The sequence below is a fragment of the Bordetella flabilis genome, assembly GCF_001676725.1.
In the GTDB taxonomy this organism is placed as follows: domain Bacteria; phylum Pseudomonadota; class Gammaproteobacteria; order Burkholderiales; family Burkholderiaceae_B; genus Bordetella_C; species Bordetella_C flabilis.
In genome coordinates this window covers 3818922-3876304 of record NZ_CP016172.1, presented here as the reverse complement: position 1 = coordinate 3876304, position 57383 = coordinate 3818922, and the positions used below count along the sequence as shown (strand labels likewise).

Genomic DNA, 57383 nt, shown 5'->3' with positions numbered 1-57383 from the left:
GAGCGTGGCGGCAGCTTGCCGCTGCCAGGCATATCGTTTGCTCCGTTATCCGCCCTGACGCGCGTGTGCAAGGAGCGGCCATGCCTCGTATCGTATGGAAAGGGGCCATCTCGTTCGGCCTGGTGCATGTTCCGGTGGTCGTCTACCCCGGCTCCCGCAGCGGGCGGCTGGACTTCAGCTGGCTGGACAAGCGCGACATGGCGCCCGTGGGATACCAGCGCATCAATAAAAACACCGGCAAAGTCCTCGACAAGGATTTCATCGTCAAGGGCTATGAGTACGAGAAGGGCGAGTATGTGCTGATGACGGACGACGATTTTCGCCTGGCCAACGATGCCGCCACCCAGACAGTGGAAATCCTGTCCTTCGTCGATGCTGCCGATGTGCCGATCTACTACTTCGACACTCCGTATTACCTTGAGCCGGATCGGCGTGGCGACAAGGGATACCGCCTGCTGCGCGAAGTGTTGCGCGATAGCGGCCGCATCGGCATCGCCAACGTGGTGCTGCATACCAAGCAACACCTGGCCGCCTTGCTGCCGGTGGGCGATGCGCTGGTATTGAATACCATGCGCTATGCCGACGAAATCGTGGACATCGAGGCACTCAAGCTGCCCGAAGGGCGAACAGGCAAGGACGGACCGTCCACTCGCGAATATGAAATGGCCCAGCGGCTGGTGGACGACATGACGCAGGAATGGCGCCCGGAGGAATACCGCGACACCTATCGCGAGGACTTGTTCGAGCGTATCGAGCAGAAGGTGCGTGCGGGGCAGACCCACGAGCTCACCAAGTCCGACGGCGAGGCGCCCGCACGCGAGTCGGCCAAGGTGATCGACCTGATGGCGCTATTGAAGCAGAGCATCGACCAGCGCGGCCACCGCACCGCGCGCGCCAGCGGCGAGGACGACGATAAAGCCGGCGCATCCCATACGGGCCGCCGCGCGCGGGATGACGGCGCCTCCAGCCGCAAAAGCGCCACGACCGCCGGCGCGGCCAAGCGGTCGAGCGGCAGGGCGGGCAAGGCGACGGGCGGAAAAGCAACAAAGGCCGCGGCTGCATCCGCCGACAAGCCGCGCCGCGGCGCGGCACGCAAACCGGCCCCTACGCCGACGCGCCGCCGCGCGGCCTGATCCCCTCTTGAACGGATGCTCCCTGATGACTCGGTCCGCGCCCGCCAAACCGACCCGCTCCACCTCCGCGAAGTCGACGAGGTCGGCGTCTACCAAGCCGATCTCCCCCGCATCCGCCACCAAGGCCGCGAAGCGCGCCAGCGCCGCCGAGCCTGCTGGTCCGGCGGAGCGGCAGAAGGCCGGCAGCGGCCATGCGGGCGGGCGCGGCGAGGCCAAGGTGGAGGTCGGAGGCATTGCGATCACCCATCCCGACAGGCTGCTTTATGACGATCCCCCACTGACCAAGCTCGACGTGGCGCGTTACTACGAGGCCGTTGCGCCGGCCCTCATGCCGCACTTGCGGGATAGGCGCGTGGCCCTGCTTCGTTGCCCCGACGGGGCATCCGGCACCTGCTTCTTCCAGAAGCATCTGGGCGAGCACGTGCCGCCCGGCATCGAGGTCCAGGAGGACATGATCGTCATCCGTGATGTGGGCGGTTTGCTGGCGCTTGTGCAGCGGGGCGTCCTGGAATTCCACACCTGGGGCGCCCGGGACGCGCACGCAGACCGGCCGGACCGACTGACGTTTGACCTGGACCCTGATCCGGGGATGTCGTGGAGGCAGGTGGCCGATGCGACGGCGCGCCTGCGCGATACGCTGACAGGACTCGGCCTGGTGCCGTTTCTGAAGACCACCGGCGGCAAGGGCCTGCACGTCGTGGTGCCGTTGCGTGGGACAGCGGGCTGGGATGATGTCCGGGAATTCTGCAAGGGGGTCGCGCTGCAGTTGGAGGATATGCAGCCGCAAGTGTTTGTGGCGAGCATGTCCAAGGCCAAGCGGCATGGACACGTCTTCGTGGACTACCTGCGCAATAGCGATGGCGCCACGGCGGTGGCGGCGCTGTCTACGCGGGCCCGGGCCGGGGCGCCGGTGTCCATGCCCGTGGCCTGGGATATCCTCGCTGGCCAGGCCGATCCGCGCGGCGCGGCCTTCAATGTCCGCAACGCCCTGGAAGAGATAAGCAAATGGCAGGTCAGCGGCGGCGACCCTTGGACGGACTATGAAAGCGCGCGCAAGCCGCTCACCGCCGCCTTGCGGCGCAAGGTCATGCAAAGCTGATACGCGCGCTCCCGATGGGCAAAAAAAAGGCCCGACTGTGGAGGTCGGGCCGGTACGGGAGCACACGATGTCGCGCTGATTAAGGCTCGCGGGGAGCGCGGCATCGGTGTCAGACTGCGGCCTTGCAACCGCCGGACAGGGGGATCGATTGTCCGGTGATCGCGCGCAAGGCCGCGACCTGAGTTGCCAGTCTAATGGTCGCGCTCTGACAGCGTCCTGAATCGCTGGCGCTATCCGCGGTAAAAAAAAAAAGCCCCCATGCGGGAGCTTTATGAAAGGCCGGTCGGGTGCAGCGTCCCGGCCGGCAGGGGACGGCGGACTAGCGTTCCACGTTCAGGTCCACATCCTTGGTCTCGCGGATGAAGAGCGTACCGATGACCAGCGTCATGACCGCGATGATGATGGGGTACCACAGTCCGTCATAGATGTTGCCGGTGGCCGCCACGATGGCGAAGGCCAGCGGAGGCAGGAACCCGCCAAACCAGCCGTTGCCGATATGGTAGGGCAGGCTCATGGAGGTATAGCGGATCCGCGTGGGGAACATTTCCACCAGCATGGCGGCGATGGGGCCATAGACCATGGTCACGTAGATGACCAGGATGGTCAGCAGTACGACCACCATCACATTGTTGGACTGGGCGGGGTCGGCCTTGGGCGGGTAGCCGTGTCCACGGATGGCCGCGGTCAACGATTTGTCGAGCTCGGCGGAACGGGTCTTGAACTCGGCGGGCGGCAGCGCGGCGCCGTCGAACGAGCTGAACTCGTCATTACCGATCCTGACCTTGGCAACGGCACCCGCCGGCGCGGCTTCGTTCTTGTAGTTCACCGAATTGCGCGCCAGGAAGGATTTGATGACATCGCAACTGCTGGTGAATGCCGAAGTGCCCACCGGGTTGAACTGGAAAGAGCACGTCGCGGGATCCGCGATGACCGTCACCGGCGCCGTGGCCTGTGCTTTTTCGAGCGCCGGATTCGCGAAGTGGGTCAGGCCCTGGAAGATCGGGAAGTATGTGACCGCGGCGATGAGGCAACCCGCCATGATGATGGGCTTGCGGCCGATACGGTCGGACAGGGCGCCGAATATCACGAAGAACGGCGTGCCGATCAACAGCGCCACGGCGATCATGATGTTGGCCGTGTTGGCCTCCACCTTGAGCGTCTGCGTCAGGAAGAACAGGGCGTAGAACTGGCCCGTGTACCAGACCACCGCCTGGCCCGCGGTCAGGCCCAGCAGCGCCAGGATGACGACCTTCAGGTTCTTCCATTGGCCGAAGGATTCGGAGATGGGGGCCTTGGAACCCTTGCCTTCGTCCTTCATGCGCTGGAAGGTCGGCGATTCGCTCAGTTGCAGGCGTATCCACACCGAAATCGCGAGCAGCACGAAAGACAGCAGGAAGGGCGCGCGCCACCAGCCCCAGCTGTCGCGGAAGGCGTCTTCGCCGACATAGGTGCGGAACCCCAGGATGACGAGCAGGGACAGGAAGAGGCCCAGCGTCGCCGTGGTCTGGATCCAACTGGTATAGAAGCCACGCCGGCCCATGGGCGCATGTTCGGCCACATAGGTCGCCGCGCCGCCGTATTCCCCGCCGAGGGCCAGGCCCTGGAGCAGGCGCAGGACGATCAGCAGTGCGGGCGCCGCGATGCCGATGGACGCGTATGTCGGCAGGATGCCGACCAGGAATGTCGACAGGCCCATGATGACGATGGTCACCAGGAAGGTGTACTTCCGGCCGACGAGGTCGCCAAGACGGCCGAAGACCAGTGCGCCGAAAGGCCGCACCGCGAAGCCGGCGGCGAAGGCCAGGAGCGCGAAGATGAAGCCAGCGGTGGGATTGACGCCGGAAAAGAAGTGCAGCGCGATGATCGGCGCCAGCGAGCCATAAAGATAGAAGTCATACCATTCGAACACGGTCCCCAGCGACGAGGCGAAAATCACCTTGCGTTCGTTGCGGGTCATCGGACTGGGGCGCGCGACGGCGCCCGGGCGCGGCATGGATGCTGTGCTCATGATGTCTCCTCGATGTTGGCCGGCGGTGATCCGCCGTGCTCGCTATGCTCGCCACCCGCGAAGCGGAGGCTGACCGCCACGGTAGGGAAGAAGCCTGACGGGGGTCTGACGTTTTCCTGAACTATCTTACTATTGTGTGTCAGTATGTAACTTGTGCGGGAAGCGTATGGTGATGCGCAGGCCCGGAAGCGGAGAACCAAGACCCGGGTTGTCGCTCAGTTCGACCGCCGCGCCATGCTTCTGGGCAATTTCGCGCACGATGGCCAGGCCCAGTCCGCTGCCGTCGGCAGGGGTGCCCAACATGCGGTAGAACCGGTCGAACACCCGTTCGCGCTCGGCCGGCGGGATGCCGGGTCCCGAGTCTTCCACTTCCAGCACGGCGGCGTCGGCCCACCCCTGCACGCGCACCGTCACGCGTCCCTGACGCGGCGTATAGCGCAAGGCGTTGTCGATCAGGTTGTTCAGCAGCTCGGCCAGCAGGATCTCGTTGGCCTCGATCCTGACCTCCCCGCCGGCTGCTTCGAAACCGAGGTCGGTGCCGATGGCCAAGGCGTGAGGCGCCCACTGCGCCGTCTGTTCGCAGGCCAGTGCGTTCAGGTCGGTGGGTGCCATGCCCACCGTCGCCGGGTTTTCGGCGCGGGCCAGCAGCAAAAGCTGGTTTACCAGGCGCGTCGCCCGTTCGGATCCCGTGACGAGCTGCCGCAGGCTGGCCTGCATTTCGTCCGCGCTGGCGTCGCGCAGGGCGAGCTCCGCCTGCGTGCGCAGACCCGCCAGGGGCGTTTTCAATTGATGCGCCGCGTCGGCCACGAAGCGCCGCTGCGTCTGGACCGTTGCCGACAGGCGCTCCAGCAGATCGTTGATCGCGGCTACCAAAGGCGCGATCTCGGTCGGCGTGGCACGTTCATCGATGGGCGACAAGTCGTCGGGCCGCCGCGCCCGCAGGCGCTGCTGCAATGCATTGAGCGGCGCCACACCGCGAGACAGGCCGAACCACACCAGCAGCACCGCGATGGGCAGCACCACGAATTGCGGAATGATGACGCCCTTGATGATGTCATTCGCCAGGCGCGCGCGGCGATCCGTGGTTTCCGCGACGATGACCAGGGCCGGCGCCTCCGCCGGAGCGCCGGGGTCGACGCGGGTGTAAGCCAGGCGGATACCGAATCCGCGCAGCGTGCTGTCTTCGTAACGCACCGCGCCAGGGACGGCCACGTCCGCGCCCTTGGGCAGGGGCAGCTCACGATCGCCGCCCAGGTATTGGCCGTGTCCGCCCAGGACCAGCCAGAAGACGCTGTCGGTTTCGTCGGTGCGCAACAGGCTGCGTACCGGCGGCGTCATGTCGAGCGTCGTTTTGCCGTCCACCGTATGGACCTGCCGGGCGAGCACTCGCAAATGGCTGGCCAAGGCGCGGTCATAAGGCACGTCCGCAATGTTCTGCGCGACGACGTAGGTGATCGCCACGCTCATCGGCCACAGCAGGAACAGCGGCGCCAGCATCCAGTCCAGGATCTCGCCCAGCAGGGAGCGGCGTGGCGGGGCGAAAGTCGGCCCTTTCGCGCCGCTGCGCAGGATATCCAGTGCCTCCCGATTCAGCGGCGATACGCGGGGCCGCTCAGCTCGCCAGCTCACTGGTGCCATGGTCCCGTTCCAGGCAATAGCCCAAACCCCGCACCGTCATGATCTTGACTCCGGTCGGCTCCAGCTTCTTGCGCAGCCGATGGACGTAGACTTCGATGGCATTAGTACTGACTTCCTCGCCCCATTCGCAGAGGTGGTCCACCAGTTGATCCTTGCTGACCATGCGGCCGCTGCGCATCAGCAGTATTTCGAGCAGGCTGATCTCGCGTGCGGACAAGTCCAGCGGCTGGTCGTCCATGGACGCTACGCGGCCGACCTGGTCGAACACCAGGTGGCCATGGCGGATCAGGCTGGCGCCGCCGCCCGCCCCGCGCCGCGTCAGGGCTCGCACGCGTGCTTCCAGTTCGGAAAGCGCGAAGGGCTTGGCCATATAGTCGTCCGCGCCCAGGTCCAGTCCCTTGACCCGCTGCTCGATACTATCGGCGGCGGTTAGAATGAGCACGGGCAAACGCGCGTTGCGCGATCGCAGCCGGCGCAGCACTTCCAGCCCCGCCAACTGCGGCAGGCCCAGGTCCAGAATCAGCAGGTCGAACGCCTGCGCGGTCAGCGCCAGGTCGGCGGACATGCCGTCGCGCACGGCATCCACGGCATAGCCGTTGTGGCGCAGCGAGCGGGACAGGCCATCGGCCAGAATGCTGTCGTCTTCGGCAATCAGGATGCGCATGGGACCAGGCTCTCGTGAATCGTTATGGTTTGGGAGCAAAGCGGGCGGCACATTGGCCGTCCCTGGGCGTATGGCCCGCTGTCGGCCGGATTTGTCTCGTTCTGTTGCGGCGATTCTGGCACGCCGGTGGGGACTTGCCCACACGGGATAACGCGGAAGATCTTGTCATACTGTTTTTTTATACAGTACAATCCAATGCCATAATCGGCCGGAAGGAATCCAACCGGGAAAGCGCTCCGGCAGCCCGCCCGGACGCAAGGTTGGACTTCTCGTAGACCCGAAGAACTCATTTCATGTCCGGCATGGCCGGCCATGCAATCGCTAGACAGGACATTTCATGGACGACAAAACCAGCAAGGCAGCCGCCTCGGAAAAAGCCAAGGCCCTGGCTGCGGCGCTATCGCAAATCGAAAAGCAGTTCGGCAAGGGCTCGATCATGCGATATGGCGATAACGAGGTCGAACACGACATCCAGGTGGTCTCCACCGGGTCGCTGGGCCTGGATATCGCGCTGGGCGTCGGCGGCCTGCCGCGCGGCCGCGTCATCGAAATCTACGGACCGGAATCCTCCGGCAAGACCACGCTGACCCTGCAGGTCATCGCGGAAATGCAGAAAATCGGCGGCACCTGCGCGTTCATCGACGCTGAACATGCGCTTGACGTGCAGTACGCCTCCAAGCTTGGCGTCAACCTGACCGACCTGCTCATTTCGCAGCCGGACACCGGCGAACAGGCGCTGGAAATCACCGACGCGCTGGTGCGTTCCGGTTCGGTGGACCTGATCGTCATCGACTCGGTCGCGGCGCTGGTGCCCAAGGCTGAAATCGAAGGTGAAATGGGCGATTCGCTGCCTGGCCTGCAGGCCCGCCTGATGAGCCAGGCGCTGCGCAAACTGACCGCCACCATCAAGCGCACCAACTGCATGGTCATCTTCATCAACCAGATCCGCATGAAGATCGGCGTCATGTTCGGCAACCCCGAAACCACCACCGGCGGCAATGCGCTGAAGTTCTATTCTTCCGTCCGGCTGGATATCCGCCGTATCGGCTCGATCAAGAAAGGCGAGGAAGTCGTCGGCAACGAAACCCGCGTCAAGGTCGTCAAGAATAAGGTCTCCCCGCCCTTCAAGCAGGCCGAATTCGACATCATGTACGGCAGCGGTATTTCGCGCGAAGGCGAAATCATCGACCTGGGCGTGCAAGCCGGTATCGTGGACAAGTCCGGTGCCTGGTACAGCTATAACGGCGAGCGCATCGGCCAGGGCAAGGACAACGTGCGTGAATACCTGAAGGAACACAAGGAAATGGCTTTCGAAATCGAAAACCGTGTCCGCGAGAACCAGGGTATCGTCAGCCGCGCCAACACCTTCGCCGCGAGCGAGGTCGACGAGGGCTGACGCATGACGGACGGCCGTGGCCCATCCGGCCCATCGAATCCCCGCGCCCGCGGCGGGCGGTGGCCGGTGCGGCAGGATACGGACGCGGAGGATAACCCTGCGGTACCGGTGCGGCGCGGCCCCTCCTTGAAGGCCCGCGCCGTCGGCTTTTTATCGCGTCGGGAATATGCGCGCGCCGAACTGGCCCGCAAGCTGGCCGCTCATACGGACGACCACGGCGCCCTCGATGCGCTGCTGGACGACCTGGAGCGCGAAGGTTGGCTTTCCACGGAGCGTTTTGCGGAAAGCCTGGTCCACCGCCGCGCCGAACGCCAGGGGGCGGCCCGCATTGTGCAGGAGCTGCGCCAGCACGGCGTCGATGAAGCGCAGATCGGACAATTGAAAGAAACGCTGCGCGCAACGGAATACGAACGCGCAATGGCGGTATGGCAAAAGCGCTATGGCGATCGTCCCGTCGACCGCGCTGCTTATGCCAAGCAGGCGCGCTTCCTGGCCGCGCGCGGTTTTGCCCATGAGGTAATCCGGCGAGTACTCGGCGCTGAGCGGGACGATTAGCGCCGCGGCCATAATGCCCGTGCCGATTCCGCGTTCCCGGCGGTAGCCTATGGCGCGGCCTGGTGGTCGCGTATGGCTGCTGCGCGGGATCCCGTGGACTTGATGCCGGTCAGCGTGCGAAAGCATACGTCGCGCGCGATAGTCAGGAAATCCTTGATGAACGGCGCGTCGGCGTCCTCCGTCCTGACTGCGGCATACAAGGTCCGCCATACTCCCTGCGGCCCCAGGTGACACACTTTCAGCCAACCCTGGCCCAGATACTCCGTCAGCGCCCAATTGGGCAGGGCCGCCACGCCGCGGTTGCTCGCCACCAGTTGCGCGATGATGGGCGTGAGTTCAGCCTTGCGCACCGCCGCTGGCTCGACATCAGCCAGGTCGAGGAACGCCGTGAATACATCGAGGCGTTGGCGATCCACCGGATAGGTGATCAGTGTCTGGTCCGCCAATTGTTCCGGCTTGACGTAGCGCTGGGCGGCCAAGGGGTTGCCTTCGGACACCGCCAGCACCAGTTCATAGCTGAAGAGCGGTACATATTCCACCGCCTCCAGGGTTTGCGGGTCGGAGGTAATCACCAGGTCGAGATCGCCCCGCAATAGAGCCGGAAAAGGTGCGAAGGAGAATGCGGCGGAGAGATCCAGCGCGACCTCTGGCCATTGGACGCGAAAGGCGTCCAGCGCCGGCATCAGCCATTGGAAGCAGGAGTGGCATTCGATTGCCAGATGAAGCCGCCCAGTGCGTCCGGCGGCCAGGCGTTGTAACTCCCGCTCGGTTGCACGCAGGCGCGGCAATACCGCGTCGGCCAGCTCCAGCACCCGCAAGCCCGCCGTGGTCAGGCGGGCGGGCCGCGTGCGCCGGTTCAACAAGGGCGTGCCGAGCCGCGCTTCCAGCTCGCGCAGTTGATGGGAGAGCGCGGACTGGGTCAGGTGCAGGCGTTCGGCGGCTTCGAGCAGGCTGCCTCCATCCCGGATGGCAGCCAGCGTTTCCAAATGGCGGATTTCTAGCATGGGCATTTAGGGGTAGATCGGATCGAATGCTGATTATATGAGCCGCGCTCATAGAATCGATGCAGAGATTGATTTTGACTCAAGCCACAAGGCGCGCAAAATGGCGCAACTTGAACAACTTTTGTCGGAATGCTGACTTCCATGACTACGATTCATAATCTGGGCTTCCCGCGTATCGGCGCACAGCGCGAGCTGAAGCGGGCGGTCGAGGCCTATTGGGCCGGCAAATCCACGGTGGACGACCTGGAGGCAACGGGGCGGGAATTGCGCGTCCGCCACTGGCAGGTCCAGGCCGACGCGGGGCTGGACCTTATCCCGGTCGGCGACTTTGCCTGGTATGACCATGTGCTGGAATGGACCACATTGTTGGGGGCGGTTCCTGCCCGCTTCGCTCAGCAGGCCGACGCGCCCGTGACGCTCGACACGCTTTTCCGGATGGGACGCGGCCGCGCGCCCAGCGGTACGCCGGCCGCCGCATGCGAAATGACCAAATGGTTCGATACCAATTACCACTACATCGTCCCGGAACTGACCCCGTTGCAGACATTCCGCATCGCACGCGAGTCGCTGTTCGACCAGATCCGCGAGGCGCAGCAACTGGGGCACCGGGTCAAACCGGTGATCCCGGGGCCGTTGACCTGGTTGTGGTTGGGCAAGGGCGACGCCTATGCGGGCGCGGGCGACCCCAAAAAGCTGGACTTGCTGCCTGCGCTGTTGCCGGTCTACGCCGCGGTATTGCGGCGGATCGCCGAACTGGGCGTCGAGTGGGTGCAAATCGATGAGCCGGTCCTGGCGCTCGACCTGCCGGAAACCTGGCGCGCGGCATTTGCCACGACGTACGAGCGACTCTCCGGCAGCCCTCTGAAAATCTTGCTGGCGACTTATTTCGACGGCCTGCAGGACAACCTTGCCACCGCGGCGTCGCTGCCGGTGGCCGGATTGCATGTCGACCTGGTGCGTGCGCCAGAGCAACTTGCGCCGCTTGTGGCGGCAATCGGACCTGGCAAAGTGCTTTCGGCCGGTGTTATCAACGGCCGCAATATCTGGCGCACCGACCTGGACGCGGCGCTGCGCATGCTGGCGCCGGCCAAGGCGGCGCTGGGTGATCTCCTCTGGATCGCGCCATCCTGCTCGCTGCTTCACGTGCCGGTCGATCTCGCCTCGGAGCCGGAGCTGGATGCCGAACTGAAGGGTTGGCTGTCCTTTGCGGTCCAGAAGCTGGACGAATTGCGCACGGTGGCCCAGGCGCTGGACAACGGCCAGCACTCCGAGGTGCAGGACTTACTGGCGCTGCAGCGTGCCGCACTGGCCGCCCGCGCGCGGTCGCCCCGCATCCATAATCCCGCCGTGGCGCGCCGCATGGCATCTGCCGCCCAGGTCGAACGTCAACGGGCGCCGTTCGGTGCGCGCATTGCCAGCCAGCAGCGCGTCCTGGGATTACCCGCCTTTCCCACCACCACCATCGGGTCCTTCCCGCAGACCGCCGAAATCCGGGCGTTGCGGCGTGACTGGAAGGCGGGCGTCATCGGCGATTCGGCTTACGAGGCCGCGATACGCAAGGAGATCGAAGCAGTCATCCGGTTCCAGGAGAAGGTCGGCCTGGACGTACTGGTTCACGGGGAACCGGAGCGCAACGATATGGTGGAGTACTTCGGCGAATTGCTCGCCGGCTTCGCATTCACGCGCAACGGCTGGGTGCAGAGCTATGGTTCGCGCTGCGTCAAGCCGCCGATCATATTCGGGGATGTGGCGCGGCCCGCAGCGATGACGGTGGCCTGGTCCTCCTATGCCCAATCGCTGACGGACAAGCCGGTCAAAGGCATGCTGACCGGGCCGGTAACCATATTGCAATGGTCGTTTGTGCGGGACGATCAGCCGCGCGAGCAGACTTGCCGCCAGTTGGCGCTGGCGCTAAGGGACGAAGTGGTCGACCTGGAGAAGGCGGGCATCCGTGTCATCCAGATCGACGAGCCCGCCATACGGGAGGGCCTGCCCTTGCGCCGCGCGGATTGGCCCGCCTACCTGGCCTGGGCGGTGGACTGCTTCAAGCTCTGCACCAGCGGCGTGCAGGAGACGACGCAGATCCATACCCACATGTGCTATGCCGAGTTCAATGACATCATCGAATCCATCGCCGCCATGGACGCGGATGTCATCACCATCGAGACGTCTCGTTCGAACATGGAGTTGCTCAAGGCCTTCGAGGAATACCGGTATCCGAACGACATCGGGCCGGGAGTCTATGACATCCACACGCCCAACGTGCCGGACGTGGACTGGATGGTGCAGTTGATGCAGAAGGCCGCCACCCGACTGCCCCGCGAGCGCCTCTGGGTGAATCCGGATTGCGGGCTGAAGACCCGGGCATGGCCCGAAACCGAGGCCGCGCTGGTCAGCATGGTCGACGCCGCCCGGCAGTTGCGCCAGCGCGCCTGAACGGGGCCCGGCAGGCCCGGTACGCGGCGGGGCCGGTCTCCTGGAGGAGCCGGCCCTTTTTTTCGGGCCGATGCCGTGCGCTATACTTTGAAGGTTTTGTTGCCTTGCAGCAACCTTAGTAGACACGCATGCCTTTGCCCCCGCCCGAGGTCCCTCGCAAGCCCCTGCACACGCGCTCGATCCGTGTGCAGGGTTATGCGCGCGAGGATGGATTATGGGATCTCGAGGCCGAGCTTATCGATGTCAAGGCCTACGATTTCACCAAGGAGCCGGGCCAAATCCTGCGTGCTGGCGAGCCTGTACATCACATGCACCTGCGTATTACCATCGATGCGCAATACACCATCGTGGCGGCACAGGCGGTGTACGATGCCGCCCCCTATGGCGACCATTGCACTTCCATCGATGCGGCGTACCGGGACCTGGTCGGCATGAACCTGCTGAAGGGGTTCCGCCACCAGGTCAAGGCGCGGTTTGGCCGGGTAGCCGGCTGTACCCATATGACGGAGCTATCCCTGGTGTTGCCGACTGCGGCCGTGCAATCCATGGCAGGCCGGCGCCGTGAAAACCCCGACCCTGACAAGCAGCCGTTTCAACTCGACGGCTGCCATGCGCTCAGTACAGAAGGGCCGGTGGTCATGAAGCACTACCCCAAGTGGTATGTCGGCAAGGCGTCCGCCGACGACGCATCCGATCCTTTTCTTTTTTCTCATACGACCTGACAGGTAACACATGAAAATCCACGAGTATCAAGGCAAGGAACTGCTGAAGAAATTTGGCGTGACCGTGCCGCGCGGTATTCCCGCCTTCACCGTCGAAGAAGCCGTGAGCGCGGCTGAAAAACTGGGCGGGCCGGTTTGGGTCGTCAAGGCGCAGATACACGCGGGCGGTCGGGGCAAGGGCGGCGGCGTCAAGCTGGGCCGTTCCATCGATGAGGTCCGCAAGCTGGCGGGCGAGATCCTCGGCATGCAGCTGATCACGCATCAGACAGCAGCCCAGGGCCAGAAGGTCGGCCGCCTGCTGATCGAAGAAGGCGCGGACATCAAGAAGGAATACTACGTCGGCATCGTGACCGACCGTGGCACCCAGCGCGTCTGCGTGATGGCCTCCAGCGAAGGCGGCATGGAGATCGAAGAAGTCGCCGCGCACAATCCCGAGAAAATCCTGAAGGTTTTCGTCGACCCGGCCACCGGCCTGACCGATGCCGAAGCGGCTCAGTTGGGCCGCGGCATCGGTGTCCCGGAAGCGTCCGTCGGCAAGGCGGCCGCCGAGTTCCAGAAGCTGTACAAGTGCTATTGGGACACGGATGCTTCGCTGGCCGAAATCAACCCGCTCATTCTCACCGGCTCCGGCGACATCATCGCCCTGGACGCCAAGTTCAACTTCGACACCAACGCCCTGTTCCGCCACCCGGAAATCGTCGCCTATCGCGACCTGGATGAAGAAGACCCGGCGGAAATCGAAGCCAGCAAGTTCGATCTCGCCTATATCCAGCTGGATGGCAACATTGGTTGCCTGGTGAACGGCGCGGGTCTGGCCATGGCGACCATGGACACCATCAAGCTGTTCGGCGGCGAGCCGGCGAACTTCCTGGACGTCGGCGGTGGCGCGACGGCCGAGAAAGTGACCGAAGCCTTCAAGATCATGCTCAAGAACAAGAGCGTCAAGGCCATTCTGGTCAACATCTTCGGCGGCATCATGCGCTGCGACGTGATCGCCGAAGGCGTCATCACGGCGTGCAAGGCCGTCAACCTCAACGTTCCGCTGGTCGTACGGATGAAGGGGACCAACGAAGAGCTCGGCAAGAAGATGTTGGCCGATTCGGGTTTGCCCATTATCAGCGCCGACACGATGGCCGAAGCGGCCACCAAAGTCGTTGCCGCCGCCAAGTAAGCATTTGCCAAGGATTCATAAATGTCGATTCTGATCAACAAGGACACCAAGGTCATCACCCAGGGCATCACGGGCAAAACGGGGCAGTTCCATACCCGTATGTGCCGTGACTATGCCAATGGCAAAGCTGCTTTCGTGGCGGGCGTGAACCCGAAGAAAGCCGGTGAAGACTTCGAAGGCATTCCCATCTATGCGTCCGTCAAGGACGCCAAGTCGAATACCGGCGCCACCGTTTCGGTGATCTACGTGCCGCCCGCGGGCGCCGCCGCGGCCATCTGGGAAGCAGTCGAGGCGGAACTGGACCTGGTCATCTGCATTACGGAAGGCATCCCGGTTCGCGACATGCTGGAAGTCAAGAGCCGCATGAAGGCGAAGAACAGCAAGACGCTGCTGCTGGGTCCGAACTGCCCCGGCCTGATCACGCCGGACGAAATCAAGATTGGCATCATGCCCGGCCATATCCACCGCAAGGGCCGCGTGGGCATCGTCAGCCGCTCCGGCACGCTGACGTACGAGGCCGTCGCGCAGGTCACCGAGCTCGGCCTGGGCCAGTCCAGCGCCGTCGGCATCGGCGGCGACCCGATCAACGGCCTGAAGCACGTTGACGTCCTGAAGCTGTTCAATGACGATCCCGACACGGACGCCGTCATCATGATCGGCGAAATCGGCGGTCCCGACGAGGTGAACGCTGCGCAGTGGGCCAAGGACAACATGAAGAAGCCGGTGGTGGGCTTCATCGCCGGCGTCACCGCTCCCGCCGGCAAGCGCATGGGCCACGCCGGCGCCCTTATTTCGGGCGGCGCCGATACGGCGGATGCCAAGCTGGAAATCATGGAAGCGTGCGGCATCAAGACCACCCGCAATCCTTCCGAGATGGGCAAGCTGCTGAAGTCCGTGCTCTGAAATCCAGTCCGGCGGCGGGCCTTCGGCCCGCCCCGGCGCTGTGGAAACCCGCCGGTTTGGCGGGTTTTTTTTGCCGGTACGCCGCGTGGATTTCACCGGGCCGGCAGGCGGGCCGTCCGACGCACCAGCGAAGGCGGTATCTCGTGCGCAGTTCTCAGGCGGTATTCAGATAATGTTCAGTTTGTTTCCAGAATAAATTATGGACGGTCGAGGGATGTTCAGGGTCCATTCAGATTTTATTCAGAAATAATTCAGATTAAGTTCAGGGGTTATTCAGATTAAGGTTGGGCGCTGTATACGTTGAGCCGAATGTGTCGGCCTCCGTTTATTCAGCTTAATTTAAGATTAAAGAAAAGTTATTGAAAGAATAAGCCCGTGGGAGCGAATTTCCGCTGCGCCGCTGACAAAAAACCTGCTGTTTCCCTACATAAATCCGACAGCAAGCTGAATGTTTTGATCCTGCGTCGATATAATGACGGGCACCTGAAGTGCGTGAAACGGCGCATTCGACGCCGTTAATGGTCGCGCATTTTGACCGCCGTTCGGCTGCAACCACAAAGGGATCGAGGGAAGAGGAGTATGGAACTAACACAAGCTGCATTCTGGCTCGCATTGCTGCAGATTATCTGGGTCAATATTCTGCTGTCCGGGGACAACGCCGTCGTCATTGCACTGGCGGCCCGCTCGCTGCCCCCAAATCAACAGCGCAACGCCATCGTCATCGGTTCGGCGGCCGCCATTGTGATGCGGATCGTCCTGACCCTGGTCGCCGCCAAGCTGTTGCTGCTGCCGTGGCTGAAGCTGATCGGCGCGCTCCTGCTGGTCTATATCGGCGTGTCGCTGCTGATGCCGGAGCAGGAGGAAGACGGCAGCGGCAAGTCGCACGGCAACCTGTTCGCGGCCATCCGCACCATCATGATCGCCGACCTCGTCATGAGCCTGGATAACGTGGTGGCCGTGGCCGCCGCTGCCATGGGCGACACGACCTTGCTCATCATCGGGCTGGCCATCAGCATCCCGCTGGTCATCTTCGGCAGCACGCTCCTGCTGAAAGTGATCGAACGCTTCCCCATCATCGTGTGGGTCGGTGCCGCGCTGCTCGGCTTCATCGCGGGGGAACTGCTGGTCGGCGACCCGGCCTTGCAGGAACCCATTGCACGGATCGACTCCGCCCTGGGCGTCACGCAGCACAATTTTGCCCTTATGGTGGGGGCGGCAGGTGCGATACTGGTGCTGCTGATGGGAAAAATCTTGGTGGCGCGGAAGAACGCTGACTGAAAGCTGAATTACAATCCCCCCTTCGGGGCCCCGCGCCCGCCGCCGCAGACATGCCGGCGGGCGGGCCGGCGCCTTGCTGAAATCGGCTTAATCAAAACCATGTTGTAGGGGGTTGTGTCGTGCTTGAATTCTTCCAGACGCTCAGTTGGGCGGCCGTGTTCCAGATCATCATGATCGACATCCTGCTCGGCGGGGATAACGCCGTGGTGATTGCCCTGGCATGCCGCAATCTGGACGCCAAACGACGGATGCAGGGCATCCTGTGGGGCACCGCGGGCGCCATCTTTTTGCGCGTCATCCTGATTGCCTTCGCGCTCACCTTGCTCAGCATTCCGTTCCTCAAGGTAGTGGGCGGTTTGCTCCTCCTGTGGATCGGCGTCAAGCTCCTGATTCCCGAGCACGAAGGGCATGAAAAGATTGAAGGCAGCACGACCATCGCGTCTGCGATCAAGACCATCATCGTGGCTGATTTCGTGATGAGCCTGGACAATGTCATCGCCATCGCGGGCGCCGCCCAGAACGCCGACCCCAACCACCAGATCGGCCTCGTGATCTTCGGCCTCCTGGTCAGCGTACCCATCATCATCTGGGGTTCGACCCTGGTGCTCAAGCTCATTGACCGCTATCCGTTGGTGGTCACGCTGGGCGCGGCGCTGCTGGGTTGGATCGCAGGCGGCATGGTGGTTACCGACGTCGTCATCGAGCAGCGCTTCGGTGTCCAGCCGGCTATGGTTAAATTAGGCGCTGAAATCATCGGCGCGCTGATCGTCGTTCTCTTGGGACGGTGGCTGGCAAGCCGCAAAGTTGTCTCCAAGGAATCTTTGAATGAGTCTGCGTAAAACCGGCAAACCCCAGCAAGCCGAATCCGGCCTTAGCCTGCTCCAGGGCCTGTTCGTGCTTGCTGTGCTGGGTGTCATTGTCACCGTCGTGGCCGCCCATTTCGCCTGACGCCTGTCGCTGTGTCGGATCCCAAACGATTGATCATCGCCACCCGCGCCAGCCGTCTGGCGCTGTGGCAAGCCGAACATGTGCGCGGGCGCCTGCGGGCGCTGTATCCCGGTTGTGCGATCGAACTGCTGTCGTTGACCACGCGTGGCGACCAGATCCTCGATCGCACGCTATCCAAGGTGGGTGGCAAAGGCTTGTTCGTCAAGGAACTCGAATCGGCCTTGCTCGACGGCCGGGCCGATCTGGCGGTGCACTCCCTCAAGGACGTGCCCATCGACCTGCAGCCGCCTTTCGAGCTATGTGCCATGCTCGAACGCGCGGATCCGCGTGATGCCTTCATCTCCAACCGCTACGGGTCGCTGGCCGAATTGCCGGCTGGCGCCGTTGTTGGCACGTCCAGCCTGCGGCGCGAGTCGCAACTGCGCATGCGCTATCCGGAACTGGTCGTGCGTCCCTTGCGGGGCAACCTGGATACGCGCCTGAGCAAGCTGGACAATGGCGACTACGACGCGATTGTGCTTGCAGTGGTGGGCCTGGAGCGCCTCGGGCTGGCGCATCGCATCCGTGCGCCGCTCGATATCGACGAAAGCCTTCCTGCGGCGGGCCAGGGTGCGCTCGGCATCGAGATCCGCGGCGACAGGGACGACATGCGTGCCTGGATCGCGCCCCTGGCCTGCGCACGCACGACAGCATGCGTCACGGCGGAACGGGCTGTTTCGCTGGTGCTGGGCGGCTCCTGCCAGGTTCCCCTGGCCGCGCATGCCACCACCGCCGGGGGCGTCCTGCATCTGCACGCGCTGGTCGCGTCTATCGACGGCCGTCGCGTCGTGCGCGCCGAAGGGCAGGGGCCTGAAGAGGATGCGGCTGATGTCGGCGCCGCCGTCGCCCGTGAATTGCTGGATAAGGGCGCGGACAGCATCCTGGCTGAATTGGCCGCGTCCAATTGAGTCCCCGGCTGAAGCAGGGGTGAACCGCATCGTGCCGCCTACCGCCGTTCTGACGCGTCCCGCCGGTCGCAATGAAGACCTGGCGGTCCGCTTGCGTGAGGCGGGGTGGCAGGTCCACGAATGGCCGGCCCTGCACATCGAACCGATACCCGCGGTCGCGGATGCGGTGCCGCTTCCGCGCGATTTCGATCTGGCCATATTCGTCAGCGGAAATGCGGCGTCCCTCTATCTGCGTCAACTGCAGGGCCGGGGCCAGCGGACGTGGCCTGTGTCCTGTGTCGCGGCGGCGGTCGGTCCGGCCACGGCAGGGCGGCTCCGGGAATCGGGATGGATGAGCACCGGCTGCGCGGTCGTCCACCCGGCGGTGGAGGCGCCTCGCCATGATTCCGAAGCCTTATGGGACTGCCTGGTCGCCCGGGGGCCGCTTCCCCGGCGTGTCCTGCTGGTGCGTGGCGCGGAGGGTCGGGACTGGCTGGGCGAGCGCCTGCGCGAGCATGGCGCGCAGGTTACCGTGCACCCGGTATACCGGCGTACCGCTGCGCCCTGGGACGCCGCGGTGCTGGCGCAACTGGCCGACTGGCACAAGGCGGGACACCATCCCGCATGGCTGCTCACCAGCGGGGAAAGTATCGACGCCGTGCGCGCCAATGTGGCGCGGGCCGCCTCCTTGCCCTGGTGGGAGGCATGCTCCTTCGTCGTCACCCATGCGAGGCTGGTGCCCAGGCTGGGCTTGCCCGCGCCCGAGGCGGCGCACGACGTCCAGATATGCGCCCCAGCCGACGACGCCATCTTTAGCGCTTTTGTTTCCGGTTGAGTCCACGTTAAGCATCGCTACCGAATACAATCGCCCCATGACAGACAAGACTCCTGCCACCGCCCCGGCTGTCGAGCCAGCCGATCCCAGTACCCCGGCGTCCGCCGGAGCCAAGTCATCCCCAGCCAAGGGCGCCGGTTCGTCGCAAGGCGCCACATCGAGTCGACCACGCCGCACGGGAGGCGCTTCGCCCATGGTGGCGACCCTGGTCGTCGTGGTTCTGCTGGCCCTGGTTCTCGTTGCCGCCTTGTGGATGCAGCGTCAGCAGTTCCTGGCGGCAGGCCGCGAGATCGCCAGCCGGCTGGACAGCGTGAGCAGCGCCCTGGCCCAGACGCGTGCCGATACACGCCAGGCACTTGCGCTGGCCCAGGCGCAAAGCGAGCGCGTCGCCGCGCTCGAGAACAGCCTGCGGGAAGCCCAGAGCCAGTACTCCGCGCTGCAACAAGCGTGGCAGGATTTCAATGACAATGTCAGCGACGATGTGCTGGTCAATGATGTCGAGCGCCTGCTCACCATTGCCGACCAGCAACTGCGTTTGGGCGGCAGCGTCAGCAACGCCATCGTCGCCCTGGAAACAGCGCAGTCCCGCTTGGCGCGCGCGGGACGTCCGCGTTACGCCAGCCTGCAGCAGACCATCAATGGCGACCTCGATCGCCTGCGCGCCGTAAAGACCATCGACGTCGCCGCGCAAGCCGCACGCATCGATCGGCTGGTAATGCTGGTCGGCAAGGCGCCTTTGCTCGTGCCCGACGCAGTGGCACCCTCGGGCGCGACGCCAGCCGCCGCCGGCGCGCCCGTGCCCCCGCCACCCGCGGTGGCGCAGCCAGTCCCGCCGGCGGACGCGGCGTGGTGGCAGCGCTGGCGCGCCGAGATCGCGTCCTGGCCCGAGCGTGCCGGTGCAGCCCTGGTTCGTGAACTCGGAGACCTCGTGCGCGTGCAGCGTGTCGACGAGCCGAGTGCCCTGTTGCTTTCCCCGGAGCAGGCCGACCAACTGCGCGGTACCCTGCGCCAGCGCCTGTTGACGGTACAGTTGGCGCTGCTGATGCGCCAGCCCGATATCTGGAAAAGCGAACTCGACACCGTCGTGCGCACCCTGGACACGTACTTCGACCGTCGCTCCGCCGACACGCTTGCCGCCGTCGGCATGGCGCGCGAATTGGCCCAGACCGAGATCAAGGTCGCGGTCCCCGACGTTGCGGACAGCCTGAACGCCGTCGCGGCGCTGCGGGCGGCGGGGTCCGGTTCGTCGCAAGGGCGGGACTGAACCATGCGCGCCTGGTTCTGGACGTTATTGCTCGCCGCCGTGGCCGTGGCCGTGGCCGTGGTGTTGCGGGCGCATCCCGGCAATGTCTTGCTGCTGGTGTCGCCATATCGCATCGAGGTTTCCCTTACCCTGGCGGTGTTGCTGCTGATCGGGCTGTTCGTCGCCATCTATGTGGGCTTGCGCGTACTGGCATGGCTGGTGTCCATTCCGGAGCGCATGCGGGCCTGGCGCGGCCGGCGCGCGCAGGCGCGCGACCACGAACTGCTGGAGCGCGGCTGGATCGGTTTGCTGGAAGGCCGCTATGCCCACGCCGAAAAGGATCTGACCAAGCTCCTGGAACAGACCAAGGCGCGCAACCGCCGGGTGCTGGCTGCGCTGTCGGCCGCGCGGGCCGCGCAGGGACTGGGCGAATTCGTCCGCCGCGACATCATGCTGGACCGCGCCCGCGAGTATGCGGGCACCGATGCGGGCCTGAGCGAAGCCGTGGCCACCGTGACGGCGGACCTGCTGCTGGAACAGGGGCATCCGGAGCGCGCGCTGGAAGTGCTGGCCCCCTTGCAGGACGGTGGTGCGCGGCATCTGCATACGCTGCGCCTGCAACTGCGCGCCGAGCGCGCCCTCGGGAACCATGAACGCGTCTTCCCCCTGGCGCGCGGACTGCTCCGCCGCGGCGCACTGGATCGCGACGAAGCCTTGCGCATCATCGACGTGGCCGGTGCCGCGCGGCTGCGTGCCGGTATCGAGGGCGAAGGCTGGCGCGTGGTCTGGAAGGACCTCAAGGCCGAGGAACGCCTGCTGCCGGAAATCGCGCTCGCCGGCGCGGCCGCTTTCGAATCGGCCGGCGAGGCCGACGAAGCCGCACGGACACTCGAAGCGGCGATCGCCCATCGTTTCGATCACCGGCTGGTGGCGGCCTATTCGCGCGGCGAGGCGGCCCAGGTGCCCCGGCGCCTGGAGCGCGCGGAGAAGTGGCTGCATCAGCGTCCCACGGACCCTGAAGTGCTATCCGCCTTGGGCATGTTGTGCCTGACAGGCCAGTTGTGGGGCCAGGCCGAACGCTACCTCCTGCGCAGTGTCGAGCGGCGTCCCGATGCGCGCACGCATGCCCTGCTCGGCAGCCTGTATGACCGCCTGGACCGGCAGGGCGATGCCGTCCGCCACTGGCGCCTGGCCACGGCGGCCAGCATGGCCTTGCCCGTACTGGCCACGGATGGCGCCTTGCCCGCCGCCGACACGCACGCGGACCCGTCGCGCGTCGATCCGGAAAGCGGCTTTTTGTCGGATGCCGCCGAGGCGCCGGGACCGGTCAATGTCCACCCGCACGACCCGATACCGCTGGACGCGCCGGCGGCCGATTATGTGCTCGACCCGGATGCGCGACTGCAAACCGAAACGCCGGGGGCCGACCTCGCCACGCCAGCGATCCGGCCCGCGGAGGCGCCGGTCGATATCGAGGACTACTTCGACAGCGCGCCGATTCCCATTGCCGGCATGGACGCGGACGATGCGGTGCCCGCATCCGGAACCAGCACCACGCCGGCAAAGCAGGGCACCGCCGATCCGGCGACACGTCCCGGATCCGACGAGCCGCGCCGCGGCAAATCCTGATTCTCCCTTGACACGAAGGTCCCTACCATGAGTCTCGATCGCGTTGCTCCCGGCGCCAAGCTGCCGGACGAATTCAATGTCATCATCGAAATCCCCATGAACGCCGATCCGGTGAAGTACGAGGTCGACAAGGACAGCGGCGCCGTCTTCGTCGATCGCTTCATGCTCACGGCGATGCACTACCCCTGCAACTACGGCTACATCCCGCAGACCTTGTCCGAAGACGGCGACCCCGCCGATGTGCTGGTGATCACGCCGTTTCCCATTCAGGTCGGCGCGGTGATCCGCTGCCGGGCGCTCGGCGTGCTGGAAATGGACGATGAATCGGGCGGCGACGCCAAGCTGCTGGCCGTGCCGGTGGACAAGCTTTATCCGCCGTACCGCAACATCAAGTCGTATGAGGATTTCCCAGGCGAGGACATCGCCCGCATCCAGCATTTCTTCGAGCACTACAAGGACCTGGAAAAGGGCAAGTGGGTCAAGGTAAAGGGCTGGAAGGGTGTCGATGCCGCGCGCGAGGAAATCACCCGCAGCGTGGAGCGCTACGTCCAGGACCAGAAATAAGAGGCTTGGGCGCCAACGCGGAACGGGCCGGCTTGCCGGCCCGTTTGCTTGCGCGCCTTCCCGGCTGTCGGTTCGCTGAACGGCACCGGGAAACGCCGGTGATGCCCAAGCGGACCGAAAAGATTACACTCGCGCTTGATTATTTCAGCGCCGGTGGACCGGTCGCGTATCCAACGAGGTCAACAGCATGGACTATGTTTTGCCCCCCCCGGCGGCCGTTGCGGTCCCGGTAGCAGGTAGTGCCGCGTTATTTCCCGTTCGCCGCGTCTATTGCGTTGGGCGCAACTACGCCGAACACGCGAAGGAAATGGGTTTCACCGGGCGCGAAGATCCGTTCTTCTTCTGCAAGCCGGCCGATGCCATCATCAGCGTGCGCGACGGCGAAACGGGCAAGATGCCTTATCCCTCCAAGACGTCGAACCTGCACTACGAGATGGAGCTGGTCGTGGCGATCGGCAAGGCCGGCAAGGACATCCCCGTCGAAAAAGCCAACGACCATATCTGGGGTTATGCGCTGGGCCTGGATATGACCCGACGCGACCTGCAGGGCGAAGCGAAGAAGCAGGGACGTCCCTGGGAAGTCGGCAAGGCCTTCGACCAATCGGCGCCGCTGGGCCCCATTCATCCGCGCAGCGCGACCGGCATCATGGAGAAGGCGGACATCTGGCTGGACGTGAACGGCACGCGCAAGCAGAACAGCAATATCAGCGAGTTGATCTGGAATATCCCGGAAAGCATTGCCTATTTGTCCGGCTTGTTCGAATTGCAGCCCGGCGACCTGATCTTCACGGGCACGCCGGAAGGCGTGGGCGCGGTCGTCAAGAACGACCTCATGGTTGGCGGGGTGGCGGGGCTGGGCGAATTGCGCGTCCAGATCGTGTGATCGGCAGGGTGCCGGGATCGGCACCATCAAACGAAGGAGAGCAATCCATGCGCTCGAAGATGATGCTGACGACGTTGGTAGTCTTCGCGATGGTGCTGGCAGGATGCAATACGATTGCCGGTGCCGGCAAGGACATCCAGCGCGCCGGCAATGCCATCAGCAACGCCGCGGAGAAATGAACGCCGCGTCGTACTGACGGTTCGAACGCCGCCCCACGAGGCGGCGTTTTTTATGTGTCGCGCCTGAGCGGCATTTATTTTTTCTTGTGTCGTCGGCGTCGGCCATTTGTCGCGCGGGCCGCGGGCGCGCCCGGCGTTGGCGACGGTGCAGGGCTGGGGGGCTGATGTCAACCGGCGGCGATGGCGCACACTCCCCGCGCGATGTTCTGATCCACCTCGGCATGTACGAATTGGCGCCTCGCCGAGGGCCGCGCACACTGGATGCCTACCCCGTTTCAACGGAGACATCCATGGGCATCGACCGCAAACGCCAGCGCGGGCAGGGCATGACCGAATACATCATTGTGGTGGCCCTGGTCGCGGTGGCCGCCATCGCCGTGTACCAATTGTTCGGGCAAGTCGTGCGATCGCAGACGGCTGCCATGGCCCGGGAGCTTGCCGGTGAAAGCGGCGCCGACCAGTCCAGGGCGGCGCAGACGGCGGCGGACAAGGCCGCCGCCCAGGCCAAGGCCAAATCGCTCAAATCGTTCACCGGCAATGCCGGCGCGGCACAATGACACCGCGCCAACGCACTCGCGGACAGGCGCTGCCGCTGGCACTGGGCCTGGCGGCCCTTGGCGCATTGTCGCTCGTGGTGCTGTACAACCTGGGCCAGACCATTGCCGCGCGTACCCGCCTGACGCATACCGCCGATGCCGCGGCATATAGCGGCGCATTGGTGCAGGCCCGCGCGCTCAATCTGCTCGCCTATATCAACCGGGCGCAGATCGCGCACCAGGTCGCCATGGCGCATCTGGTCACGCTGGCCACCTGGACGCAGTTCGGGCAGGCGGAGCGGCAACGGCTGTTGCGCGGCAATCCTCCGGCCGCATTGATCGCGATGCTGTTCGGGCCGGTGCATGGACAGGCCTATGCCAGCGCCGCCGCTGGCATCGACGGCGCGGCGCTGGTCGACGAGTTCGAACGCGCGTATGCCAGTCATGACGCCCACGTGCATCAGGTCCTGGCCGCCGCGACACGGGCGACGATCGCCGATCTGCCGGCTAGCCGCCAGCGCGCCATGCAGGCCGTCGTGCGGGCCAACTATCCCGAGTTCCAAGCGCCCGGCAATGGCCATGACCGCCATGACGGCGAAGGACAACGGGACCGCTTGTCGATGAGGGTACTGGCCGATGAATGGCCCGGTTTTGTTCAGCGATACGCGGGGAACGGGCGAGGCGGTTTCCGCGCCATGATCCTTGGAGCAACGGAGCGGTACGGCTTCCTGGCGCCCAGGAATGGCATCGCACGCAACGCCTGGCCAGTCAGTTTCCGGTGTCCGGAGCGGCGGCATGAACTGCGCAGGCGCGGGGCCACCACGCTGGGCCGTGACGGGACATGGCGCTCCGTCGATACGCAGTCCTTCCACAAGCTGCGTTCCAATAAGTACATCGGCTGCTACTACCGCGAATATGCAATGGGCTGGGGCAAGGCCGATGGGCGCTTCGATCGCCGCGGCGGCGATGGCGACGCCGTGGCCATGGACGCGCCGGCAGACTTTTCCCGGCAGGACTTCTGGCGCTGGGTGCGGCAGCATACCTCCTGGGATATCGTCAACGGCGTGTCGAATCCGTTGGCCTACGCCTATGCGGTACAGGCGGCCACCCGTTGGCGCGGCGGCGGACAGCCTGCCTATGCCGAGGTCTCCCAGGTTCGCCGGGCCGCCCGTTTTGTCCTGCGGCTGGCGCAGCCCGCCCCGTTGCTGGCCACGACGGACGCTGGCAGCACGATCGCTTCGCCGCAGGGCCGCCTGGCTTATGCCGGCCTGCGCCGAGAGGACCAGGTCAGTGTGACCAGTGCGGCGGAAACCTACTTCGTCCGTCCTGTCGCGCGCCAGGACGGCTCCGTCGAGCTGGCCACCTTGTTCCGGCCGTACTGGCAAGCACGTCTGGCGCCGCGACGCCGCGGCCTAACCGGGACGGAGCCTCGCCATGCCCCGTGAGCGCCAACGTGGATACGCCATCGTAGAGGCCGTTGCGGTATTCGCTTTGCTCGCTGTGCTGATCGTGTCCGTGGTCGCCGTAGGGCGCCTGCAATGGCTCGGGCTGGGGGGAGCCCACGCCAGCCGCGTCCAGGCGTTTCGATACGCGCTGGGCGAACGTCCGCCGTCTTCGGCCCGGCTACGCGTCCGCCGGGAGGCGCAGCCTGCCTTTCCCGGCCCGGGCGGGACGCCTGTGCGGACCTTGCGGCACGAGCTGGATGTCGAGGACAAGGGCATCGTCACGGCGGTGGCCACCATGCCGGTACAGGTCCTTTATGCCGACGCATCGCAATGGGCGATGCGTCGGCATACGTCCGTATTGGCTGACGCAGGCCACGCCGGCAGCGACAGGCAGGCCCAGGACCGCATCGCGGCTTCGCCGCAAGCCTGGCGCCGGATCGCCGCACCGGGCCTGGCGGCCGGGCGGCAGGCCGCGTCGAGGTTCAAAGGCGTGGACCGCGCCTGGTCCCGCCCCGCACCGGATTTGGACTGGTTGACGCCCTGGGCCGACCTCGCGCCTCCTGGCCGGGTGCGACCGTCTTCACGCAGGCGAGGACGGCCGTGATGTCCCGCAGACCGCACCCCACGCTGCGCGCGGCATGGACAGTACTGGCCCTGGGCCTGCCAGCGCAGCCATGGCTGGCGGGCATTGGTGCCGGTACCGCCGTTGCATCGGCGGGCGCGCCTGCGGCCGATGTCGTGCCGCCCTCCTTGCCGCCGGGCGGTCACTATGCCGCGCTGGGAACGGCCCTGCGCATCCAGGGAAGGCCCTTGTCCGCATGGGTTTTCGAGGCGCCCGGCTCGATACCGGTCGTCGCGGCGTGGCTTACCGGACAGCAGCCTGCGCTGCGCGATATGTGGGTGGTGCCGGGCAGCGCGGTACTTGGCGGGGTGGAGCAGGGCAGGCATTGGGTGGCGCGGTTGTTCGATGCCGGGTGGGGCCGCACCCGTGGCACGATTTCCGCATTGCCGCTCGGCGATATGTCGGGCGCGTCTGCACCCACGCAGTCCTGGCAACGCCCCTGGCAACTGAAGGGTGGTCAATTGCGCTTCGAGCTGCAATCGCGCGTGGCGGGGGATACCGTGTTCGAGCAGGTGTGGACGCACGCGGCTCCGCCGGCACACCTGCGCAGAACGCTGTGGCGCGATCTGCGCGCCCAGGGTTGGCGGCCGGCGCCTGCCGCCGATGTGTCCATCGGCGACCCGGATCAAAACTGGTCGCGCGAACGGCAGCGGTTATCCCTGGTCATCGCGCCGATCGGTACTGGCGGCAGCGGGGTCACGGCCGTGCTTCGCGTAAGGGGGTAGGGCGATATGCCGGCCTGGATCCCGACGCAACGCTGGCTCATGGCGGTCGTTACGATCGTGGCCGGTCTGCTCGCTGCATGGGCGGCACGGCAACACATCCAGGGCCGTATCGAACAACTGGAAGCCGAGTCCCGTGTGCCGACGGTGAGTCGGCTGGTCGCGGCCTATGACCTGGCACCAGGAGGCCGCCTGGACGAGGAGCATGTCGCCGTCCGGGAAATCCCGCGTGAATGGGTCGCCAGCGATACGCTGGCGCCTGAAGATTTCGCAGCGTACATGGACCATGTATTGGCGCATCCCGTACGGCGAGGCGATCCCATCCTGCGGGCCCATCTGGCCAAGGAACGTGCGGCCTCGCTGTCGTCCCGTGTGCCGGCCGGCCGTCGCGCCATCACGATTCCCGTGGACGACATCAATTCCCTGTCCGGCATGTTGCAGCCCGGCGATCTGCTCGATCTCTACGTCTCGTTCGAGCATGCGCGCCGCCACGTCACGGCACCGTTGCTACAGGGTGTGCTGGTCCTGGCGACCGGACGAGATGGCGACAACGAAGAAGGCCCGGCGCCGTCCTTCTCGACGATTACCCTGGACGCCGGGCCCGAGGATGCCGTCAAGCTGGTTGCAGCCAGGCAGGCTGGGCGCATTACGGCCATACTGCGACACCATCGCGATGCGGCAACGGCCGCCACGGCGGCACGCGGCGACCTGGCGAGCCTGCTCGGCATCGATGTCAGCCATGGCGCACCGCCGGCTCGCATTCCCGTACTGTATGGCGATCGCCTTGCCGATGACGCGGCAGGCCAGCACGATCCCGATGACACCGACGGCGTCGCGGCCGGTCTGTTCCGGGCGGAGGTGCCCGCCGAACTCGTCAGCGCCGGACGCCTGCCGCCGGGATCGGGGCGCGCGACTGACCAGCGCGCGCCGGCGCTGCGGTGATGGCCCGGAGTAATCACATGCCATCGCCGCCTTCTGCCGCCGCGAACAGCCACATGCACGGTGCGTGCTTTTCGGGCCCATGGACCCGGCGGCGGCTGGAGTATCTGTGGCACTTTTGGCGCCCTGACCATATATGGCACCTGCGGCGCCCATGGCGCCCATGGCATATCGTGATCCTGGTCTTGAGCAGTACCTTTTCAGCCTCCGTTCCTGCCGCGCCTGCCGGCGTCGCCCTGCTGGAGCTGCAGGTCGGCGAAACTCGCGTGTTGACTCATCCCGGCGTGACCCGTGTCGCCGTCGGCAACGGCGCCGTCGTGCATGCCGTCGCAGCCGATTCCGCCGAAGTCATTATCTTTGCGCGCGCGGAAGGCGAGTCTTCCCTGCACGTATGGGCGGGGAAGAAGCGTATCGCCTACACCGTGCGCGTAGCGCCGGCCCAGTCACGACGCATGCGTGCGGAAGTGGACGCGCTGCTGGCGCGCATACCGGGGGCGCGCGGCGAAAGGATAGGCAACCAGATCGTCATCGAAGGCCATGATCTCTCGGATGCGGACCGCAGCCGTATCGCGGCCCTGGCGGAGCGCTATCCCCAGGTCCTGGATTTCACCGGCAAGGTGGGATGGGACCGCATGGTCCTGCTCGATGTCCAGGTCGTGGAGTTGCCGCGCTCACGCCTGACGGAATTGGGAGTGCGCTGGGATGCCGCCACGCAGGGTGGGCTGACGGCCGGCTGGGCCCTGGACGCCGCCACCTCGGGCCGGCTGACCGAGCGACCGGGGGAATCTCCCTTGGCCGTGCCGCTGCGCGCCGCGCCGGGTGTCGGCTACGCGGGCATGAACATGCTGCTGTCATCCCGTTTGAACCTGCTTGCCCAAACGGGTGAGGCCGTCGTGCTGGCGCAGCCCCAGCTGTTGGCGCGCAGCGGTTCAACGGCGGAATTTCTTGCCGGCGGCGAGGTGCCGTACGCTACCGTTGACAAGGACGGCAATGCCTCCACGCTGTTCAAGCCCTATGGTGTCTCCCTGCGCATCACGCCGACGATTGCCGCCAGTGGCACGGTTCGATCACGCATCGAAGTGGAAGCCAGCAACGTGGATGCATCGGTGACCGGCAATGGGGGCCCGGCGCTGAAGACGCGGCGCGCGTCTACGGAGTTCAACGTCCGGTCCGGCCATACGCTTGTGATAGGCGGCTTCCTGTCCCGGGAGCGAAGCACGGAGGACAGCGGCTTGCCGGGATTGCGGCATATCCCACTGCTGGGCGCCTTGTTCGGATCTCGGCGGCACCAGGTCAAGGAAACCGAGCTGGCGATCTTCGTCACGCCCATCGTGGTTTCCGAAAATCATGCCGCCATGCGGGAACCCGCGGTGAAGGCGCGCATGCATGTGGAGCGCGCCTTTCCGGAGCAGCCGCGCATGCTGATGTCCACGCCCGGAGGCGTGCAACGCGGCTGGGATCCTTACCTCGGCACGGGGTCGCAGTGGGCGTCGTCGGACCCGTCCCAAGGTGCCAACCAATATGATTTCAAGGATTGATACGTGCTCGAGATAGCGTTGCACTTCGAGGACGGCACGCACCGCATGGTGCGGGCCGCTCCGCCTGTCGTCCTGGGTCGCGGCCCCCACTGCGGCATCCGCTTGCGGCACTGGCGCGTCGGCCGCGACCATGCCGTGCTGACACTATCGGGCACCGACGTAGTCATCGAGGACATGGGTACGTTGTCCGGCACGCTGGTCAACGGAAAACGCGTGGCACGCTATGGACCCTTGAGTCCGGATGACGAGGTGCTTGTCGGCCCGTGTCTGCTCAAGGTGCGCCACGATGCAGCGATTGATATCCCGGCGCGTTCCTGCTTGCCGTACCCGGCGATGGAAACGCCGGCGCGGACCGCCGCGATCCCGCTGGCGGAGCCCGCGTACGCAGGGCAAGCCGCGGTGCAGGCGGCCATTGAGTTGCTGCCGCACCGTCAACGGCTACATGCTGCATTGCTGGAGGCGCTGGACCTGCGGCGCCGCGACGTGGCCAAGATGAGCGACACGCTGCTGCGTCGCGAAGCCGCCGATATGCTCCTCGATATCGTCAAGGCTGATACACGGTTGCCGGAAGCCGTGGACCGCGAGTCCCTGATGCGGGAAGTCCTGGACGAGGCGGTCGGCCTGGGGCCGCTGTCGCCGTTGATCGAGGATGGCACCATCACCGAGATCATGGTCAACCGCCATGACGAGATCTACGTGGAACGTGCGGGCTGCCTATCCAGGCATCCCACGGCTTTCAGCAGTGAACAGGCCGTGTTGGGCGTGCTCGAACGCATTGTGGCCCCAGTCGGACGCCGCATCGACGAAAGCTGCCCCATGGTCGATGCCAGGCTGCAGGATGGTTCGCGCGTGAACGCGGTGGTCGCGCCCGTGGCCCTCAAGGGCACCAGCCTCACGATACGCAAGTTCCCACGCCATGCGCTGGCGATGGACGACCTGGTGCGGCACGACTCCCTGAGCGACGCCATGGCCGTCTTCCTCGCCCGTTGCGTACGGGAGAGGTTGAACATCGTCGTGTCCGGCGGTACGGGATCCGGCAAGACGACGTTGCTCAATATCCTGTCCAATGCCATTCCGCAGGGAGAGCGCATCATCACCATCGAAGACGCCGCCGAGCTGCGGCTGCGGCACGCCCATGTCGTCGCACTGGAAGCTCGCCCGCCGAATCTGGAAGGGCGCGGCCGCATCGCCATTCGAGACCTGGTGCGCAACGCCTTGCGCATGCGGCCGGACCGCATCGTGGTGGGGGAGTGCCGTGGCCCCGAGGCTTTCGACATGCTGGCGGCCATGAACACCGGACACGAGGGGTCGCTGACCACGTTGCACGCGAATAGTCCGCGTGACGCGCTATCGCGGCTCGAAACCATGATCCTCATGGCCGGCATGGAGCTGCCCCTGTCCGCGGTGCGGGAACATATCGCGTCCAGCGTCCAGTTGATCGTCCAGCAGGCGCGCATGTCGGATGGCCGACGTGTCGTGACAGCCATTACGGAGGTCACCGGCATGGAGGGCGACCGCATCCAGACGCATGATCTTTTTCGCTATATCCGCCATGCCGCCGGTGGGGGTTTCTCCGGTTGCAGCACGATGCCCACCTTCGCGGAGCGCTGGCGGGACGCCGGCCGACCGCTGGATCCAGCGCTGTTCACCAACGATGCCACGGCGATCCTGTTCAACAGGCATTTCGCGTCCACGCCGCACAAGGCGCCGGCCACAGGAGCAACGCAGTGATATGGCTTGCCGCGATCGCGGCTACCTGCTGCATTATGGTGGCGTGTTGGAGCGCGTATGGCTGGCTGGCCGCCGCTTTGTCCCGCTACAGGCAGGTCTATACCGACGCGGCTGGGGCTCGGCTGGGAGAGGTTTTTCTCTTCGTCGACGCGCGCCAGCTGTGGCTGGTCAATCTGGCCGGCTGCGTGACGATAGCGTCGATGACCTATGCGGCCACGGCCAGCGTGCCGGCCGCGCTGATCGCCGGCTTGCTTCCTGTGCGCCTGCCGCACATTCTGATCGCATTGCTCCGGCGCCGCCGCCAGCATCGCTTCGATGCGCAATTGCCCGATATGTTGCTCGCGCTCGGGTCCAGCCTGCGCGCGGGCGCCAGCCTGCCGGGCGCCCTGCGACAGCTCGTCGAGCAATGCGAGGCCCCCTTGTCACAGGAGTTCGGGCTGATGCTGCGCGAGCAGCGTCTGGGTTTGTCGTTCGAAGCGACGCTGCTCAATCTGCAAGCCCGCATGCCGACGGAGGCCACCGGCCTGGTCGTGGCCGCGCTGCGTGTCGCCTCGCATACGGGCGGCAACCTGGCCGAAGCGCTCGAACGCATTGCCGCCGTCCTCCTGACCCGTCTTCAGTTGCAAGGCCGCATCCGGGCCCTGACGGCACAGGGCCGGCTGCAGGGTTGGATCGTGGGCGCATTGGCGCCGTTGCTGGCCGCTACCTTGACATGGCTGGATCCTGCATCCATGGCAGCCCTTTGGCACACGCCGGCCGGGTGGACGGCGCTGGTCGTCATGGCGCTGCTGGAGACAGCCGGTGTGGTCTGGATACGCCGCATTGTGAATATCGACGTTTGAACCCGTGGGCCCCGCAGAAAGGCATGGGCCACCGGCATAAGACAGGATCGGGAGGCAATCGATGCAATGGGTCGCCATCATCATGGCCGCAACCTTCGCCATAGGTGCCGCGGTAGTGCTAAGGCCGGCCTTGCGGCCGGTGGGCCGGACGCATCCGGTCGCGGGGACACTGCCGCCGGTATGGCGGGCGGCGTGGCCATGGCTGGAAGGCATGGCGCCGATGGCCGCGACGCTGCTTTCCTGGCGTCGCCGGATGCGCCTGGCCGACCGGATTCTGCGCGCGGGGCTTCCGGGCCGATTTACGCCAGGGCACGTGGTGGCCGCGCAATGGGCATGCGGGGTATGCGGCATGGTCTGCGTCATTGCCATGATGGCTGGCGCGGTGCCGCAGGTGGAGGGTATGACCCTGATGTCCGGTGCCATCGCAGGCGCTTTGGGCGCCGCCACGGCGCCGGGACTGTGGCTGCGTGGCGAGGTGCGCAGGCGCGCCGCGCGCATGGCGCGCGAGCTGCCTTTCCTTCTCGATATGACCACGCTCTGTGTCGAGGCGGGGTTGAATCTGCAAGGGGCTTTGCAGCAGGCGGCGCAGCAAGGGCCGGCCGGCCCCCTGCGCGACGAACTGCTGCGCGCACTGGGAGACATGCGGGCCGGCATGCCGCGCGGGGAAGCATTGCGAGCCTGGTCCCGGCGCGCCAATGTCGCCGGGGTGCGGGCGCTGACGGTTGCACTGGCGCAGGCCGACACACTGGGAATGAGCCTCGGCCCCATCCTGCGGGCACAGTCCGAGCGTCGGCGTGCCGAGCGCTTCCATCATGCCGAGAAACTGGCCATGCAGGCGCCGGTCAAGATGCTTTTCCCCTTGATCGGCTGCATCTTTCCTTGCACTTTCATCGTGCTGGCCTTTCCGATCGCAGTGCAATTCTGGCAGGTGGCGCAGTGATGCCCGAACGCCGCATTCGTCTGCTGCGGGTGGGCTCCTGGCAAGGGCGCCTGCGCGGCCTGCTGTTTCGCGCCAAGCCCCGCTCAGGGGTCGGCCTGTGGCTGCGGCCGTGCCGTGCCGTGCACAGCTTCGGGATGCGCTATCCCCTGGATGTGGTGTTCCTCGACGGCCGGAACCGGCCGATCCGGGCAGTCAAGGCCCTGCAGCCTTGGCGCGTCGCCTTATGCCTGCGTGCCCTGTCCGTTGTCGAACTGGAGGCCGGCGTTGTTGATATCGAAGACGGACGTATAGGCGGGATAGAAACTGCTGTACAGAATGCCGCCCGCGGCGATATTGACGGGAATCTGCAAGGTATTGATCAACGTGGCCGGCAGGCCGATCGCCACCAGCATGCTGGCGCAGAAGTCAATGCCCAGGAAAACGGCGGCCCAGGTCAGGCCATACACCGCGAATGCCCATTTATTGCGCCAGCACGCAATACCGGAAAAGAAAAGCGCCTGGACCAGCCGCACGTTATGCCAGGCGATGAGCACCGGCGCATGCCAGAACAGGGAAGCGATGATGACATACAGCGTGCCGAACAGCAGCAGCGGAACGCGCATGGCCTCCAGAAACGGCGTCAGGTCATTCGTGACGGAGGCCGCACGCACGCCTTCCGTCAGCTCCGCCGAGAACGGCAGGAACGCGAGCAGGCCGGCCAGCATGCACAGCGCGGCGTACAGCCCACCGAGGATAAGCAGCTTCTTGAAGATGCCCGGCTTCTGCAAGGGCTTGAGCCACATCGACGGCAGCATCGTCCGGTCTGCGTCGATATGCTTGCAGGCCGACAGGGTCATCAGCGTGACGATGGGCATCAGGCCAACGAAGAAGAGCGGCCCTATGGGCGGCGTGAAGGTGGCGAATAGAACCAGAAGGCTGACGGCGAGCGCCCAGGTGAACAATGCCAACGGCTGGCGCAAGAACAGCCGGAATCCATCGCGCGCCCACTGCCAGCCGGCCGTTGCAGGTAAAGATGCTGCTTGCATGATCGTCGGCTCGCTATGCTGCCAGGAGTAGTGTCATTCTTCGATTATGGGGCCAGGGAGGTTCAGGGCAAGGGCGGGGCGGCCTCTCGGTGGCGCGCCAGCAACACTCTTTCGAAGTGCCTGGGGTCGTGGGGCTTGAGGGTCTGTGCCGGCCGGGGAACGTAGAAGTCATACAGCCGGGACAGCCAGAACCGCAGCGCCGCGGCCCTCAGCATGGCCGGCCAGGCCTGCCTTTCCTCGGGCGTGAAGGGGCGCTCAGCGGCGTAGGCCTGCAGCCAGGCCTGGGCGAGCTCCGGTACGATTGCGCCGGTTTCGCGGACAATGCACCAATCATTGATGCTGACCGCCACATCGAACAGCCAGGTGTCGCAGCCCGCGAAGTAGAAATCGATGAATCCGCCCATGTGCGGCGCGTCGAAGGTGCCGGCGAAGAGGACGTTGTCGCGGAACAGGTCGCAGTGCGCCGGTCCTGCGGGCAGGGCCTGCCATATGGGCTCTGTCGCGAGTCGCTCCTGTTCCGCCAGCGTTCGCGACAGCATCCCGGCCTGCGCCGCATCCAGGAAAGGCGTCACCTTGGGCGCGGTCTCGCGCCACCAGGACAGGCCGCGCAGGTTGGGCTGGCGTAGGGCAAAATCGCGCGCCGCGAGATGGGCGCGGGCGAGCGTCTGTCCCGTCAACCTGCAATGAAGCGGGCCGGGCGCCGGCTCGTACCCGCCGGGCAGGCGTGTGACGATGGAGCAAGGTTTCCCGTGCATGTCCGCCAGCCGGGCGCCATCGTGTCCCGTCTGCGGCTGCGGCACCGGAACGCCACGTTCGGCCAGCAGGTGCATCAGCTCGATATAGAAGGGCAGCTGCTCGCGCGTCAGAACCTCGAAGACGGTCAACACATATTCGCCTGCCGTCGTGGTCAGGAAGTAATTCGTGTTTTCGATACCGGCCGTAATGCCACGCAGGGATATCAGCTCACCGAGCTCGAAGTGTGTCAGAAGGGCGCGCGCGTCGTCGTCGGAGACGGTTGTGAATACGGCCATGGAAGAGATGGCAAGGGTTATGGGGCAGCCGGCAGGGCTCGTGAGGCGGCGTAGTGCAGCCACGGCGGCGCAATTTTAGACTACCTGGGGGTGCCGCCGCTCCGCAAAGGCTAAAATCGTGCGAGTTCTCACCTGGCCCCTTGGTTCTTTACGTGCTTTCTTCCGACTGGCGGCTGTGCGTCGCCCCGATGATCGATGTCACCGATCGCCACTGCCGCTACTTCCATCGGCTGCTGGCGCCGCACGCGCGCCTCTACACCGAGATGATAACCACGGGCGCCTTGCTGCATGGCGATGTCGCCCGGCATCTGGATTTCGATCCGGCGGAACATCCCGTCGCCCTGCAGTTGGGCGGCAGCGAACCCGACGCCCTGGCCCAGGCTGCGCGGCTCGGCCAGCGGTGGGGCTATGACGAGATCAATCTGAACTGTGGCTGTCCGTCAGAGCGGGTCCAGCGCGGCGCGTTCGGCGCCTGCCTGATGGCCGAGCCCGACCTGGTGGCCGACTGCATCAAGGCCATGCGCGACGCCGTCGACGTGCCGGTCACGGTCAAGCATCGGCTGGGTCTCGACCACGACGAGTCATATTCCTTCGTGCGCGATTTCGTCGGCAAGCTGTATGACGCCGGTTGCCGCGTCTTCATCGTGCATGCCCGCAACGCCGTCCTGAAAGGGCTTTCGCCCAAGGACAATCGCGAGATCCCGCCTTTGCGCTACGACGCCGCGGCCGCGCTCAAGCGCGATTTCCCGGATTGCGTCATCGTTCTGAACGGCGGCTTGGGCGACGCGCAAGCGGCCCTGCGGGCCACCGCGGACTTTGACGGCGCCATGCTGGGTCGCGCGGCCTGGCACACGCCCAGGGTGCTGTCTGAAGTATCGCAACAGCTTTGGCCCGGCCTGCGGCTGCCGGGCGATGCCCAGGTGGTCGACGCCATGACGCGATACGCCGCGCGCGAGGTCGCCAAGGGCGTGCCTCTGCGGGTGCTGGTGCGTCCATTGCTGGGATTGGTGAACGGGCAGGCCGGCGCGCGACGTTGGCGGCGGGTGCTGTCCGATGCGGCGGCCTTGAAGGCCGACGACCCTGGGCTGATCTACCACGCCTGGCGCAGCGTGCGTGGCCACGCGCCGCGCCAGGCCGAGCCCGCCGGGGCGTCGGCGGACTGAAACGGCAGTTCAGGGGTTGGAGGCCGAGGCGTCCTCGTCCATGGGCCAGTCGCGGATATACGCCTTCAACATATTGTTTTCGAAGCGCTGCGCGGCGACGATGGCCTGCGCCATGTCGTAGAACGAAATCACGCCCATCAGCATGTTGCCGTCCATGACAGGGATATAGCGCGCGTGTTTTTCCAGCATCAGGCGCTGCACTTCCTCGGCGCTGGTGTTGGGCGTCACGCTCACCGGCGCGTCGTCCATGATGGCGCGCACGGTGGTGTCGCCAAGCACGCCGTTGTTGCGGCACAGGTGCTTGATGATTTCCCGGAATGTGAGCATCCCGGTGAGCATCCCGGATTCCATGATGACCAGCGACCCGATGTCCTGATGGCTCATCGTGTCGACGGCCGTCTTCACAGGGGTATCCGGGGTGGCCGTATACAGGGTGTCGCCCTTGACGCGAAGAATTTCGCTGACTTTCAACATGATGTCCTCCACGGGCGCGTGCGCGCCCAGCCTTATTTTTTGACGGCCTCGATCTTCAGGATGTCCGCCGAGCCATTGCCGGTATTGTGCGCTTCCTGCATGAGTTCTTCCAGCGTGGGAGCTGGACCGGCAGCCAGGATCGCCTGGGCCAGCCGCAGGATCTCCGGGGTGTCGCGCACGCGCCTCTGGCTCCGATCCAGGAGGAAACGGTCGAAAAGAGGCCCCAGGGAGGCGCGGCGGGGGTCGCAGGCCAGTATCCAGCGCTGTTCCTGCGTGCGGGCGACCATCCCCAATTCGGCCAGCGCTTCCAGCACGGCGTTGAGCTCGTCGTGATGCAGGTGCAGGTCCACGGCCAGGCGGCTGGTGCTGCGGCCCGCGGGCCCGCCCGTACCCATGTTGCGATACAGGCAGCGCAACACCTCGACGGCATCGACGAAGGCGGCGCCAGGGTCGCGGTTGATGTCCCAGCGGCCCACGCGGATCATGGGCAGGCTCGCCGCCACCGTGGCGCCAAACAACACCGCCAGCCAGGACAGATAGATCCATAGCAGGAAGATGGGCAGGGTGGCGAAGGCGCCGTAGATGACCGTATAGGTCGGGAAGCGGGTCAGGTAGTAGGCGAAGGCGGACTTCATCAGCTCCAGCACGATAGCGGTGCCGAAACCACCCGCCAGGGCGTCGCGCCACGCGACGCGGCGGTTGGGGACCACGACGAACAGCGCGGCGAAACCGAGCCCGGTCAGGAGCAGGGGGATGAAGGAGACGGCCAACCCGACGACGTCCGGCACGTCCCGCACCAGGCCCAGCGATTCACGCGCCAGGAAGGACGTCGCCCACAGGCTCGCGCCGGCCACCACGGGTCCCAGCGTCAGCACGGCCCAGTACACCAGGGCACGCTGCGACACCGGTCGCTGGCGCGCCACATGCCAGATGTCGTTGAAGGTTTTGTCGATCGTCATGATCAGCAGGATCGACGTGATCAGCAGCAGCCCGCCTCCGATCGCGGTCAGGCGACTGGCCTGGCGGGCGAACTGGTTCAGGTAATTCATGATGTTGTCCGATACCGCGGGGGGCATCAGGCTATGGGTCAGGAAATCCTCCAGCGCGATGCGGAATTCCTGGAAGACCGGAAAGGCGGTGAACAGCGACAGCACCACGGCAAGCATCGGGACGATCGCGAGGACGGTGGTGAAGGTGAGGCTGGAAGCGACTTGAAGGAGCTGCTCTTCGCCAGCTCGGTGAGCGGCGAAGCGCAGCACTTTCGCGACCCTGTTCGCCCAGGAGGCGCGGGCGGAGAGTGATTCCGGCGCCGCATCGCCGGCTGCCGTATCGACGGGCGGTTTCATGGGGCGATAATAGCAGCATGGATATCGAACTCAACAATAAACTGCGCTGGGCCTGCGTCGTGTCGCTGCTGGCGCTGACCGTATTGTGCGTGCTGTGGGAAACCGTCCTGGCGCCGCTCCGTCCTGGCGGCTCGTGGCTGCTGCTCAAGGCCCTGCCGCTGGCGTTTCCCTTGCGTGGCATCGTCCGCGGCAGGCTCTATACATACCAATGGGCGGCGATGCTGATCCTGTTGTATGCCATGGAAGGCGCGGTGCGGCTCATGTCCGACCTGGACCCCTATTCCGCCATGCTCGCGGGTGTGGAACTTGCGTTGTCGCTGGTGTTTTTTTGCTGCGCCATCCTTTACGTCAGGCCCGCCAAGCGAGCCGCGCGCAGCCGCAAAGCCGCCGCGGCCTGACACGCCGCCAGCACCAACCACCAGGATCTCTCCATGTCAGCCGTGTCAGGTATGTCGTCCTCAATGCAACTCGCGCATAGCCTGGCGGAGTTGCCCATGAGCAATTCCTTCGCCGGCCTGCCGCCCGCCTTCTACACGCGTTTGCAGCCCCAGGGCCTGAACGCCCCTCGCCTGCTGCATGCGAACGAGGCCGCCGCCGCCCTGATCGGCCTGGCGCCCGACGCCCTCCATACCGACGCCTTCCTCGAAGTATTCTCGGGCCGCGCGCCGCTACCCGGCGGGGACACGCTGGCGGCCGTCTATAGCGGGCACCAGTTCGGCGTCTGGGCGGGGCAGCTGGGCGACGGACGGGCCCACCTGCTGGGTGAGGTCGACGGGCCTCATGGCGGCTGGGAACTGCAGCTCAAGGGCGCCGGGATGACGCCCTATTCGCGCATGGGCGATGGCCGCGCCGTGCTGCGTTCGTCAGTGCGCGAATACCTGGCCAGCGAAGCCATGCAAGGCCTGGGCATCCCGACGACCCGGGCGCTGGCGCTGGTGGTTTCCGACGATCCGGTCATGCGCGAGACGGTGGAAACGGCAGCCATCGTCACCCGCATGGCCCCCAGCTTCGTACGCTTCGGCTCCTTCGAGCACTGGGCGGCCCGCCGGCAGCCGGACAAGGTGCAGACACTGGCCGACTACATCATCGACCGCTTCTATCCCGAATGCCGCCGCCCTGCGCCCGGGGAGCCGGATGGGCCCCATGCGCCGCTCATCCGCCTGCTCGAGGCGGTCACCGCGCGCACCGCGCGCCTGATGGCGGCCTGGCAGTGCGTGGGCTTCTGCCATGGCGTGATGAACACCGACAATATGTCCATCCTTGGCCTGACGCTCGACTATGGGCCTTATGGGTTTATGGACGGTTTCCGGCTCGACCATGTCTGCAATCATTCGGATTCGGAGGGACGGTACGCCTGGAACCGGCAGCCTTCGGTCGCGCTCTGGAATCTCTATCGCCTGGCCGGGAGCTTCAATAGCGTGGTGCAGGATGCCGACGCCCTGAAGGCCGTGCTGGATCGATACGAGGCTATCTTCACCGAGGCCTTTCACCGTGGCATGGCGGCCAAGCTGGGCCTGGAGGCCTGGCGCCCCGAAGACGAAGCCTTGCTCGATGGCCTGCTGACGCTGATGCACGAACAGCGGGCGGATTTCACCTTGTCGTTCCGCCGGCTTTCCAGCGCCGTGCGGGGCGATGCGCAACCGTTCGTTGATCTTTACATCGATCGGGACGCGGCCCGCGCCTGGCTCGAGAGCCTGCTGGCGCGGCAGGCGCAGGCGCCCCGGGAAGCCGCCACGCTCGCCGAGGCGATGGATCGCGTCAATCCGCTCTACGTCTTGCGCAATCATCTCGCCGAGCAGGCTATCCAGGCGGCGCAAAAGGGAGATGCCCAGGTCATCGAGCAACTGCTCGAGGCGCTGCGCGATCCCTTTACCGAACGGCCTGCCTCCGCGGCGTACGCCGGCCTGCCGCCAGACTGGGCGAGCGACATTGAAGTGAGCTGCTCCTCCTGAAGCGATGCATCCGCGCGACGCTCTGGCGTTCCAGAACACGTTCTATCCACGCGGAATGTAGGATTTGTTGCAATCTGTGCAGATTTGGTGCATCCTGGGATCGCGGAAGGAACCGTAAAAATGGGAGAGAAAGTCTCATTTTTGCGCTGTTTGGGGCGCCGCTTTCGCATTGTTACCGATGTTAGAATTGCGCCGCTGCCGCAGGCAGCGTGACGCCTTTCCGCAGCGGCCGGGTCCTGTAAACGCCAGCGCGGGACCTATTTCCGGGGATATATCGTGCAAACGCAAGTGGCAGACGGTGTGCTATGTATCGGTCTGTTAGAGGATGATGCGGACTTTCGTGAAGAGCTCGTCCTGGGCTTGGGCGGCTACGGCTTTCGCGTCAATTTCGCGTGTGGCAGCGCTGCCGAGTTCCATCGCTACATGGAAACTCACCCGTGCGATGTCGTCATCCTGGACGCCAACGTGCAGGGCGGCGAAGACGGCTTTTCCGTCGCAACCCGGTTGCGCGCCCTGCAGCCGGTCGGGATCGTGATGCTGACGGGCCGCGCGGCGCTGGAAGATCGCGTGCGAGGCCTGGAGGGCGGGGCGGATATCTACATGACCAAGCCGGTGGACCTGCTGGAGCTCAGCTCGGTCATCCGCAGCCTGGCGCGGCGGATGCGCCTGTCGCGCAACCCGGCGCCGCAAGGCGCCGCGGCCGAACGGGCGAGCCAGACCTGGAGCTTGCAGGATGGCGGCTGGATCCTGGTATCGCCGGAAGGCTCGTCCTTGCACCTGAGTGCCCAGGAACGGGTGTTCCTGAACGCCCTTATCGACGCCAGCGGCAATGTCGTCAGCCGGCAAGCCTTGTCGGAGTTGTTCAGTCCGTCCAACCCCAGCGAATTCGAACTCCGGCGCATCGATGTGCTGGTCAGCCGCCTGCGCGCGAAGGCGCAGTCCAGCGGCATGAAACTTCCTGTGCTGTCGGTGCGCGGCCAGGGTTATGTGTTCGCCGCCTGAGGGGCACCGTGGCCATATGCCGCGACCAGGGCGCGGTAGCGGATCCGGCTACGTCAACGGACCTTCGCGATAGGCAGGGTGATGGTGAAGCGGGCGCCTTGCCCGGGTTCGCTTTCGACGGTCAGCGTGCCGCCCTGCCGTTCGCAGATCTTGCGCACCAGGTATAGCCCCAGGCCCAGGCCCTTCGTTTCCCGATGTGCCGCGCGACGGAAGTGCGGGTCGAAGATGCGGTCCTGGTCTTCCTTTTCGATCCCCGGCCCGCGGTCCTGGACGGCTATCCAGGCGCTGCGCTCGCCGCGTGCGGTCAATGTCCCGACCTGTATGACAATGGGCTGGTCCGCCGGCGAGTATTTCGCCGCATTGTGGACCAGGTTGCGCAACACCACCCCGGTCAAGGGGCCGTCGCACCACGCCATAGCGGGCGCGGGCGCTTCCAATTGAAGCCGGTGAGCGATGTCCGCCTGCACCGCCGCGACGACATCGGCCGCCAGTCGGCTCAGGTCCACGGACGCCTGCTGCGGTGCGACGGCATCGTCATAGATGCTTTCCTGCCCCAGCAACTGGTCCATCAGCTCGGTGAGGCGCGCCACGGCGCGCCCGATGCGTTGCAGCCGGCTGTCTACCTGTTCGTCGCTGCCTTCGAGCACCATTTCCAGCGACTGCACGGCGGCGCTGATGGTCGCCACGGGCGCGCGCATCTCGTGGGCCAGCAGCGCATTCATCTGCCGTTGCTGTTCCATTACTTCGTTCAGGGTCGCCAGGCGGGTTTCGATCTGGCGCTGGCCGGCCGTCCATGCGGCGGGCAGGGCCGCGCTTTCGGCGGGCGGGGCGGGGCGATGCCGGGCCGCGGCGCGGCGGCCCAAGGGATCCGGCCTGGACAGCGCCGCCATGGCAAGCAGCAGGACGGTGCCGAGTGCGCCGACCGCCGTGGCGCACGCCGCCAGGGCGGGCGCCAGGCTGGCGGCATCGAGCCGCGCCAGCCGCGCCAGCGCTTCGCCTGCCGCCGGAAATCCCGCGGCTGGGCCGGCGACGGCGCCCGACACGGCCACCAGCACCCAGGCCACGAGTCCCGCCAGCACGGCTGCCAAGCGCAGGCCGCGTATGCGAAAGCCGCGTGCAACCATCCATGCCACGGCGCACGCACCCAGGCCCAGGCCGGCGGCCGATAGGTTGGCCTTGTCGGCCTCCGCCACCCAGGCGGCCAGGGCGCCGCGCAGCAGGGCCCACCGCAGGGCCTGGGAAACCAGCAGCAGGATGACTGCGCCGGTGGTGAACCCCGCACTGCGCCGCCGCCATGCGAGCAGGCAGCAGAGCAGGATCGCGACCGCCATGGCGATTGCAGCGGCGCGGACAGACATCAACAAGCCGCTCGTGACGGTGGAATACCAGAGATCAGGGTTCATGCAGGCAGCAAATGAGCGGAGGCATCCGGCACGCTCGCGCGTCCGGTGCCCGCAGGGGCGGCGTTAGGTTGCGCGGAAGTATAGCGGTATGGCGTAGGGGCAGCGCCGGGCCTCAGGCCGTGACGGGTTCAGTGGAATAGTGCACCGGCACGATACCGATGCGGTCCAGGAAGCGCCGCGTTTGTTCATCGGACGCCCCGTCCGCGTATACCTCCACGCCCAGCGCCTTTGCCGTTTCACGGACGGAGGCCGCAAGGTGGCGGCTGCCCGGGCTGCACGCGATGCCGTCCACGAAGTCCTCATCCAGCTTCACGTAGGCGATGGGCAGCTCGTGCAGGCGGGTCATCGCGACGAAGTCCTGGGCCAGCCGGCGTACCCCGACGCGTGCGCCGGCGTCGCTGACCACTTCGCACAGCCCGCGCACATTGGCGAAGTTGTCCACGAGCCCGCGCGCCTCGATTTCCAGCGTCAGGCGGGCCGCCTGGGCCGGCCGGTCCTGCAACATCTGGCCGAGCCGCGGCAGGAAATTCGACTGGCCCAAGGATGGTACCGCCACGGCGAGCGCCAGTTTGCCGGCGTGGGATACCAGCCAGTCCAGCGCCAGCCGTACTGCCTGGATATCGCATTCGGAGGACAGGCCGAGGCGGATCGCCGCCGGCATGAAGATATGCGCGGGGATGGGAGCCGGCGCTTCGGCGTCATGCAGCATCAACGCCCCTTCGTCGCGCAGCAGCGATCCGTCCGGGCCCAGCACATATTGTGTGGACAACGAAAAACGATGCTGCTCAAGCGCCATGACCAGCGTGTCCCGCCACTGGTGTTCGCCAGCCGCCTCGGCCCGTCCGGGTTCCTCCGCGTGGACGATGGCGTCGGTGTCGCTGCTCTCGGCCCGCATGAGCCCGTGGTCCAGCAGCGCCAGCAGTTCGCTGGCGTTGTCGCCGCCGGCGTAAGGCGCCATCGCCAGCGCCCAGCGGCACCAGTTGCGCTCGCCCAGCGATACGCGCAGCGCGCGCAGTTCGTGCCGCAATTGCTCGGCCAGCGCGCCGGCCTGCGCCGACGGTACCCCGTGCAGCAGGAGTGCGAAATCCGAGCCGTTCAGGCGTCCGAGCAGGAAGGCGGGCAGATGACGGCGCCCGACCTTCTGGTCCAGCCGCGATGCCACGGAGCGCAGCCACTGGTCGGTGAAATCGCGCGGCATATGCCGGTTGATCGCCGCCAGGTCCCGTTGCCGGAACATCACCACGTAGCCCGCTTCGGCGCCGTCCTCGCGGGGACCGCTGTTCAGCGCGCGGCGCAGTTCGTTGAAGAAGTACTTGCGATTCGGCAGTCGGGTGACGGGGTCCAGGTTGAGTTCCAGCTGCAGCGATTCGATCCGGGCGTTGGCCTCTTCGGCCGTGGTGCGAAACCGTTCGCGCGCCTCGACCAGGGCATTCGCGACGTCCGCCATTTCCCGCCATGGCGGCAGGGCCTGGGGGTCGGCTTCGCCGCGTGCCAGCGCACGCACCTGGACGCTGATGCCGTGGAGCAGCCGCTTCTGCAGCCAGCGCAACATGGCGCCGACGTAGAGCAACCATGACACGCCCCCCAGCCCGACCAGCACTGCCAGCGCGATCGACTGCCGCCACAGGGCTTCCACGGCCTTGGCATCATCGGCCAGGACGGTGACGGTGCCGCTTCCCCCCTGTCCGGTCCGGAAGCCCCGGGTGGCTGCTGCGGGGACCAGCGAAAGCAGTTCGCCGAACCAGGCGGGGGCGCGATTCGATCCCGGCTCGCGGCGGTATTCGAACGGGATGCCGCCTTCCACCTTGACCAGGCGATAGGCGTCGCCGGCGTAGAGCTCGTGCGCGACGGCACGCCATCGGGTCTCGCTGGGCGTGGGATCGTGCGCATATACGGTTGCGAGCGCCGCCGCAGTCCCTTCACCCCGCGCCTGCAATTCCTCACGCAGGTAGCGGCGCGCCGTATCGATGCTCAAGGCCTGCAAGGCGATGAACAGCAGCGCGGTGGCCGCGACGACGCTGACAACCAGTTGGCGCAATAGGGACATGGGTTGGCGGCTGTTTTTGCTCGACGATCGTTGACGGGCGGCCCGTGCGGCAGCCGTACCCAAATCATGGGAAAAATCGCGCATAGTGTAGGGCGATTTCGCGTGCGCGGAGTGGAACTTGCGCCGTGTGTGACCGCCCTTCGAGCGGGCCGGCGTGGGGTATGCGCGCGCTGGCGCCGTTATTGCGCGATTTCCTCGCGCTCGCGCCCGTAGACTTCCACCCGGTTGCGGCTGCCGCTCTTGGCGCGATACAGCGCCATATCGGCCCGCATCAACAGCGTATCCAGGGAGACGCCCGGCTCGTGCATCGCCAGGCCCAGCGAGATCGTCATGCTGAGCGGTCCGCCCTCCAGCAGGCCGATTTTCATCCCGGCCACGGCCTGGCGCAGGCGTTCGGCGGCCACGAGCGCGGCCGGCAGATCGGTGTGCGGCATCAGGACCGCGAACTCTTCGCCGCCGAAGCGGCCGATGATGTCGCTGTCGCGCAGGGTGTTCGTGATGGTGTCGGTGACGCGCCGTATGGCCTGGTCGCCGACATGATGGCCGTAGCGGTCATTGATGGACTTGAAGTGGTCGATATCGATGAGCAGGGCGGCGAGCGGGTGCGGATAGCGACGGCATTGCAGAATCTGGGCCTCGGCCGTCTCCATGAACGCACGCCGGTTCTTCAGCCCGGTCAATGGATCCGTATTGGCCAGCCAGACGAGCTGGCGCGTACGGTGGGCCACGGCCGACTCCAGCCGTGCATTGGCCTGCGCCATGCGCTGGTTGAAATGGCGCGCATGCCGGTTGAGCACCAGCAGCCAGATGGCAAGGATGCCACTGCAGCCCAGCAAGCCCGCGAACGCCCACTGCAGGCGCCCGAAGCCGTCCAGCAAGGCGCCCTTGTGGCGGTTCGCCGTACCGCGTTGTGCCTGGTGCACCACCCCCGCGATGCGGTCCGCCAGCAGGCGGGCTTCTTCCGCGTGGCTGGCCAGGTCCTGCGCGGCGGCGCGGATGCGGGCGGGGTCGCCGGTCTCCGTGGCTTCACGCCAGGCCTTGAGCCGTTCGTCCAGCATCTGCATGTCGGCTTGCCCTGCCGGCGCGGCGCGGACCAGGGCCACGCCGGGCGCGCTTTCGGCGGTGCCTGGATTGACGAAGGTGGAAAGCGCCTGCAGCCGCTGCACGAACTCGCGCGGATCCCCGCCGTTACCTGCGGTCTGCGCACCCGCGATCAAGCGGTTCATTTGTGCAACCAGTCGATAACTGAACAGTCCCGCGTCCTCGCCGCCCGGCTGGGATGCCAGGCGGGCCTGCGCGAACAAGGTCGAGCCGGCCAGTATCGCCAGGGTCACCATCGCCGCGAGCAGGCTGGTCAAGGCGATGGCGAGCCCGCGCCTCCGGGGCCCCGGAGCGGGAGCGTGCCAGTTGTCGTCCTGTGGAATATCGGACGCCTTGGCCTTCGTCGGCGGCGGCTGCGTCATCGTGTCGCGTGGAGAGGCGACCAGCCGGTCAGGCCGGGGGGGCGCACCTGGCGCCACCACTGCCTGGCCAGCCGGGCGGGGCGGCACGGGTCGCGACGGGCGCTGTGGTAGGCTGCCCGGGCAAGCGATCGTACATGCAGTCTCTCTCCTTCGAGGATGGTGAGCGCAACGCAACGGAGCGGATCGGCCCGGAACTTTACCGGGTCCCGGCAGGGTAGGCGCGCGAAAAGACGTCGTTGCGGCACCGCGCGGCACTATAAAACGCGGTCTGATACAAAAAGCATCTGGGATTTTCAGTGGGTTAGCATTTTGAGTCCGGAACTAGGTCCTATCAACAACGAATAATCACATCGCATTGCCGAGTTTGGGCTCTTTATTGCTTACTGTCTCTTTGTATGCAACTTCTGTCGCTCTTTAACGTCGTCCCCGCTACGACATGCGGCAATGTCATAATCCGGCTCAGCTCCCACCTTGTGCGCTTTGTGCAAAAAGATCATGTCCGGCAATACATTAGGCAAGCTTTTCTGCGTCACCAACTTCGGCGAATCCCACGGCCCGGCCATCGGCTGCGTCATCGACGGTTGCCCGCCGGGCTTGGCCCTGACGGCCGAGAACATCCAGCTTGAGCTCGACCGCCGCCGCCCCGGTACGTCGCGGCACGTCACCCAGCGCCAGGAAGCCGACCAGGTCGAGATCCTGTCGGGCGTCTTCGAAGGGCAGACCACCGGGACGCCGATAGGCCTCCTGATCCGCAACACGGACGCCCGCAGCAAGGACTATGCGAACCTGGCCGATACGTTCCGTCCCGGGCATGCCGACTACACCTATTTTCGCAAGTATGGCGCGCGCGATCCGCGCGGTGGCGGCAGGTCCTCCGCTCGCCTGACCGCACCCACGGTGGCGGCCGGCGCGATTGCCAAGAAATGGCTCGACGCGCAACATGGCGTGCGGATCAGGGGCTATATGAGCCAGCTCGGCCCCATCGCAATCCCCTTCCAGAGTTGGGACGAAGTCGCGCAAAACCCCTTCTACGCCCCGAATGCCGAGGTCGTGCCGGAGCTTGAAGCGTACATGGACCAGTTGCGGCGCGATGGCGACTCGGTCGGCGCGCGCATCGAAGTGGTGGCGGAAAATGTTCCCGCGGGGTGGGGCGAGCCGCTGTACGACCGCCTGGACGCAGACATCGCCCACGCCATGATGGGTTTGAATGCCGTCAAGGGGGTGTCGATCGGCGCCGGATTCGACTGCGTGGCGCAGCGCGGCTCCGAGCACGGCGACGAGATCACGCCAGACGGTTTTGCCAGCAACCATGCCGGGGGTGTCCTGGGCGGCATCTCCACGGGGCAGGCGGTGACCGTGTCGCTGGCCATCAAGCCGACATCGAGCATACGCATCGAGCGGCGGTCCATCGACCGCGCAGGAGCGCCCACGACCGTACAGACGCTGGGGCGCCACGACCCCTGCGTCGGCATCCGAGCCACCCCGATCGCCGAGGCGTTGCTGGCGCTGGTGCTCATAGACCACGCCTTGCGGCACCGTGGCCAGTGCGGCCAATAGCCGCGCAGCGCCGTCCGAGGCATCGTGCCGGAACGCGACATCACCACAGCAGAGGAGCAAACATGATCCATCGCAGAAGGCGGGCCCATGGCGTCCTTGGGGCCGCGGTATTGGCAGTGGTCGTGCTGGCGGGTTGCAGCACGGTGCAGACGACGGGAGGCGGCGCGGTTGGGGTCGAGCGGACGCAATACATGTCCAGCCTCGTATCGTCCCAGGCCCTGCAGCAGGAGTCGGACCAGCAGTACGCATCCATCCTGTCCCAGGCCAAGGCGAAGAACCTGCTGGACGTGAATGCGCAGCAGGTAGCCCGCGTGCGTGGCATCGCACAGCGCCTCATCGCCCAGGTCGGCGTGTTCCGCCCCGATGCCACCTCGTGGAACTGGGAAGTCCACGTGCTGACCATGAACGAAGTCAATGCGTGGTGCATGCCGGGCGGCAAGATGGCGGTCTATACCGGCCTGCTCGACCAGATCAAGCCCACCGATGCCGAACTGGCGGCCGTCATGGGCCACGAGATTGCCCATGCGTTGCGCGAACATGCGCGCGAGCGGGTGTCGCAGCAGATGGCGACCAGTGTCGGTCTGTCGGTTCTGTCGGTAGTGACGGGGTCGAACGCGGCTTCCGATCTGGGCGGCAAGCTGACCGACGTCATGTTCACGCTGCCGAATAGCCGCACGCACGAAACCGAAGCCGACCGCATGGGCGTGGAGTTGGCGGCGCGGGCCGGCTACGACCCATCGGCTGCAGTTACCCTGTGGCGCAAGATGGGCGCCGCCGCGCAGGGCAACGCCCCGCCGGAGATCCTCTCCACGCACCCCTCGGCCGAGTCCCGCATTGCCGATCTACAGGCGGCCTCGCAGCAGGTCATGCCGCTGTATCAGCAGGCCACAGCCAAGAAGTAGCAGCGCAAGGGAGCCGGCCCGCGGGGCCGTGCCGCGGCGTGGCGCAGCGGCCAGGGGGCGTGGCCGCATGGTGATGGCTACCGGGGCAGGCTGACCCGCCATGGATCGGCTGACCGGCTGACTGCCGACAGTCGGTCACCGCTGCCGGCGACCGCCGCCGCCGGCGTCACCCCGGGCCGATCCGCCTTCACCGTGTGTCCAAACATGGTACTGCCAGTAATAGTGTTCCTGGTGCCGTTGTACCAGGTTCGGAGCACGCGCATAATCGCGACTCCCGCTGTCTCCGTGGTGAGTTTCATGGCCCAAACCCTTTACGACAAACTCTGGGACGCACACGTCGTCCATCAGGAATCCGACGGTACCTGTCTGCTGTATATCGACCGGCACCTGCTTCATGAAGTCACCAGCCCGCAGGCATTCGAAGGCCTGTCGCTGGCCGGTCGCAAGCCCTGGCGCATCGACGCCAATCTGGCGGTGGCCGATCACAATGTGCCGACGCTCAACCGCGTGCAGGGCATCAGCGATCCCGTGTCGCGGCTTCAGGTCGATACGCTGGACGACAACTGCGGCAAGTACGGTATTACCGAATTCAAGATGAACGACCTGCGCCAGGGCATCGTTCACGTCATCGGGCCGGAGCAGGGCGCGACCTTGCCCGGCATGACGGTGGTCTGTGGCGATTCGCACACCAGCACGCATGGCGCCGTCGGCGCGCTGGCCTTCGGCATCGGCACTTCCGAGGTCGAGCACGTGCTGGCTACCCAGACGCTGCTGATGAAGAAAAGCAAAAGCATGCTGATCAAGGTCGAAGGCGAACTGCCTTTCGGCTGTACGGCCAAGGATCTCGTGCTGCATGTGATCGGCATCATCGGCACGGCCGGCGGTACGGGCCATGCGATCGAGTTTGCCGGGTCCGCTGTGCGCAGCCTGTCCGTCGAAGGACGCATGACGGTGTGCAATATGGCCATCGAGGCGGGCGCTCGCTCCGGCATGGTCGCCGTCGATGACAAGACCATCGAGTATTTCCGCGGCCGTCCGTTCGCGCCCGTGGGTGCGCTGTGGGACCAGGCCGTCCATTATTGGCGCACCCTGCATACCGACGAAGGCGCGAAATTCGATCGCGTGGTCGAAGTCGACGCGCGCCAGATCCAGCCGCAGGTCACGTGGGGCACCTCGCCGGAGATGGTGCTGTCGGTCGACAGCCGCGTGCCCGATCCCGACCGCGAAAAGGACGATGTGCGTCGTGACGGTATGGAGCGCGCCCTGCAATACATGGGGCTCAAACCCAACACGCCGATTACCGACATCCGGGTCGATCGCGTCTTCATCGGCTCTTGCACCAACTCGCGCATCGAAGACCTGCGCGCCGCCGCCGCGGTGGCGCGCGGCAAGCGCGTGGCTTCCAACGTGAAGCAGGCCATGGTCGTACCGGGCTCCGGCCTGGTCAAGCAACAGGCCGAACGCGAAGGGCTGGACCGCATCTTCCGTGATGCCGGCTTCGAATGGCGCGAGCCGGGCTGTTCCATGTGCCTGGCGATGAACGCGGACCGATTGGAGCCGGGCGAACGTTGCGCCTCCACGTCGAATCGCAATTTCGAGGGCAGGCAGGGCCAGGGCGGCCGTACGCACCTGGTCAGCCCCGCCATGGCGGCCGCGGCGGCGATCGCCGGCCATTTCGTTGACGTTCGGAATTTCCGCTAAAGATCATGCAACCATTTACCCATCACGAGGGCCTGGTCGCCCCGCTGGACCGCCAGAACGTCGACACCGACCTCATCATTCCGAAGCAGTTCCTGAAGTCCATCAAGCGCTCGGGTTTCGGGCCGAACCTGTTCGATGAAATCCGCTACCTGGACCATGGCGAGCCGGGCATGGACAACAGCAAGCGGCCGTTGAACCCGGATTTCGTGTTGAACCAGCCGCGGTACCAAGGGGCGTCGATCCTGCTGGCGCGCAAGAACTTCGGCTGCGGTTCCAGCCGCGAGCATGCACCATGGGCCCTGCAGCAGTACGGCTTTCGCGCCATCATCGCGCCGTCCTACGCCGACATCTTCTTCAACAACAGCTTCAAGAACGGCTTGCTTCCCGTCGTCCTGTCGGAACTCGACGTGGCGCGCCTGTTCGATGAGGTGAAGGCTTTTCCCGGCTACAAGCTGCGCATCGACCTGGAGCAACAGGTCGTCGTGACCGCGGAAGGCCGCTCGATTTCCTTCGATATCGAGCCGTTCCGCAAGTATTGCCTGGTCAACGGCTACGACGATATCGCGCTGACGCTGCGGCAGTCCGACAAGATCCGGGCTTTCGAAGCGGAACGCCTGGCGCGCCATCCCTGGCTGCAAAGCCGGACGCTGGTATAACGGCGCCGCGCTGATTTTTTCTGGAAGCATTGATGACCCACAAAATTGCAGTCCTCCCTGGCGACGGTATTGGTCCCGAGATCATCGAACAGGCCGTGCGCGTTCTCGGTGCGCTCAAGCTGGATCTGGCGATCGAACAGGCCCCCGTCGGCGGGGCCGCGTTCGATCGATTCGAGCACCCGCTTCCACCTGCCACGCTGGCGCTAGCGCAGAGCGCCCGCGCCGTGCTGTTCGGCGCGGTGGGCGATTGGAAGTACGACAGCCTGCCGCGGCAGTTCCGGCCGGAGCAGGCGCTGCTGGGCCTGCGCAAGTCGCTCTCGCTGTTTGCCAACCTGCGTCCGGCCATCCTCTATCCCGAACTGGCCAACGCTTCGTCGCTCAAGCCGGAAGTGGTGTCCGGCCTGGATATCCTGATCGTGCGTGAGCTCACCGGCGATATCTATTTCGGGACGCCGCGCGGCGTGCGCAGCGCACCGGATGGCAACTTCGCGGGCGAGCGCGAGGGCTACGACACCATGCGCTATAGCGAGCCGGAGGTGCGCCGTATCGCGCGTATCGGTTTCGAGGCGGCGCGCAAGCGCAACCGCAAGCTGTGCAGCGTGGACAAGGCCAATGTGCTGGAAACCTCGCAGCTGTGGCGGGAAATCGTGACCGAGGTCGGCCGGGAATATCCCGATGTCGCGTTGTCCCACATGTACGTCGACAATGCTGCCATGCAGCTCGTCCGTGCGCCGCGCGAGTTCGATGTCATCGTCACCGGCAATATGTTCGGCGACATCCTGTCCGACGAAGCCGCCATGTTGACCGGCTCCATCGGCATGTTGCCCTCGGCATCGCTGAACGCGGATGGGCAGGGCCTGTACGAGCCCAGCCACGGTTCGGCGCCGGACATCGCGGGCAAGGGCATCGCCAACCCGCTGGCGACCATCCTGTCGGCTGCCATGATGTTGCGTTACTCGCTCGACCTGGCCCCCCAGGCCGAGCGCATCGAAACCGCGGTGCGCGCGGTGCTGGCCAGCGGCCTGCGCACCGCGGACATCTACGAGCCGGGCACCAGCAAGGCCAGCACGGCCGAGATGGGCGACGCTGTGCTGAAGGCACTGGCGTCGTAAAAAGCCGTCATTTGCGGTTGCGGACGCGTCCACCCCTCCCGGCGCGGAGGGGTGGACGTGCTGTTTCTGATAAATTGTCGGTTTGCCGGAAGAAAATCCTTTTTCAGGACGGTTTCTCGCTACCCCGGTTTCCCCTTCCCCAGATCCCTGACATCAAGAGCGTACGGAAATGAGCAACGCAGTGGGCCTCGTCGGTTGGCGCGGCATGGTTGGATCGGTACTTATGCAACGCATGCGTGAAGAGAATGACTTCGCGCTGATCGAACCGGTCTTCTTCTCCACCAGCAACGCAGGTGCCGCCGCCCCCAAATGGGCGGAGGGCGCGGGCGCGCTGCAGGATGCCTACGACGTCGATGCGCTCAAGAAATTGCCCATTATCGTCACCGCGCAAGGCGGCGACTACACCAGCGCGGTCTACCCCAAGCTGCGGCAGGCGGGCTGGAAGGGCCTGTGGATCGACGCCGCCAGCACGCTGCGCATGGCGGAGGACGCCATCATCGTCCTCGATCCGGTCAATCGCCCGGTAATCGACGCCGCGCTGAAGCGGGGCGTGCGCGACTTCATCGGCGGCAACTGCACGGTCAGTTGCATGCTTATGGGCCTGGCCGGTCTCTTCCACAATGACCTGGTGGAGTGGATGACGTCCATGACCTACCAGGCCGCGTCCGGCGGCGGCGCTCAGCATATGCGCGAGCTGCTGACGCAGTTCGGCCACCTGAACGAGGCCGTGAAGCCGCTGCTCGACGATCCGGCCTCGGCCATTCTGGATATCGATCGTGGAGTGCTGGGCAAGCAGAAGGACGACGCCTTGCCGCACGAGCATTTCGGAGTTCCGCTTGCCGGCAGCCTTATCCCCTGGATCGACAAGGACCTGGGCGACGGCATATCGCGCGAAGAATGGAAGGGCGGTGCGGAAACCAACAAGATCCTGGGCCGCGGCGCCGGCTTCGACACGCCGGCCATCCCCGTGGATGGCCTGTGCGTGCGGATCGGCGCGATGCGCTGCCACAGCCAGGCGTTGACTATCAAGCTCAAGCGGGATGTGCCGCTGGACGAAATCGCCGGCATGATCGCCAGCGGCACCCAGTGGGCACGCGTGATTCCGAATACCAAGGAAGAAACGGTCAAGGCGCTGACGCCGGTGGCCGTGACCGGCACGCTCGATATTCCCGTCGGGAGACTGCGCAAGTTGTCCATGGGCCCGCAATACCTGAGCGCATTCACCGTGGGTGACCAGCTCCTGTGGGGCGCGGCGGAACCGCTGCGCCGCATGCTGCGTATTGCCCTGGACCACGCCTGACGTTCTTCCCGGCACCGGCGATCAGTGGCGCGCGGCCACAAAGGGCACCCCAGGTGCCCTTATTGTTTCAGCAAGCTCGTCGGTGCGTTACACTTTTCAATGCGGTACTGCCCGCCCTTAGCGGAAAAACAGGCTTATGACGCTACGCACGCTGCGCCTTTCTTCCAAACCGAGCCGGCACGCCACGCGCCTCGCGGTCGCGCTGGCGCTCGCCTGCGCCGCGAGTACCCCGGCGCACGCGCTGCGTCTGGCCCATAGCCGCGTCGTTTCGGCGCCGAATGCGCCGCTCGAGGTCCTGGTCGGCATCGCGGACTTGAGCCCGGACGAGCAACGTTCCCTCATGGCGACGCTGGCGGACCCCGCGGCGTGGCAGCGCGCTGGCGTGACCCCGCCCGTGCCCTTGTCCAGCATCACGCTGCGGTTGGAAGGGGCGGGAAACCCGGCGCGCCGGAATCTGCGGATCACCTCACCCGAAGCCGCAACGGGTTCGGCCGTCGACCTATTGTTGGATATCGGTACCAGTGCGGGCCAGCGCCAGGTCCAGCTCAGCGTCATGCAGACCGCGGGAGGTTTTCCGGGTCTGACCTCGCAGGCCGTGGTTGGCTCGGGCGCCCGGACGGGGCGTGGCACCGGTACCGGTGCCGTGTCGGTACGTTCCGGCGATACCTTGTACGGCATCGCGCAGAGCCGGGCGGTGCCCGATGCCACCATCTACCAGATGCTGGTCGCGCTGTGGCGCGCGAATCCCCAAGCCTTCATCCAGAACAATATGAATCTGGTGAAGGCTGGCGTGACGTTGACGGTGCCCGACGCAGCAACGGTACGGGCCATCGACCCGGCGGAAGCGCGGCGCATTTTCATCGAGCAGGCTGAGGCCTATGCGCGCTATCGCGCAAGCCTGGCAGGGGCCGCGGCGCAAGGTGCCGCGGCTGCCGCAGCGCCGTCGGCCGGCGGACAGGTCGGCGCTTCCGCGCCCGCCGCGCCGCCCGCGCCCACCACGCAGGATCGCGTCCGGTTGTCCAGTGGGGAGCCGGGCCAGGGCGATCCACAGGCACAGGCGCAGGCCAGGGGCGATGCCGAGGTCTCCATTGCCCGGGCCACGCAGGATGCCGAGTCCCGCGTCGCCGAGCTCGAACGCAACGTTAAGGATCTGAACGCGGCGCTTGCCGCGAATCAGGGGCAGGGCGGTGGTACGCCGGCGTCCGGCAACGGCCAGCCGGCAACGGCGGGGCTGCCGGGGCCCGCGATCGGTGGTGGACAGGCAGGGGCCGGCCGTAGCGGCGATATGGCCGCCGCAGGCCAGGGAAGCGATGCCACGGCGCCGCTACCGTCCGGCGGAGCGGGTTCCAGCGCGGCAACCGCCGGCGGCAATCCCGCAACCGGCGGCGCTGCGGCCAACGGTGTTGGGCCCGGCAAGGCAAGCCCGAGTAGCAATCCCGCCGCGGATGGCACCGGCTCCGCCGCCCCCGCCGGCAGCAACGCCTCGGGCAGCGGCGGAGCTTCCGGCCCGGCGGCTGCGCAAGGCGGCAGCCCGGCGAACAGTGCTCCTGCGGGCACCGCGGCCGGCGCCCCTGCGGACAGCAATGCGCCCGCGGGTCGGGACAACGCCGCCCGCAGCAGTGGCACCGGCATCACGGCCACCCCGGCGGCGCCGGCAAGCGGCGCAGGCTCGACCTCGACCGCGCCGGGATTGGCGAGCGATGCCTCGGCATTGGGCGGCAGCGCCGGGGTTGCGGGTACGCCGGGTTCGACAAACGCTGCGCCTGGGGGCGCACCCGCCCAAACCGGCGGTACAGGTATCGCGCCGTCGAAAGACGCCGCGACGGGCATCCCGTCGCCGGCGACGCCGGGCGGCGCCAAAGGTACGGAGGCAGGTGCAGGTACGGGCGCCGGTACGGGGCCGACCGCCAGCCTGGAGCCGGGGGCCGACTCCGGCGCCACGACCACTTCGCCGGCCGATGCCCAGGGACCGGCATCCGGACTGCCTGCATGGCTCTCGGATAACCTGCTGATCGTGCTCACCGCGGTTCTCGCCCTTATCGCTTTCGTGATCGCGTGGTTGCTGCGGCGCGCCGCAGCCCGCCGTGAAGAAGACCAGGACGACCTCGACGAAGAACTGTACATGTCCGAAATCGACGAAGGCGCCATCGATCGCCGGCTTGAAGGTATCAATCTGGACCTGGACGAACCGCCCAAGGACGACGTGGCGCGACGCCCTGGCGTCCTGCGGCCCTGAATATGCCTCGCCTGGCCCTCGGCCTGGCCTATGACGGGGCGAGCTGGCAGGGATGGCAGACGCAGCCGCACCACCGTACCGTGCAGGACCAGTTGGAAGCGGCGCTTGGACAATTCCTCGCCGCGCCTGCGGCCACCGTCTGTGCGGGGCGTACCGATGCGGGCGTCCATGCCGCCATGCAGGTCATACATCTGGACACCGACGCGCGGCGTCGCCCTGAATCGTGGGTGCGCGGCCTGAACGCCTTGCTGCCTTCCAGCGTGGCGGTGCGTTGGGCCCAGCCGGTGCCTGACGCCTTCCATGCGCGGTTCTCGGCCCTGTCGCGTACCTACACCTACCTGTTGTGGAACGACCGCGTCAGGCCCGCATTATGGGCGGGGCGGGCGGGCTGGTGCTTTCAGCCGCTCGACGTGGCCGCGATGCGCGATGCGGCCGCTCACCTGCTGGGGGAACACGACTTCAGCAGCTTCCGGTCCTCCCAATGCCAGGCGCGACACCCCATCCGCACGTTGACCCAGCTCGATATCGAGGCGCGCGGGCCCTTCCTGGTGTTCACCTTGCGCGCCAATGCATTCCTGCACCACATGGTGCGCAACATCATGGGGGCGCTGCTCCAGGTCGGGCAGGGCCGGCAGGCCCCGCAATGGATGGGGCAACTGCTGCGCGACCGCGACCGCACGCGGGGTGCTCCGACCTTCGCGCCGGACGGGCTTTATCTGTCGGCGATCGAGTACGCCCCCGAGTTCGGTCTCGCGGACCTGGACGGCCGGCGCCATCTGCTGGCACCATTCGCCTGAGCGTGGGGCGTCTTCACTGCGGCGCCGGCGCGCCGCCACCACCGGTCGTGCCGGATTCGAACAACCCTTCTGCGCCGAGGACGGCACAACGGGATGGGGCGAGCCGACGGGCCGGGCCTGCAATGCCGGCGTATCGCCTGCGGCGTTAAACTGCACCCTTGTCCCACGATTCCACCACCATGCGTACCCGCGTCAAGATCTGTGGCATGACCCGGCCTGAAGACATCGCGACAGCGATCGATGCAGGCGCCGATGCGGTCGGCCTCATTTTCTATCCCAAGAGCAAGCGCCATGTGTCGCTTGAGCAAGCGGCTCGTTTGCGTCGTGCCGTCCCGGCCTTCGTCGACGTGGTGGCGCTGTTCGTCAACCCGGACGACCAGACGGTCCGTCAGGTGCTGGACACCGTCGGTCCCGATCTGCTGCAGTTCCATGGCGAAGAGACGCCCGAGGATTGCGAGCGCCATGGAAAGCGGTACCTGAAAGCCTTCCGCGTCGGCGGCCCGGGGGCCGATACGCCGGCACGCCTGGGGCAGACCTGTGCCGCTTTCCATGGCGCGGCCGGATGGCTGTTCGACAGCTACACGGCCGGCTATGGCGGCAGCGGATTGTCCTTCGAACATGCCCTGCTGAGCGAGGTGCGTGCCGATCCTCATGGCGCTGCACTCATTCTCTCGGGCGGCCTGGATCCGCAGAACGTGGGCGCCGCCGTGACGGCCCTGCGCCCCTGGGCTGTGGACGTAAGCAGCGGCGTGGAGGAATCGCCCGGGCTGAAATCCCATGCTCGTATCCGCGCTTTCCTGCAGGCCGTGCGCCAGGCAGATTCCGACACGAAATGACCGGCAGGCTCCAGCCCCCTCAACCGCCCCGGCTACAGGTGAAGCAGTGGCCCGCATTTGACATCGATTTTGCGGACCCTATATAATCTTCCTTCTTTGCAGGCGGTTAGCTCAGCTGGTTAGAGCGCTACGTTGACATCGTAGAGGTCGTTGGTTCGATTCCAATACCGCCTACCACCGAATACATCAAGCAGTGTCTGGGCACCATCCAGCACACTCGCCGCTGGAACCCGCGCAAGCCCTGTAGCCCGCGGGTTTTTTTGCGTTCGCATTTGGCGAAAAATCCGGATTGGACCTGTAACCGGGGTGGGCTGGACCCCGTTACTCCGTTCCGGAACTGTGGCGTCCCAGGGCCGGATGCCGGGCCGGCGCCGCCGGCTGTTGCGACTTATCGCCGCGGCGCTGTACGATCCGCGGGGTACTGGAGAATGACCATGGAGCGATACGAAGTCGAGTACCGGCACTACTTCGTTGAAATCTCTGTCCATGAAAGTCTCGGTCGGCCTGGGCCGAGCGAGTACGCCGCTGAAGTCCGCATCACCGCCGAATCCTACGACAGCAGCGAGAGGACATGGATATCCCTCGACCGATTGACGCCGCCCGGTGTCCGGTCGGAGAGCCGTGCGCTGGAAGAAGGGCTGAACCAGGGCATGGCCTACATCGACAGCATGCTTGTCAGCAAGCGTGCGTAATCCGCATCCGTCGAGCCCCCGGCAGTCCTTGCCGGTATAACCCCTTCCTGCGCGCCGCGACCGTCGCAATCGCCACGGGGGCATCGGCATGGGTCCGATACTGCAATCCACGTCGGCATTCTGAGCCACCTTTCCCGCAATCTGCTCGGCGAGGCGTTT

At 65.9% G+C, this 57383-nt stretch carries 52 protein-coding genes, 1 tRNA gene and 1 pseudogene; 43 read left to right on the top strand and 11 right to left on the bottom strand.

The window, feature by feature from the left end; all coding sequences use genetic code 11:
* The first annotated feature begins 80 nt into the window (after positions 1-80).
* Both ku and ligD read left to right on the top strand, forming a co-directional pair.
* Entirely contained in the window at positions 81-1133 is a 1053-nt protein-coding gene (ku, locus tag BAU07_RS17050) for a non-homologous end joining protein Ku (protein WP_066659879.1), read from the top strand.
* A 25-nt stretch (positions 1134-1158) separates the two neighbouring features.
* On the top strand, positions 1159-2232 hold the full coding sequence (gene ligD / locus BAU07_RS17045) for a non-homologous end-joining DNA ligase (RefSeq protein ID WP_066659876.1): 1074 nt from the start codon (positions 1159-1161) through the stop codon (positions 2230-2232).
* A gap of 319 nt (positions 2233-2551) precedes the next feature.
* Here ligD and BAU07_RS17040 read toward each other — a convergent pair whose 3' ends face one another.
* From BAU07_RS17040 to BAU07_RS17030, 3 genes are all read right to left on the bottom strand, one after another.
* Positions 2552-4240 carry an MFS transporter gene (locus tag BAU07_RS17040; RefSeq protein WP_157122282.1) on the bottom strand — a complete coding sequence of 563 codons (1689 nt, stop codon included), beginning with the start codon at positions 4238-4240 and terminating at the stop codon, positions 2552-2554.
* A 129-nt stretch (positions 4241-4369) separates the two neighbouring features.
* On the bottom strand, positions 4370-5737 hold the full coding sequence (locus BAU07_RS17035; RefSeq protein ID WP_157122528.1) for a sensor histidine kinase: 1368 nt from the start codon (positions 5735-5737) through the stop codon (positions 4370-4372).
* 115 nt (positions 5738-5852) lie between these two features.
* A complete protein-coding gene (locus BAU07_RS17030) occupies positions 5853-6542 on the bottom strand; it encodes a response regulator (protein ID WP_066659870.1) in 690 nt (229 codons plus the stop codon).
* 337 nt (positions 6543-6879) lie between these two features.
* On the opposite strand from BAU07_RS17030, the gene recA reads away from it, so the two are divergent.
* Both recA and recX read left to right on the top strand, forming a co-directional pair.
* Positions 6880-7938: a recombinase RecA gene (gene recA / locus BAU07_RS17025; protein WP_066659867.1), complete on the top strand. Its 1059-nt coding sequence runs from the start codon at positions 6880-6882 to the stop codon at positions 7936-7938.
* Between the two features lie 3 nt (positions 7939-7941).
* Positions 7942-8493 carry a recombination regulator RecX gene (gene recX, locus BAU07_RS17020; RefSeq protein ID WP_066659864.1) on the top strand — a complete coding sequence of 184 codons (552 nt, stop codon included), beginning with the start codon at positions 7942-7944 and terminating at the stop codon, positions 8491-8493.
* A 47-nt stretch (positions 8494-8540) separates the two neighbouring features.
* On the opposite strand, the gene BAU07_RS17015 is transcribed toward recX, so the two are convergent.
* Positions 8541-9497 (bottom strand): LysR family transcriptional regulator, encoded by a 957-nt coding sequence (locus BAU07_RS17015; protein ID WP_066665509.1) that lies wholly within the window; start codon positions 9495-9497, stop codon positions 8541-8543.
* A gap of 141 nt (positions 9498-9638) precedes the next feature.
* On the opposite strand from BAU07_RS17015, the gene metE reads away from it, so the two are divergent.
* From metE to BAU07_RS27810, 24 genes and pseudogenes are all read left to right on the top strand, one after another.
* Positions 9639-11933 (top strand): 5-methyltetrahydropteroyltriglutamate--homocysteine S-methyltransferase, encoded by a 2295-nt coding sequence (gene metE, locus BAU07_RS17010; protein WP_066665508.1) that lies wholly within the window; start codon positions 9639-9641, stop codon positions 11931-11933.
* Between the two features lie 128 nt (positions 11934-12061).
* The gene (locus tag BAU07_RS17005) at positions 12062-12655 is read left to right on the top strand and encodes a DUF2889 domain-containing protein (protein WP_066659861.1); all 594 of its coding nucleotides are present in this window, start codon (positions 12062-12064) and stop codon (positions 12653-12655) included.
* A gap of 10 nt (positions 12656-12665) precedes the next feature.
* On the top strand, positions 12666-13826 hold the full coding sequence (sucC, locus tag BAU07_RS17000) for an ADP-forming succinate--CoA ligase subunit beta (protein WP_066659859.1): 1161 nt from the start codon (positions 12666-12668) through the stop codon (positions 13824-13826).
* A gap of 21 nt (positions 13827-13847) precedes the next feature.
* Positions 13848-14729 carry a succinate--CoA ligase subunit alpha gene (sucD, locus tag BAU07_RS16995; RefSeq protein ID WP_066659854.1) on the top strand — a complete coding sequence of 294 codons (882 nt, stop codon included), beginning with the start codon at positions 13848-13850 and terminating at the stop codon, positions 14727-14729.
* A 579-nt stretch (positions 14730-15308) separates the two neighbouring features.
* Positions 15309-16007, top strand: coding sequence for a TerC family protein (locus tag BAU07_RS16990; protein ID WP_066659852.1), 699 nt, complete (start codon positions 15309-15311; stop codon positions 16005-16007).
* A gap of 119 nt (positions 16008-16126) precedes the next feature.
* Positions 16127-16846, top strand: a complete 720-nt coding sequence (locus tag BAU07_RS16985) for a TerC family protein (protein WP_066659849.1) — start codon at positions 16127-16129, stop codon at positions 16844-16846.
* Positions 16833-16955: a hypothetical protein gene (locus tag BAU07_RS27675; protein ID WP_257739310.1), complete on the top strand. Its 123-nt coding sequence runs from the start codon at positions 16833-16835 to the stop codon at positions 16953-16955. The genes BAU07_RS16985 and BAU07_RS27675 overlap by 14 nt, the downstream gene beginning before the upstream one ends.
* Before the next feature lie 11 nt (positions 16956-16966).
* Positions 16967-17902, top strand: coding sequence for a hydroxymethylbilane synthase (hemC, locus tag BAU07_RS16980; protein ID WP_066659847.1), 936 nt, complete (start codon positions 16967-16969; stop codon positions 17900-17902).
* Between the two features lie 19 nt (positions 17903-17921).
* Positions 17922-18716 (top strand): uroporphyrinogen-III synthase, encoded by a 795-nt coding sequence (locus BAU07_RS16975; protein ID WP_232338149.1) that lies wholly within the window; start codon positions 17922-17924, stop codon positions 18714-18716.
* Positions 18717-18753: 37 nt separating this feature from the next.
* A complete protein-coding gene (locus BAU07_RS16970) occupies positions 18754-19980 on the top strand; it encodes a uroporphyrinogen-III C-methyltransferase (protein WP_066659844.1) in 1227 nt (408 codons plus the stop codon).
* A 3-nt stretch (positions 19981-19983) separates the two neighbouring features.
* The gene (locus BAU07_RS16965; protein ID WP_066659841.1) at positions 19984-21588 is read left to right on the top strand and encodes a heme biosynthesis HemY N-terminal domain-containing protein; all 1605 of its coding nucleotides are present in this window, start codon (positions 19984-19986) and stop codon (positions 21586-21588) included.
* A 27-nt stretch (positions 21589-21615) separates the two neighbouring features.
* Positions 21616-22152 (top strand): inorganic diphosphatase, encoded by a 537-nt coding sequence (gene ppa, locus BAU07_RS16960; RefSeq protein ID WP_066659839.1) that lies wholly within the window; start codon positions 21616-21618, stop codon positions 22150-22152.
* Between the two features lie 187 nt (positions 22153-22339).
* The gene (locus BAU07_RS16955; protein WP_066659836.1) at positions 22340-23035 is read left to right on the top strand and encodes a fumarylacetoacetate hydrolase family protein; all 696 of its coding nucleotides are present in this window, start codon (positions 22340-22342) and stop codon (positions 23033-23035) included.
* Positions 23036-23094: 59 nt separating this feature from the next.
* The gene (locus tag BAU07_RS16950; RefSeq protein WP_415830388.1) at positions 23095-23214 is read left to right on the top strand and encodes an entericidin A/B family lipoprotein; all 120 of its coding nucleotides are present in this window, start codon (positions 23095-23097) and stop codon (positions 23212-23214) included.
* A gap of 290 nt (positions 23215-23504) precedes the next feature.
* Complete coding sequence (locus BAU07_RS16945; RefSeq protein WP_066659828.1) at positions 23505-23771, top strand: hypothetical protein; 267 nt, start codon at positions 23505-23507, stop codon at positions 23769-23771.
* A complete protein-coding gene (locus BAU07_RS16940) occupies positions 23768-25195 on the top strand; it encodes a pilus assembly protein TadG-related protein (RefSeq protein ID WP_066659825.1) in 1428 nt (475 codons plus the stop codon). Before BAU07_RS16945 ends, BAU07_RS16940 begins: the two co-directional genes overlap by 4 nt.
* The gene (locus tag BAU07_RS16935; RefSeq protein WP_066659822.1) at positions 25185-25799 is read left to right on the top strand and encodes a hypothetical protein; all 615 of its coding nucleotides are present in this window, start codon (positions 25185-25187) and stop codon (positions 25797-25799) included. Before BAU07_RS16940 ends, BAU07_RS16935 begins: the two co-directional genes overlap by 11 nt.
* Complete coding sequence (locus BAU07_RS16930; RefSeq protein WP_066659818.1) at positions 25799-26542, top strand: hypothetical protein; 744 nt, start codon at positions 25799-25801, stop codon at positions 26540-26542. The genes BAU07_RS16935 and BAU07_RS16930 overlap by 1 nt, the downstream gene beginning before the upstream one ends.
* A gap of 39 nt (positions 26543-26581) precedes the next feature.
* A complete protein-coding gene (gene cpaB / locus BAU07_RS16925; RefSeq protein WP_198168814.1) occupies positions 26582-27481 on the top strand; it encodes a Flp pilus assembly protein CpaB in 900 nt (299 codons plus the stop codon).
* 182 nt (positions 27482-27663) lie between these two features.
* Positions 27664-29016 (top strand): type II and III secretion system protein family protein, encoded by a 1353-nt coding sequence (locus BAU07_RS16920; protein ID WP_232338148.1) that lies wholly within the window; start codon positions 27664-27666, stop codon positions 29014-29016.
* Positions 29017-29061: 45 nt separating this feature from the next.
* Positions 29062-30747 carry an ATPase, T2SS/T4P/T4SS family gene (locus tag BAU07_RS16915; RefSeq protein ID WP_084026080.1) on the top strand — a complete coding sequence of 562 codons (1686 nt, stop codon included), beginning with the start codon at positions 29062-29064 and terminating at the stop codon, positions 30745-30747.
* A complete protein-coding gene (locus BAU07_RS16910; RefSeq protein WP_066659808.1) occupies positions 30744-31589 on the top strand; it encodes a type II secretion system F family protein in 846 nt (281 codons plus the stop codon). Before BAU07_RS16915 ends, BAU07_RS16910 begins: the two co-directional genes overlap by 4 nt.
* A 61-nt stretch (positions 31590-31650) precedes the next feature.
* Complete coding sequence (locus BAU07_RS16905; RefSeq protein WP_066659804.1) at positions 31651-32529, top strand: type II secretion system F family protein; 879 nt, start codon at positions 31651-31653, stop codon at positions 32527-32529.
* A pseudogene (locus BAU07_RS27810) lies at positions 32529-32741 on the top strand (DUF192 domain-containing protein); the annotation flags it as partial. The gene BAU07_RS16905 and the pseudogene BAU07_RS27810, both read left to right, overlap by 1 nt.
* A 9-nt stretch (positions 32742-32750) precedes the next feature.
* Here BAU07_RS27810 and BAU07_RS27575 read toward each other — a convergent pair.
* Complete coding sequence (locus BAU07_RS27575) at positions 32751-33554, bottom strand: BPSS1780 family membrane protein (protein WP_066659802.1); 804 nt, start codon at positions 33552-33554, stop codon at positions 32751-32753.
* 62 nt (positions 33555-33616) lie between these two features.
* Positions 33617-34585 carry a homoserine kinase gene (locus BAU07_RS16895; protein WP_066659799.1) on the bottom strand — a complete coding sequence of 323 codons (969 nt, stop codon included), beginning with the start codon at positions 34583-34585 and terminating at the stop codon, positions 33617-33619.
* 188 nt (positions 34586-34773) lie between these two features.
* Between BAU07_RS16895 and dusA the strand changes: the two genes are divergently transcribed.
* Positions 34774-35748 (top strand): tRNA dihydrouridine(20/20a) synthase DusA, encoded by a 975-nt coding sequence (dusA, locus tag BAU07_RS16890; RefSeq protein WP_066659797.1) that lies wholly within the window; start codon positions 34774-34776, stop codon positions 35746-35748.
* Positions 35749-35757: 9 nt separating this feature from the next.
* Here the strand turns inward: dusA and BAU07_RS16885 are convergent, their stop codons facing one another.
* A complete protein-coding gene (locus BAU07_RS16885) occupies positions 35758-36222 on the bottom strand; it encodes a CBS domain-containing protein (protein WP_066659796.1) in 465 nt (154 codons plus the stop codon).
* Between the two features lie 32 nt (positions 36223-36254).
* A complete protein-coding gene (locus tag BAU07_RS16880; protein WP_066659795.1) occupies positions 36255-37568 on the bottom strand; it encodes a YihY family inner membrane protein in 1314 nt (437 codons plus the stop codon).
* A 17-nt stretch (positions 37569-37585) separates the two neighbouring features.
* Here BAU07_RS16880 and BAU07_RS16875 point away from each other — a divergent pair, with 17 nt between their 5' ends.
* From BAU07_RS16875 to BAU07_RS16865, 3 genes are all read left to right on the top strand, one after another.
* On the top strand, positions 37586-37966 hold the full coding sequence (locus tag BAU07_RS16875; RefSeq protein WP_066659793.1) for a DUF2069 domain-containing protein: 381 nt from the start codon (positions 37586-37588) through the stop codon (positions 37964-37966).
* Positions 37967-38029: 63 nt separating this feature from the next.
* On the top strand, positions 38030-39520 hold the full coding sequence (locus BAU07_RS16870; RefSeq protein WP_066659792.1) for a protein adenylyltransferase SelO: 1491 nt from the start codon (positions 38030-38032) through the stop codon (positions 39518-39520).
* 276 nt (positions 39521-39796) lie between these two features.
* Entirely contained in the window at positions 39797-40522 is a 726-nt protein-coding gene (locus tag BAU07_RS16865) for a response regulator transcription factor (protein WP_415830383.1), read from the top strand.
* Positions 40523-40575: 53 nt separating this feature from the next.
* Here the strand turns inward: BAU07_RS16865 and BAU07_RS16860 are convergent, their stop codons facing one another.
* The 3 genes from BAU07_RS16860 to BAU07_RS16850 form a co-directional block, all read right to left on the bottom strand.
* The gene (locus BAU07_RS16860; RefSeq protein WP_157122278.1) at positions 40576-41925 is read right to left on the bottom strand and encodes a sensor histidine kinase; all 1350 of its coding nucleotides are present in this window, start codon (positions 41923-41925) and stop codon (positions 40576-40578) included.
* A 112-nt stretch (positions 41926-42037) separates the two neighbouring features.
* Positions 42038-43972, bottom strand: a complete 1935-nt coding sequence (locus BAU07_RS16855) for a bifunctional diguanylate cyclase/phosphodiesterase (RefSeq protein ID WP_066659790.1) — start codon at positions 43970-43972, stop codon at positions 42038-42040.
* Between the two features lie 179 nt (positions 43973-44151).
* Positions 44152-45435 (bottom strand): GGDEF domain-containing protein, encoded by a 1284-nt coding sequence (locus tag BAU07_RS16850; RefSeq protein WP_066659789.1) that lies wholly within the window; start codon positions 45433-45435, stop codon positions 44152-44154.
* Positions 45436-45930: 495 nt separating this feature from the next.
* On the opposite strand from BAU07_RS16850, the gene aroC reads away from it, so the two are divergent.
* The 11 genes from aroC to BAU07_RS16795 all read left to right on the top strand — a co-directional run bounded on the left by aroC (position 45931) and on the right by BAU07_RS16795 (position 57224).
* Positions 45931-46992, top strand: a complete 1062-nt coding sequence (aroC, locus tag BAU07_RS16845; RefSeq protein WP_066659787.1) for a chorismate synthase — start codon at positions 45931-45933, stop codon at positions 46990-46992.
* 62 nt (positions 46993-47054) lie between these two features.
* On the top strand, positions 47055-47894 hold the full coding sequence (locus BAU07_RS16840; protein WP_066659784.1) for a M48 family metallopeptidase: 840 nt from the start codon (positions 47055-47057) through the stop codon (positions 47892-47894).
* Positions 47895-48191: 297 nt separating this feature from the next.
* Positions 48192-49595 (top strand): 3-isopropylmalate dehydratase large subunit, encoded by a 1404-nt coding sequence (leuC, locus tag BAU07_RS16835; protein WP_066659783.1) that lies wholly within the window; start codon positions 48192-48194, stop codon positions 49593-49595.
* A 5-nt stretch (positions 49596-49600) separates the two neighbouring features.
* The gene (leuD, locus tag BAU07_RS16830) at positions 49601-50251 is read left to right on the top strand and encodes a 3-isopropylmalate dehydratase small subunit (protein WP_066659778.1); all 651 of its coding nucleotides are present in this window, start codon (positions 49601-49603) and stop codon (positions 50249-50251) included.
* A 32-nt stretch (positions 50252-50283) separates the two neighbouring features.
* Complete coding sequence (gene leuB, locus BAU07_RS16825; protein ID WP_066659776.1) at positions 50284-51363, top strand: 3-isopropylmalate dehydrogenase; 1080 nt, start codon at positions 50284-50286, stop codon at positions 51361-51363.
* Between the two features lie 169 nt (positions 51364-51532).
* Positions 51533-52663, top strand: a complete 1131-nt coding sequence (asd, locus tag BAU07_RS16820; protein WP_066659774.1) for an aspartate-semialdehyde dehydrogenase — start codon at positions 51533-51535, stop codon at positions 52661-52663.
* Positions 52664-52799: 136 nt separating this feature from the next.
* A complete protein-coding gene (locus BAU07_RS16815) occupies positions 52800-54899 on the top strand; it encodes a FimV/HubP family polar landmark protein (RefSeq protein WP_066659772.1) in 2100 nt (699 codons plus the stop codon).
* Positions 54900-54901: 2 nt separating this feature from the next.
* The gene (truA, locus tag BAU07_RS16810) at positions 54902-55696 is read left to right on the top strand and encodes a tRNA pseudouridine(38-40) synthase TruA (protein WP_066659771.1); all 795 of its coding nucleotides are present in this window, start codon (positions 54902-54904) and stop codon (positions 55694-55696) included.
* Between the two features lie 179 nt (positions 55697-55875).
* Entirely contained in the window at positions 55876-56532 is a 657-nt protein-coding gene (locus BAU07_RS16805) for a phosphoribosylanthranilate isomerase (RefSeq protein WP_066659769.1), read from the top strand.
* 100 nt (positions 56533-56632) lie between these two features.
* Positions 56633-56709, top strand: a tRNA-Val gene (locus tag BAU07_RS16800).
* A gap of 257 nt (positions 56710-56966) precedes the next feature.
* Positions 56967-57224: a hypothetical protein gene (locus BAU07_RS16795; RefSeq protein ID WP_066659767.1), complete on the top strand. Its 258-nt coding sequence runs from the start codon at positions 56967-56969 to the stop codon at positions 57222-57224.
* Positions 57225-57383 lie beyond the last annotated feature (159 nt).

Excerpts from the sequence above, each read along its gene's own strand:
- dusA (WP_066659797.1), top strand. The coding sequence starts at position 34,774 with ATGATCGATGTCACCGATCGCCACTGCCGCTACTTCCATCGGCTGCTG.
- BAU07_RS16965 (WP_066659841.1), top strand. The coding sequence starts at position 19,984 with ATGCGCGCCTGGTTCTGGACGTTATTGCTCGCCGCCGTGGCCGTGGCC.
- sucC (WP_066659859.1), top strand. The coding sequence starts at position 12,666 with ATGAAAATCCACGAGTATCAAGGCAAGGAACTGCTGAAGAAATTTGGC.
- recA (WP_066659867.1), top strand. The coding sequence starts at position 6,880 with ATGGACGACAAAACCAGCAAGGCAGCCGCCTCGGAAAAAGCCAAGGCC.
- leuB (WP_066659776.1), top strand. The coding sequence starts at position 50,284 with ATGACCCACAAAATTGCAGTCCTCCCTGGCGACGGTATTGGTCCCGAG.
- BAU07_RS16850 (WP_066659789.1), bottom strand. The coding sequence starts at position 45,435 with ATGACGCAGCCGCCGCCGACGAAGGCCAAGGCGTCCGATATTCCACAG.
- BAU07_RS16950 (WP_415830388.1), top strand. The coding sequence starts at position 23,095 with ATGATGCTGACGACGTTGGTAGTCTTCGCGATGGTGCTGGCAGGATGC.
- BAU07_RS17030 (WP_066659870.1), bottom strand. The coding sequence starts at position 6,542 with ATGCGCATCCTGATTGCCGAAGACGACAGCATTCTGGCCGATGGCCTG.
- BAU07_RS16930 (WP_066659818.1), top strand. The coding sequence starts at position 25,799 with ATGTCCCGCAGACCGCACCCCACGCTGCGCGCGGCATGGACAGTACTG.
- metE (WP_066665508.1), top strand. The coding sequence starts at position 9,639 with ATGACTACGATTCATAATCTGGGCTTCCCGCGTATCGGCGCACAGCGC.
- BAU07_RS16905 (WP_066659804.1), top strand. The coding sequence starts at position 31,651 with ATGCAATGGGTCGCCATCATCATGGCCGCAACCTTCGCCATAGGTGCC.
- aroC (WP_066659787.1), top strand. The coding sequence starts at position 45,931 with ATGTCCGGCAATACATTAGGCAAGCTTTTCTGCGTCACCAACTTCGGC.
- BAU07_RS27675 (WP_257739310.1), top strand. The coding sequence starts at position 16,833 with ATGAGTCTGCGTAAAACCGGCAAACCCCAGCAAGCCGAATCCGGCCTT.
- BAU07_RS16815 (WP_066659772.1), top strand. The coding sequence starts at position 52,800 with ATGACGCTACGCACGCTGCGCCTTTCTTCCAAACCGAGCCGGCACGCC.
- BAU07_RS16990 (WP_066659852.1), top strand. The coding sequence starts at position 15,309 with ATGGAACTAACACAAGCTGCATTCTGGCTCGCATTGCTGCAGATTATC.
- cpaB (WP_198168814.1), top strand. The coding sequence starts at position 26,582 with ATGGCGGTCGTTACGATCGTGGCCGGTCTGCTCGCTGCATGGGCGGCA.
- leuC (WP_066659783.1), top strand. The coding sequence starts at position 48,192 with ATGGCCCAAACCCTTTACGACAAACTCTGGGACGCACACGTCGTCCAT.
- BAU07_RS16955 (WP_066659836.1), top strand. The coding sequence starts at position 22,340 with ATGGACTATGTTTTGCCCCCCCCGGCGGCCGTTGCGGTCCCGGTAGCA.
- ppa (WP_066659839.1), top strand. The coding sequence starts at position 21,616 with ATGAGTCTCGATCGCGTTGCTCCCGGCGCCAAGCTGCCGGACGAATTC.
- BAU07_RS16895 (WP_066659799.1), bottom strand. The coding sequence starts at position 34,585 with ATGGCCGTATTCACAACCGTCTCCGACGACGACGCGCGCGCCCTTCTG.
- BAU07_RS16795 (WP_066659767.1), top strand. The coding sequence starts at position 56,967 with ATGGAGCGATACGAAGTCGAGTACCGGCACTACTTCGTTGAAATCTCT.
- BAU07_RS16880 (WP_066659795.1), bottom strand. The coding sequence starts at position 37,568 with ATGAAACCGCCCGTCGATACGGCAGCCGGCGATGCGGCGCCGGAATCA.
- sucD (WP_066659854.1), top strand. The coding sequence starts at position 13,848 with ATGTCGATTCTGATCAACAAGGACACCAAGGTCATCACCCAGGGCATC.
- BAU07_RS16940 (WP_066659825.1), top strand. The coding sequence starts at position 23,768 with ATGACACCGCGCCAACGCACTCGCGGACAGGCGCTGCCGCTGGCACTG.
- BAU07_RS16875 (WP_066659793.1), top strand. The coding sequence starts at position 37,586 with ATGGATATCGAACTCAACAATAAACTGCGCTGGGCCTGCGTCGTGTCG.
- ligD (WP_066659876.1), top strand. The coding sequence starts at position 1,159 with ATGACTCGGTCCGCGCCCGCCAAACCGACCCGCTCCACCTCCGCGAAG.
- BAU07_RS16935 (WP_066659822.1), top strand. The coding sequence starts at position 25,185 with ATGCCCCGTGAGCGCCAACGTGGATACGCCATCGTAGAGGCCGTTGCG.
- BAU07_RS16855 (WP_066659790.1), bottom strand. The coding sequence starts at position 43,972 with ATGTCCCTATTGCGCCAACTGGTTGTCAGCGTCGTCGCGGCCACCGCG.
- BAU07_RS16945 (WP_066659828.1), top strand. The coding sequence starts at position 23,505 with ATGGGCATCGACCGCAAACGCCAGCGCGGGCAGGGCATGACCGAATAC.
- BAU07_RS17040 (WP_157122282.1), bottom strand. The coding sequence starts at position 4,240 with ATGAGCACAGCATCCATGCCGCGCCCGGGCGCCGTCGCGCGCCCCAGT.
- BAU07_RS17005 (WP_066659861.1), top strand. The coding sequence starts at position 12,062 with ATGCCTTTGCCCCCGCCCGAGGTCCCTCGCAAGCCCCTGCACACGCGC.
- truA (WP_066659771.1), top strand. The coding sequence starts at position 54,902 with ATGCCTCGCCTGGCCCTCGGCCTGGCCTATGACGGGGCGAGCTGGCAG.
- leuD (WP_066659778.1), top strand. The coding sequence starts at position 49,601 with ATGCAACCATTTACCCATCACGAGGGCCTGGTCGCCCCGCTGGACCGC.
- BAU07_RS17015 (WP_066665509.1), bottom strand. The coding sequence starts at position 9,497 with ATGCTAGAAATCCGCCATTTGGAAACGCTGGCTGCCATCCGGGATGGA.
- BAU07_RS27575 (WP_066659802.1), bottom strand. The coding sequence starts at position 33,554 with ATGCAAGCAGCATCTTTACCTGCAACGGCCGGCTGGCAGTGGGCGCGC.
- BAU07_RS16970 (WP_066659844.1), top strand. The coding sequence starts at position 18,754 with ATGACAGACAAGACTCCTGCCACCGCCCCGGCTGTCGAGCCAGCCGAT.
- asd (WP_066659774.1), top strand. The coding sequence starts at position 51,533 with ATGAGCAACGCAGTGGGCCTCGTCGGTTGGCGCGGCATGGTTGGATCG.
- BAU07_RS16915 (WP_084026080.1), top strand. The coding sequence starts at position 29,062 with ATGGTGCGGGCCGCTCCGCCTGTCGTCCTGGGTCGCGGCCCCCACTGC.
- recX (WP_066659864.1), top strand. The coding sequence starts at position 7,942 with ATGACGGACGGCCGTGGCCCATCCGGCCCATCGAATCCCCGCGCCCGC.
- BAU07_RS17035 (WP_157122528.1), bottom strand. The coding sequence starts at position 5,737 with ATGCTGGCGCCGCTGTTCCTGCTGTGGCCGATGAGCGTGGCGATCACC.
- BAU07_RS16885 (WP_066659796.1), bottom strand. The coding sequence starts at position 36,222 with ATGTTGAAAGTCAGCGAAATTCTTCGCGTCAAGGGCGACACCCTGTAT.
- BAU07_RS16840 (WP_066659784.1), top strand. The coding sequence starts at position 47,055 with ATGATCCATCGCAGAAGGCGGGCCCATGGCGTCCTTGGGGCCGCGGTA.
- BAU07_RS16805 (WP_066659769.1), top strand. The coding sequence starts at position 55,876 with ATGCGTACCCGCGTCAAGATCTGTGGCATGACCCGGCCTGAAGACATC.
- BAU07_RS16870 (WP_066659792.1), top strand. The coding sequence starts at position 38,030 with ATGCAACTCGCGCATAGCCTGGCGGAGTTGCCCATGAGCAATTCCTTC.
- BAU07_RS16860 (WP_157122278.1), bottom strand. The coding sequence starts at position 41,925 with ATGAACCCTGATCTCTGGTATTCCACCGTCACGAGCGGCTTGTTGATG.
- ku (WP_066659879.1), top strand. The coding sequence starts at position 81 with ATGCCTCGTATCGTATGGAAAGGGGCCATCTCGTTCGGCCTGGTGCAT.